Below are 57,671 nucleotides of genomic sequence, written 5' to 3' on the forward strand. Positions count from 1 at the left end.
GGGGGCGGCGGGTCAGCTCGACGCCGGTCGGGCTCCGGACGCCGGGCCGTCGGCACCCGCCCCGGCTGGGGCGTCGGCTGCGGGCGGGACGGACGGGCCGGCCGGGGCGGCTGCGGCGGGGATCGTCGTGGACGTCAGCGGGAAGGTGCGGAGTCCGGGGATCCATCGGCTGCCGGCCGGATCCAGGGTCGCCGACGCGTTGCGCGCCGCCGGAGGGATCCGTCCGGGGGTGGACCCCACGGGAATCAACCGGGCGCGACTGCTGGCGGACGGCGAGCAGGTGGTCGTGGGCGCACCGGCGGCACCCGGAGGGACCGGCTCGGGCGGTTCTGCGGGTTCGGCGAGTTCCGCCGGGACGGGTGCCGGAACCGGGGCTGCGGCGGGGCCGATCGGCCTCAACACCGCCACCGCAGAGCAGCTCGACACGTTGCCGGGCGTCGGACCCGTGCTGGCCCAACACATCATCGACTACCGCACCGAGCACGGGGGTTTCCGTTCCGTCGATGAACTGCGCGAGGTCAACGGCATCGGCGACCGTCGCTTCTCCGACCTCCAGAACCTCGTACGGCCATGAACGGCACGGGAGTTGCACCGCCCTCGGACCCCACTTCGGGTGACGCCGCCCCCCGGCGGGAGGGCCCGGCGGATCTCCGTCTCGTCCCTCCGGCGCTCGCGGCATGGGCCACGGCAGCGGTGACGCTGGACGCTCCGGCGGCGTGGGTGACGGCCCTGGCGCTGACCTGCGCGGCGGTGGCGGGAGTGTTGTTACTGGGAGGGGCGACACGGGGGCGGCAGGGGAGGACCGAGTCACCGTCCCAGCCGCGATCCCCAGCACCACTACCGCCCGCGCCCCCGTCCCCGGAGTTACGGTCCCCGCGACCCCGCCCTCCCCGCAGAGTGTTCTCGCTCCGGCCTCGTATGTCCGTGGCCGCCGTGCTGCTCTGCGTCGCCGCGTCCGGGGCCTCGGCCGCGCTGCACGGTGCGGATCTGACGCGCGGTCCCGTTCCCGGGCTTGCCCGGCAATTCGCTCGGGTGACGGTCGAGTTGGAAGTGACAGCCGATCCGCGGCTGTCGCGCCCCCGTGTGGAGGGGGACCACGCGGCTCCCTCGTCCGTCGTCATCGCCGCCGATGTGCTGAGAGTCGGCGACGCGGGGCGGGGCGGGCCCTCGGGCGTCGGGACGCGGGTGCGTACGCCGGTTCTGGTCCTCGTCGACGTGGACCGCGCCGCCCCGGGGAGGACGCCGTGGCTGTCGCTCCTGCCCAGCACGCGGCTGGTCGTGCACGGAGGGCTGGCGCCCGCGTCGGCCGGCGGCGGCCGGGTCGCGGCCCTGCTCCGCGTCGGACGCGACGAGAGCCCTCGGATCGTCGGCGCACCCTCCCTGGCTCAGCGGTTCGCGGGGAAGCTGAGGGGCGGGCTGCGGGAAGCGACCGAGGGGCTGCCGGCGGATGCCCGCGCGTTGCTTCCCGGGCTCGTGGTCGGGGACACGTCTCGTGTCCCGCCCGAACTGCACGAGGCGTTCGAGGCCACTGACCTCTTGCACCTGACGGCGGTCAGCGGGGCGAACTTCACGATCCTGCTCGCGCTGCTGATCGGTCCGCCCGGCACCGCGCACCGGGCGGAGCGCCGTGGCCTCGCCCCGAGGCTCGGGATCCCGTTGCGGGCGACCGCTCTGCTCGGCGGCGCGCTCACGCTCGGCTTCGTGATCGTGTGCAGGCCGGAGCCGAGCGTGCTCAGGGCGGCGGCCTGCGGGCTCGTCGCACTGCTCGCCATCGGCACCGGGCGACGCAGGTCCCTGATCCCGGCACTGGCCACGGTCGTACTGCTGCTGGTGCTGTACGACCCCTGGCTGGCCCGGAGTTACGGGTTCCTGCTGTCCGTCCTGGCCACCGGCGCGCTGCTGACCCTCGCCCCGCGCTGGAGTGCGGCACTGCGACGGCGGAGATGTCCGCCGCGCCTGGCGGAGGCGCTCGCGGCGGCCGGGGCGGCGCAGGCCGTGTGTGCGCCGGTGGTCGTGGTCATCGCGTCCCGGGTGAGCCTGGTGGCGGTGCCGTGCAATCTGCTCGCGGAGTTCGCGGTCGCGCCGGCGACGGTGCTGGGGTTCGCCGCCCTGGCCGCCGCGCCGCTGGCGATACCGGTCGCCAAAGTCTTCGCCTGGTGCGCGAGCTGGCCCGCCGGATGGATCGCGGACATCGCACGCGCGGGGGCCGCACTGCCCGGCGGAGGCGTGGACTGGCCCGGGGGCCCGAGCGGCGGGCTGCTGCTCGCCGTGGTCACCCTGGGCGTGGTCCTCGTGGGCCGCCGGGTGCTCAAGTCCCCGTGGGTCATGGGGATATGTGTGCTGCTCCTGATCCTCGTGGTCATGCAGCCGAGGCCCCTGACCCGGGTGATCACGGGGTGGCCCCCGCCGGGATGGCGGATGGTGATGTGCGATGTGGGGCAGGGGGACGCGCTGGTGCTCGCGGCGGGCGCGGGGGCCGGGGTGGTGGTCGACGCGGGGCCGGATCCGGTGCTGGTCGACCGTTGTCTGCGCTCGCTCGGGATCACCCGGGTCCCGCTCGTCCTGCTGACCCACTTTCACGCGGACCATGTCGCGGGTCTGCCCGGGGTGCTGCGGGGGCGCCAGGTGGGGGCGATCGAGACGACAGGGTTCGACGAGCCGCCGGAACAGGCGCGTTTCGTCCGGGGGTTGGCGGACGCTCGGCACATCACGATGACCCGGGCCGCCGCGGGGGAGCAGCGGCGGACGGGCCGGCTCGCATGGCAGGTGCTGTGGCCGCCGCCGCGACCCGCTCCCGACCCGGACGGCCCGAACGACGCGAGCGTCACCCTGCTGGTCCGCACTGTGGGCCTCACCCTGCTGCTCCTGGGTGACCTCGAACCACCGGCGCAGCGCGCCCTGTTGAGATCCCCCGCGGCGGCGGCCCTGCCACCCGTGGACGTTCTCAAGGTCGCCCACCACGGATCGGCCTACCAGGATCCGGTACTCCTGCGGCGGGTCGCGCCCCGTCTTGCCCTGATTTCGTGCGGCGAGGACAACCCGTACGGGCATCCGTCGGCGCACACGGTCGCGGAGTTGCGGGCCGGTGGAGCGGCGGTCCTCCGGACGGACCGGGACGGGGCGTTGGCGGTCACCGGATCGGGGCAGGACAGATCCGGTTCGGTCCGTTCCGGGGAGGCGTCGGGGGAGGGGGCGGGGCTCGGTGTGGTGACGGGTGGTTCGTGACAGGTGCCGCGCCCCTGCGGCTCCCGTAGCGTTACCGGCCGGTAGAAATGCCTCTGAGCTGGCGAAACGGTAAGCGGAATGACTAATTCAGGCATCTCTGTGCAGGCGGTGACAGGCAGTGACAGTCTCTGGCATTCCCGCGATGTGAGCCTGTGTTGCCCCGAATGCCGCAACGATGGTCGAATGCATCTTCGTTGATGATGGTGTCAAGCTGCACTGGGGTGTCTCGCACATGGTCGGCCGCTGGCTGGGAAACCGTACGAACCGGGCTCAACGAACAAGTCCCCTCGCGGGGGTGAGCGTGCCGCCCGGTGCGGGATTCGTCAGCTGCCGGGTGCTCGACCCCGTCAACGAGCCGGTGCGGGGCGCCGAGTTCGCGGTGAGCGACGCCATGGGGCGCACGGTCGTGCGTGGTGGGGCCGACCCGTTCGGCTCGTTCGTCGCGGCCGTGCCCGCCGGTGACTACCGGCTCGCGGTCACGGCGGAGGGCTACACGCCGTACCGGGGGAACGCTTCGGTCGGCGAGAGCGCGTACTCCTCACTCGGCGACGTCATGCTTCAGGTCGCCCAGCCGCCGGCCCTGCCCGACGCCGGGGACTGGGAGATCGAGGCGATGCACTCGTCGGTCGGGTTCACTGCGCGGCACATCGGACTGGCTCGGATCCACGGCCGGTTCAACACGTTCGCGGGCGCGCTGCGCATCGCCGAGCGGGTCGAGCGGTCCGCCATGCACGTGGTCATCGATGCGTCGTCCATCGACACGAACGTGAAGATGCGCGACGACCATCTCAGGTCGGCGGACTTTCTCGACGTGGACCAGTTCCCGACGCTCGAGTTCTACAGCGAACGGTTCCTGCACAAGGGCGGCAGCCGCTGGGCGATCACCGGCGCGCTCTCGCTGCACGGTGTGACCCGCACGGTCACGCTCGACGCGGAGTATCTGGGCCTGGGCAACGGCATGGAGGGGGAGACCCGCGCCGCCTGCCGCGCCACCACGGAGCTGCATCGCGACGACTTCACGGTCAACTGGCAGACGATGTTGGCCCGCGGGATCGCGGCGGTCGGTTCCAGCGTGAAGATCGAGCTCGACATCCAGATCGTCCCGAAGGGCTGACGCCCCGCAGCGTCCTCAACGGTCAGCCCTCGAAGGCCAGCCCTCAACTGCCGCCTCGATGCCGCCGACCCGATGCCGCTGCCCGGAGCCGCCGACCCGATGCCGCCGGGCTAAGGCGCCTCGAGCCAGCCCTCGTGCTCCGCGGCGAATTCGTCGAGTGAGGCGGGGTCGAGGCGGCCGGTGGGGTCCTCGATCACCACGAGCCACTGGGCGTCCTCGGCGTCGTCCTCACCGGCCAGTGCGTCGCGTACGAGCTGGGGCTCCTCGGTGACGCCGAACCGGTCGGGAAGCTCCTCGGCCACCTCCTGAGCGGCGTCGCGGTCGGGCAGCACCAGTACATGTCGAGCGTCGGTCACCCGGCCATTCTCCGGCACGGCGGGCGTTGTCAGTGCCGCGTGGGATGCTTGACCGCGATGGCCAGGAAGACTGCAACAGACGACGTGCTCGCCCCTGTCACCCTCGCCGTGGGGCAGGAGGACCTGCTGCTCGACCGCGCCGTGCAGCAGGTGGTGGCTGCCGCTCGCGCCGCCGACGCGGACACGGATGTGCGTGACCTCACGTCCGACCAGCTTCAGCCCGGCACGCTCGCCGAGCTGACCAGCCCGTCGCTCTTCGCCGAGCGCAAGGTCGTGGTCGTACGCAATGCGCAGGACCTCTCGGCCGACACGATCAAGGACGTGAAGGGCTACTTCGCGGCGCCCGCCGAGGAGATCACGCTGGTGCTGCTGCACGCCGGCGGCGCCAAGGGCAAGGGGCTGCTCGACGCGGCCCGCAAGGCGGGGGCCCGCGAGGTCGCCTGCCCCAAGATGACCAAGCCCGCGGACCGGCTGGCGTTCGTGCGCAGCGAGTTCCGGGCGACCGGCCGTTCCGCGACGCCGGAGGCGTGCCAGGCCCTGGTCGACTCGATCGGCAGTGACCTGCGGGAGCTGGCGTCCGCCGTCACGCAGCTCGGCGCGGACGTCGAGGGCACCATCGACGAGGCGGTCGTCGCCCGGTACTACACGGGCCGGGCGGAGGCCTCCAGCTTCACGGTCGCCGACCGGGCCGTCGAGGGCCGCGCCGCGGAGGCGCTGGAGGCGCTGCGGTGGTCGTTGTCGACCGGGGTGGCGCCCGTGCTGATCACCAGCGCGCTCGCCCAGGGGGTCCGCGCCATCGGCAAGCTCTCGTCGGCACGCGGCGGCCGGCCCGCTGATCTCGCCCGCGAGCTGGGGATGCCGCCGTGGAAGATCGACCGGGTGCGCCAGCAGATGCGCGGCTGGACGCCGGACGGCGTGGCCGTCGCGCTGCGGGCCGTCGCCGAGGCCGACGCGGGCGTCAAGGGCGGTGGGGACGATCCCGAGTACGCCCTCGAGAAGGCCGTGGTCACCATCGCAAGGGCCGCCCGCTCCCGCCGCGGCTGAGCCACACAGCCCCACCCCACACCCGCAAGCCCCCCACCCCACACCCGCAAGCCGTCCGGCCCACGCAAGCCGTCCGGCCCACGCAAGCCATCCGGCCCACGCAAGCCATCCGGCCCACGCAAGCCGTCCGGCCCACGCAAGCCGTCCGGCCCACGCAAGCCGTCCGGCCCACGCAAGCCATCCGGCCCACGCAAGCCATCCGGCGCACGCATGCCCCGGCCCACGCATGCCCCGGCCCACACGGGACCCCCGCCCACATACGCAGGCCCCCGCCCCTGCCACGCGCAGCCCCCACACACGCCAAAACCCCGCCCAGCCGTCCTGGGGAAGGACAGCCGTGCGGGGTCTCAGGTTCAAGCTCGATGGATCCGCACCCGCGTGGCGAACGCAGTCGCGTGCAGATCCGGGGTGCCGTCCGGGAGCGGAGAGAGAGGGCCCGCTCGGGTCCGTCCGGCGATCACATCAAAGGAGTGCCCGTCCCGTGAGGGAGTGGGTACTCAGCCCTTGAGGGAAGAAGCCTTGGAAGCAAGCGCCGACTTCTTGTTGGCGGCCTGGTTCTTGTGGATGACGCCCTTGGAGACGGCCTTGTCGAGCTTGCGCGAAGCCTCGCGCGTCAGCTCCTCGGCCTTCTGGGTGTCACCCGCGGCAACGGCCTCGCGGGCCTTGCGGATCGCGGTCTTGAGGGAGGACTTGACAGCCTTGTTGCGCTGACGAGCCTTCTCGTTGGTCTTGATCCGCTTGATCTGGGACTTGATGTTCGCCACGAAATGAGCCTTTTCAGGTTCAGGCACGCGAGCTCACGCCCACGTGCCGGTGATTTCTCTTGAGGTGCCTCGTGCTGAGAGGGCATGAGACACAGCTGTCAACGTTACCAGCCGTGCTCCGAGCGGCCCAAACCGGGCGCAGCCCCGCGTCCGTGGGACCATGGAACCTACGTATAGATCCGACCCGAGGCGACAGGCGCCTCAAGAGACAGGACCCTGCGTGCCCGCGACCCCTAACAATGTGCCCGCGCCGAGCCGTACCGCCCCGGCTCTGATCCGCAATTTCTGCATCATCGCGCACATCGACCACGGCAAGTCCACGCTCGCCGACCGGATGCTCCAGCTGACCGGTGTGGTCGAGCAGCGGCAGATGCGTGCTCAGTACCTCGACCGGATGGACATCGAGCGCGAGCGCGGCATCACGATCAAGTCCCAGGCGGTGCGCCTGCCCTGGGCCCCGAGCGAGGACCCGGGCAAAACCCACATCCTCAACATGATCGACACCCCGGGGCACGTGGACTTCACGTACGAGGTCTCGCGGTCCCTCGCGGCCTGTGAGGGCACGGTCCTGCTCGTCGACGCGGCCCAGGGCATCGAGGCGCAGACTCTCGCCAACCTCTATCTGGCGATGGAGAACGACCTCAAGATCATCCCGGTTCTCAACAAGATCGACCTGCCGGCCGCCCAGCCCGAGAAGTTCTCCGAGGAGCTCGCGAACCTCATCGGCTGCGAGCCGGAGGACGTGCTGAAGGTCTCCGCGAAGACCGGCATGGGCGTCGAGGCGCTGCTCGACAAGGTCGTCGCCGAGATCCCGGCCCCGGTCGGCGTCGCCGACGCGCCCGCCCGCGCGATGATCTTCGACTCCGTGTACGACTCCTACCGCGGCGTCGTGACGTATGTACGAGTCGTCGACGGCCAGCTCAACAAGCGTGAGCGGATCCGGATGATGTCCACCGGCGCCACCCACGAGCTCCTGGAGATCGGGGTCTCCTCGCCGGAGATGACCCCGGCCGACGGCATCGGCGTCGGTGAGGTGGGCTACATCATCACCGGCGTGAAGGACGTCCGTCAGTCCAAGGTCGGTGACACGATCACCTCCCTGCACAACGGCGCCACCGTGGCGCTCGGCGGCTACAAGGACCCGAAGCCGATGGTCTTCTCGGGCCTCTATCCGCTGGACGGCTCGGAGTACCCGGACCTGCGCGAGGCCCTCGACAAGCTGCAGCTCAACGACGCCGCGCTCGTCTACGAGCCGGAGACCTCGGCCGCCCTCGGCTTCGGCTTCCGCGTCGGCTTCCTCGGCCTGCTCCACCTCGACGTGATCCGTGAGCGCCTGGAGCGCGAGTTCGGGCTCGACCTCATCGCCACCGCGCCCAACGTGGTCTACCGCGTGGCCATGGAGGACGGCACCGAGCACACGGTCACCAACCCGAGCGAGTTCCCCGAAGGCAAGATCGACAAGGTCTACGAGCCCGTCGTACGGGCCACGATCCTCGCCCCCAGCGAGTTCATCGGCTCGATCATGGAGCTCTGCCAGACCCGCCGCGGCACGCTGCTCGGCATGGACTACCTCTCCGAGGACCGCGTCGAGATCCGCTACACGCTGCCGCTCGCGGAGATCGTCTTCGACTTCTTCGACCAGCTGAAGTCCAAGACGCGCGGCTACGCGTCCCTGGACTACGAGCCCACCGGCGAGCAGGACTCCAGCCTGGTCAAGGTCGACATCCTGCTGCACGGCGACAAGGTCGACGCGTTCTCCGCGGTCACGCACAAGGACGCGGCGTACGCGTACGGCGTGCGGCTGGTCGCCAAGCTGCGCGAGCTCATCCCGCGGCAGGCCTTCGAGGTGCCGATCCAGGCCGCCATCGGCTCCCGGGTCATCGCCCGAGAGACGATCCGCGCCATCCGCAAGGACGTCCTCGCCAAGTGCTACGGCGGTGACATCTCCCGTAAGCGCAAGCTGCTCGAGAAGCAGAAGGAGGGCAAGAAGCGCATGAAGATGGTCGGCTCCGTCGAGGTGCCGCAGGAAGCCTTCATCGCCGTGCTCTCCAGCGACGACAGCGGTACGAAGAAGAAGTAGGCCGGTCGTCACAGCAGTCCGGGGGCCCGTCGCGCGTCAGTGCGGCGGGCCTCTTGATTTCCCGGCATTGTTGTGCGGGCCTTTTGTGGGGGCCGTGTGTACAGCGGCTGTCGACAAGAAGTGACAGGCTGCGGCCCCTTACGCACCGGGCGACTGCGCTCTACTCTGATCACTGCTCGGTAGTTACTCGCCAGTTAAACAACAGCCGCCAACAGCCAGCCGCGCCCAGTCTCGCCGCGCTGCCGCGGGCCCCCGGAGGACGTCGTGAGCGACACACAGACCCTGATCGAGAACCGTCCGCCGTCCGTGGCGGCCCTCTTCCTGGAGCGCGTGGCGGCCACGCCGGATACCGAGGCCTACCGCTATCCGGTGCCATCGGCCTCCGGTGAGGGCCCCGAGGAGTGGAAGTCGCTGAGCTGGGCGCAGGCCGCGACGCGGGTCTACGCCATCGCGGCCGGCCTCATCGAGCTCGGCGTCCAGCCGGAGGAGCGGGTCGCGCTCGCCTCCTCCACGCGGGTCGAGTGGATCCTGGCCGACCTCGGCATCCTGTGCGCGGGCGCCGCCACGACCACCGTGTACCCGCAGACCAACGCCGAGGAGTCGGGGTTCATCCTCGCGGACTCGGACAGCAAGGTCCTGATCGCCGAGGACGCGGCGCAGCTGGCCAAGGCCCGCGAGCGCCGGGCCGACCTGCCCGACCTCGCCCATGTCGTCGTCATCGACGAGGCCGGGGTCGAGCCGGACGCCGCGGACCCCGAAGGCTGGGTGCTCACGCTCGCCGACCTGGAGAAGCGCGGCGCCGCCCACCTGGAGAAGAACCCGGACCTGATCAAGGAAAAGGTCGGCGCGATCACCGCGGACCAGCTCGCGACCCTGATCTACACCTCCGGTACCACCGGCCGGCCCAAGGGCGTGCGCCTCCCGCAGGACAACTGGTCGTACATGGCGAAGGCCATCGCCTCGACCGGCCTGGTCGGCCCGGACGACGTGCAGTACCTGTGGCTGCCCCTCGCGCACGTTTTCGGCAAGGTCCTCACCTCCGGGCAGATCGAGGTCGGGCACGTCACCGCCGTCGACGGCCGCGTGGACAAGATCATCGCGAACCTGCCCGTCGTGCAGCCGACGTACATGGCCGCGGTGCCGCGCATCTTCGAGAAGGTCTACAACGGGGTCGCGGCCAAGGCGCGGGCCGGCGGCGGCGCCAAGTACAAGATCTTCCAGTGGGCCGCCGAGGTCGCGCGCGAGTACGCGAAGGCCAGCCAGGACAACTTCCGCAGGACCGGTTCGGCCTCGGTGCCGTTCGCGCTCGGCGCCAAGCACAAGGTCGCCGACGCGCTCGTCTACTCGAAGCTGCGTGAGGCGTTCGGCGGCCGGCTGCGTGCCTGTGTCTCCGGCTCCGCCGCGCTCGCCCCCGAGATCGGCTACTTCTTCGCCGGCGCGGGCGTGCACATCCTGGAGGGCTACGGCCTCACGGAGACGTCCGCTGCGTCCTTCGTCAACCCCGGCGAGGCGTACCGCACCGGCACGGTCGGCAAGCCGCTGCCCGGCACGGAGGTGCGGATCGCGGACGACGGCGAGATCCTGCTGCGCGGCCCCGGCGTCATGCAGGGCTACCACGGGCTGCCCGAGAAGACGACCGAGGTGCTGGAGTCCGACGGCTGGTTCCACACCGGCGACATCGGTGAGCTGTCGCCCGACGGCTACCTCAAGATCACCGACCGCAAGAAGGACTTGATCAAGACGTCGGGCGGCAAGTACATCGCGCCCGCCGAGGTCGAGGGTCAGTTCAAGGCCGTCTGCCCGTACGTCTCGAACATCCTGGTGCACGGCGCCGACCGGAACTTCTGCACGGCGCTCATCGCTCTCGACGAGCCGTCCATCCTGGAGTGGGCCAAGGACAACGGCCTGGAGGGCAAGTCGTACGCCGATGTGGTCGCGGCCCCTGCCACGGTCGAACTGGTCGAGGGCTACGTCAAGGAGCTCAACCTGGGCCTCCAGAAGTGGCAGACCATCAAGAAGTTCAAGCTCCTGCCGCGCGACCTCGACATCGAGCACGGCGAGCTGACCCCGAGCCTGAAGCTGAAGCGGCCGGTCGTCGAGCGTGAGTACGGGCACCTGATCGACGAGATGTACGCGGGTTCACGCGAGAAGTGACGTCCCGCGTCGTCGCTTGAGGGATGCGTCGCGGCCTGCCCCTACGGTGTGCGGCCGCGGCGCATCTCCCGTAACAGCTACCCCATCCGTGTCACCTGGCGGCGCTGTTCGGCGGCGTCCGGCAGTGCGCCGGCGGTCAGTTCGCGTTAGACGGCGGACAGGCGGGCCGTCAACTCGGCGAACTGGAGCTGTTCGCGGGCGAGCATCCGCTCCAGCTGCTGATTCTCGCGGTGCAGGTCCACGAGGACGGTGACCTTCGCGCGGAGCACCCACGGGGCGAAGGGCTTGGTGAGGTAGTCCGTGGCCCCGTCGCGCAGCCGCGGAACGCGTAGCCCGCGTCCGTGTCCGTGCCCGTCAGGAAGATGATGGGCACGTCCTTCGTCTGGTCGAGCCGCTTGATGTTCGCCGCGGTCTCGAAGCCGTCCATGCCCGGCATCCGGATGTCGAGGAGGACGACGGCGAACCGCCTGCGCAGCGGCGCCTTCATTGCCTCCTCGCCCGAACGCGCCCGAACGCGCCCGAACGCGCCCGAACGCGCCCGAACGCGCCCGAACGCGCCCGAACGCGCCCGAACGCGCCCGCACGAGCGGCTCGTTGAGCGACGCCAGTACGGCCTCCAGCGCGACGAGGTTGTCCTCCATGACGTCGACCAGGAGGATGCTCGCGCGGTCGTCCGTACCGGCGTCGGTACCTATCGGGACAGTCATCGTGACAGTGCCTCATTCGATCGTCGGCGGGACCACCGGCTCTCCTTCCGCGTCCGGAAGTCCCAGGTCAGCGGCGTCGGCGGAGTCCCGGCCCCGTCGCTCCCACTGCCTTCGGGGTTCAGCAGGGCGAGTACGACCGAGAGCAGCTGATCCACGTCCACCGGCTATTGACCGCCTCGGTCACGTCTCGCCGGCTCCCGGACAGGCCCTGGGCCTTGGCGCGCCCGCCGAGCCGGCCCTCGGTGCCGACCTCGCGCGCCACCCGCGTCACCTCGCCCGTGAACAGGGAGAGTTGGTCGACCATTTTGTTCACGGCGCGGCCCAGGAGGCGTAAGTCCACCCGGAGCTGGAGGTTCCCGTCGTGCAGGTCGACCCGCTGCGTGAGGTCGCCGCCGGCCACCGCGTCACATCGCGCCGAGTTCGGCCGCCAGGCCCTCCCCGGTCTCCGGGGCCTTGGTGAAGTCGCCGTCCCGCGCCGACGTCATCGCGGCGGAAGCGCACGCAGTTCGGTGGCCTCGATCCGGCCCGGATCCTGAACACGTGTAGCACTGTTCTCACTCATGGTGGCCCACTTCGATAACTCGGTGCTTATGGGCGGGGCCGGTCTGTCACTCTGTCCGTGTCGCCTGAGGCGTCTTTGCCCGTACTGCTCAGGAGCCGCACCGTGGGGTCCATTCCGCTGCAACGGGAGACCACGTACGCCACCGACGAGCCCTCCCGTCCCCCGGGAGCACCGGCCGTCGTGCGGACCTCGCTGCCCGGAAACCCGCTGGCCCCGGCTGCCGCGCGCCGCTTCGTACGGGGTGCTCTCGCCGACTGGGCCGAGCTCGGCCTGACCGCCACGTCGGGCGGCGGCGACCGGCTCACCGACGACGCCGTGGTCGTACTCAGCGAACTCGTCACGAACGCCGTGGTCCACGCCGGCACCAATGTCGAGCTGCTGTGCCGCCTCGAAACCGGGCACCCCGACGACCCGGACGGCGCGTGCGCGCCCGCCGCCCTCGTCATCGAGGTCTCCGACCATCACCCCGCCCGCGCCGTCCGCAGCGACCGCATCGACATGGGCCCCGACACCCCCGAGTGCGGGCGCGGGCTGCGCCTCGTGGCCTCTCTCTCCGACGCCTGGGGCATCACGTACCAGTCCGGCACCAAGACCGTCTGGGCCCGTCTCCCCGTCGACGAAGCCGACCGGCGCGGCGACGACCCCGAGGCGTACCTCGGCGCAAGAACCTTTCAGCGCGGGCTGCGCGCCGCGGAAATACTGGCTCCCACGCCGCGCCGCTTCCCCCACGACCAGGACTGGGTCAACCGCGGCGCGCTCTCCTTCCTCGCCGAGGCCTCCGACCTGCTCGCCGGACAGCTCGACGAGGACCAGGTCGCCTCACTCGCCGGACAGATGCTGGTGCCGCGCATGGCCGACTGGTGCGCCGTCTGGCTCGACGACGAGGACGGCAGGCCCGACCGGGGCGCCGCCGACCGCGCGGGCCGCGGCACCGGCGCCCTCGCCACGCCCCGCCTCGCCCGCGTCTGGCACACCAGCGAGAACCGCATGGAGGAGCTCCGCAAGATCTTGGAGAAGGACCCGCCGCAGCCCACCGACGCGGCGCGCAGCGCGGCCGTCCCCGTGCCGTGGCCCTTCGAGAGCCTCGGCGGCGACCCGGCGGGCGCCGCGCTCGCCTACCGCCTCAGCGCGGGCGGTCGCGCGGTGGGCACCCTCCTCATCGGACGGGCCGGCCTGACGCGCTTCCCCGACGAGGTCACCGGCCTCGTCGAGGACTTCGCCCGCCGTGTCGCCCTCGCCGTCAGCGCGGCCCGCCGCTACACCCGGCAGGCCACCATCAGCCGCATCCTCCAGCGCGGACTGCTGCCCTCCGCCGTCGCGCAGATCCCCGGCATCGAGTCCGCGCTCGTGTACGAGCCGCGCGACGCGGGCGGCCCCGGCGGCGACTTCTACGACGTGTTCCCCGCCGGCGACGGCCGCTGGTGCTTCGCGCTCGGCGACGTCCAGGGAAAAGGCCCCGAGGCAGCCGTCGTCATCGGCCTCGCCCGGCCCTGGCTGCGGCTGCTCGCCCGCGAGGGGTACCAGGTCGCCGAGGTCCTCGACCGGCTCAACCGGCTCCTCCTCGACGACGCCACGGAGGCGGCCGACGCGGCGGCCCGCGCGCTCGCCGCCGCGGGCGGCCAGGGCCTCGCACCCGAGGGCGCGCCCCGCTTCCTCTCCCTGCTCTACGGGGAGCTGGTGCCCACCGAGGACGGGATGCGCTGCACCCTGGCCTCCGCCGGACACCCGCTGCCGCTCCTGCTGCGGCCCGACGGCCTGGTCGAGTGCGCCGCCGAGCCCCAGGTGCTCCTCGGCGTCGTCGACGATCCCGGCTATACCAGCGAGAGCCTCGTCCTCCACGACGGCGACACCCTCCTGTGCGTCACGGACGGGGTGACGGAGCGCCGGGACGGGCACCGCCAGTTCGACGACGGCGACGGCCTCTCCCACGCCCTCGCCGGCTGCACGGGCCTCACCGCACCTCTGCTCGCCGAACGGATCAGACGCCTGGTCCACGAATTCTCCGAAAGCCCACCGGACGACGACCTGGCACTGCTGGTACTGCAGGCCCGGTAGGTCCTCACGGCCGCGGCTGTGAGGACTACCTCGCGGCTGCGGGACAATAGGTCCATGCCTTCCGCACTTCCCGACGGTGAGCCCGTCCCCGATGACGGCGCGTTGCCCGCCTCCGCCCTGGCCGGGGCGGCGGAGCGGCCCCTCGGGTTCTATCTGCATGTCCCGTACTGCGCCACGCGCTGCGGCTACTGCGACTTCAACACGTACACCGCGACCGAGCTGCGCGGCTCCGGTGGTGTGCTCGCCTCGCGTGACAACTACGCGGACACCCTCGTCGACGAGGTCCGGCTCGCCCGCAAGGTTCTCGGCGACGACCCGCGCCAGGTGCGGACCGTGTTCGTCGGCGGCGGGACCCCGACGCTCCTCGCGGCCGACGACCTCGTGCGCATGCTCGGGGCGATCCGTGACGAGTTCGGGCTCGCGCCCGACGCCGAGGTGACGACGGAGGCCAATCCCGAGTCCGTCGGCCCCGCCTACCTGGAGACCCTCCGCGAGGGCGGCTTCAACCGGATCTCCTTCGGCATGCAGAGCGCCAAGCAGCACGTCCTGAAGATCCTCGACCGCACGCACACCCCCGGCCGCCCCGAGGCCTGCGTCGCCGAGGCGCGCGCCGCGGGCTTCGACCACGTCAACCTCGACCTGATCTACGGCACCCCCGGCGAGAGCGACGACGACTGGCGGGCCTCGCTGGAGGCGGCCATCGGCGCCGGGCCCGACCATGTGTCGGCGTACGCGCTGATCGTCGAGGAGGGCACCCAGCTCGCCCGGCGCATCCGTCGCGGTGAGGTCCCGATGACGGACGACGACGTCCACGCGGACCGCTACCTGATCGCGGACGAGGTCCTCGGCGGGGCGGGCTTCGACTGGTACGAGGTGTCGAACTGGGCCACCACCGACGCCGGGCGCTGCCTGCACAACGAGCTGTACTGGCGCGGCGCCGACTGGTGGGGCGCGGGCCCCGGCGCGCACAGCCACGTCGGCGGGGTGCGCTGGTGGAACGTGAAGCACCCGGGCGCCTACGCCGGACGCCTCGCCGAGGGACGTTCGCCCGGCGCCGGTCGCGAGCTCCTCTCGGACGAGGACCGGCGCGTCGAGCGCATTCTGCTGGAACTGCGCCTCCTGGAGGGCTGCCCGCTGTCGCTCCTGAAGCCCGCGGGCCGCGCCGCCGCCGGCCAGGCCCTGTCCGACGGCCTGCTCGAAGCGGCCCCGTACGAGTCCGGGCGCGCCGTCCTCACCCTGCGCGGCCGCCTCCTCGCCGACGCGGTCGTCCGCGACCTCGTCGACTGAGGCGGCTCGCGGGCGCTCCCTAGGCCAGGTCCGCGGGCAGCGTCACGAAGTCGATCAACTCCTCGACCCTGCCCAGGAGTTCGGGCTCCAGGTCGCGGTAGCTGTGCACCCGCGACAGGATGTGCTGCCAGGCCGCGCCGGTGTTCTCCGGCCAGCCGAGCGCCCGGCACACACCCGTCTTCCAGTCCTGGCCGCGCGGCACCCGGGGCCACGCCCGGATGCCCACGGCCGACGGCTTCACGGCCTCCCACACGTCGATGTAGGGGTGGCCAACGACCAGAGCGTGCTCGCCGGTGACCTGCGCCGCGATCCGTGACTCCTTCGAGCCGGGCACCAGATGGTCGACGAGGACGCCGAGCCGCGCGTCCGGCCCCGGAGCGAATTCGGCGACGATCGCGGGCAGGTCGTCGACGCCCTCCAGGTACTCCACGACCACGCCCTCGATGCGCAGGTCGTCGCCCCAGACCCGCTCCACCAGCTCCGCGTCGTGCCGGCCCTCCACATAGATGCGCCCGGCCCGCGCGACCCGCGCCCGCGCCCCGGGGACCGCGACCGACCCGGAGGCCGTGCGCGTGGGACGTACGGGCGCCGCGGCCACGGGACGTACGAGGGTGACGACCCGGCCTTCGAGCAGGAAGCCGCGCGGGTCCATGGGGAACACCCGATGCTTGCCGAAGCGGTCCTCCAGGGTCACCGTCGGGCCCTGGGCCGTCTTCTCGCAGCGGACGACCGCCCCGCAGAATCCGGTCGTGACCTCCTCGACCACGAGATCCACGTCCGCCGCCACCTCGGGCGCGGCCTGCTGCTTCTTCCAGGGCGGGGTGAAGTCGGGGGAGTACAGACGGCTCTGCGGGCCCGAAGGGCCCTCGTTGGAGGGGCGGTGGCGGGAGGCGGGTGGGAGCATTCTGCAGACGATAGGAGTACGAACTGCCGTGCGGTTACGACACGCCGAAACGCGCCGCCAGCGCGGCACGCTGCGCACGGACAAACGCCGCATTCACCGCGGCTCCATGCCCGGGGACGTACACGGCGTCTTCTCCGCCCAGTTCCAGCAGCCGGTCGAGAGCGGCCGGCCAACGGGACGGCACCGCGTCACGGCCCGCCTGCGGCTCGCCCGACTCCTCGACCAGGTCGCCGCAGAAGACGACCTCGGGCGTGCCCGGCACCAGGACCGCCAGGTCGTGCCCGCTGTGCGCCGGGCCCACGTTCGCGAGCAGCACCTGGAGCCCGCCGCCCAGATCGAGCGTCCACTCCCCGCACACCCGGTGCTGCGGCACGACGAGCACGTCCACCGCATCGGCCGCCTCGTCGTGCGGCACGCCGTGCGCGACCGCGGAGGCCCGCAGTTCGTCGCGGCCCCGCGTGAACACCGTGTCGATGCCCGCGGCGCCGTACACCTCGACGCCGGCGAACGCCGCCGTGCCCAGGACATGGTCGAAATGGGGGTGCGTCAGCGCGATATGCGTCACGCGCGCGTGCGGGCCGATGAGGCGCCGGGTGTCCGCCCGCAGCGCCGCACCCTCACGAAGTGATGAACCCGTGTCGATCAGCAACGCCGCCCCGTCGCCCACCACAAGGCCCGTCGTGCAGTCCCAGCCCGGCAGCCGGATCCGCCCCGCCCGAGCGGACAGCTCCTCCCAGCCCACCTCATTCCAGTCCAGGTCGTCCATGGGTCCGACGCTAGCGCCCTTGCCGGGCCCGTACCCACCGGCCGTACACTGACCCGGAGACCATTGGCACTCGGCCGCACCGAGTGCCAGCCGCGGACGACACAGCTGGAGGTGCGCGCGAATGCTCAGTGAACGCAGGCTCGAAGTGCTGCGCGCCATCGTCCAGGACTACGTGGGGACCGAGGAGCCGGTCGGCTCCAAGGCGCTCACCGAGCGGCACAGCCTCGGTGTCTCACCGGCGACGGTGCGCAACGACATGGCGGCGCTCGAGGAGGAGGGCTTCATCGCCCAGCCCCACACGAGCGCCGGGCGGATCCCCACCGACAAGGGGTACCGCCTGTTCGTGGACAAGCTGACGGCGGTCAAGCCGATGACGGGGCCCGAGCGCCGCGCCATCCAGAACTTCCTCGACGGCGCCGTCGACCTCGACGACGTCGTCGGCCGGACCGTGCGGCTGCTCGCGCAGCTGACGCGGCAGGTCGCCGTGGTGCAGTACCCGTCCCTGACGCGGTCCACCGTGCGCCATGTGGAGCTGCTCTCGCTCGCCGCCGCCCGTCTGATGCTCGTACTGATCACGGACACGGGCCGCGTCGAGCAGCGGATGATCGACTGCCCGGCGCCGTTCGGCGAGACCTCTCTCGCCGATCTGCGGGCCCGGCTCAACAGCCGGGTCGCGGGACGCCGCTTCGCGGACGTCCCGCAGCTGGTGCAGGACCTGCCGGAGTCCTTCGACGCGGAGGACCGCGGCACGGTCGCGACGGTGCTCTCCACTCTCCTGGAGACACTCGTCGAGGAGACCGAGGAGCGGCTGATGATCGGCGGCACCGCCAATCTCACCCGCTTCGGACATGACTTTCCCCTCACCATCCGGCCTGTCCTCGAGGCCCTCGAGGAGCAGGTCGTGCTCCTCAAGCTCCTTGGTGAGGTAAACGATTCGGGCATGGCTGTACGGATCGGTCACGAGAACGCCCATGAGGGACTCAGCTCCACCTCCGTGGTCTCGGTCGGCTACGGTTCGGGCAGCGAGGCAGTCGCCAAACTCGGCGTGGTCGGACCGACCCGCATGGATTACCCGGGAACGATGGGAGCAGTACGCGCAGTGGCACGTTACGTCGGACAGATCCTGGCGGAGTCGTAAGTGGCCACGGACTACTACGCCGTACTCGGCGTGCGCCGCGACGCCTCCCAGGACGAGATCAAGAAGGCCTTCCGCAGGCTGGCCCGTGAGCTTCACCCGGATGTGAATCCGGACCCGAAGACACAGGAGCGGTTCAAGGAGATCAACGCCGCCTACGAGGTGTTGTCGGACCCGCAGAAGAAGCAGGTCTACGACCTCGGCGGCGACCCCCTCTCGCAGGCGGGCGGAGGCGGGGCCGGTGGCTTCGGCGCCGGCGGCTTCGGGAACTTCTCCGACATCATGGACGCGTTCTTCGGAACGGCGTCCCAGCGTGGTCCCCGGTCGCGCACGCGCCGCGGCCAGGACGCCATGATCCGGCTCGAGATCGAGCTGGACGAGGCCGCCTTCGGGACCACCAAGGACATTCAGGTCGACACGGCCATCGTCTGTACGACCTGCAGCGGCGAGGGTGCCGCGCCGGGTACGTCCGCGCAGACCTGTGACATGTGCCGCGGTCGCGGCGAGGTGTCCCAGGTCACGCGGTCCTTCCTCGGTCAGGTCATGACGTCGCGGCCGTGCCCGCAGTGCCAGGGCTTCGGCACCGTCGTGCCGACGCCGTGCCCGGAGTGCGCCGGTGACGGCCGCATCCGCTCGCGGCGCACGCTCACGGTGAAGATCCCGGCCGGCGTCGACAACGGCACGCGGATCCAGCTCGCGGGCGAGGGCGAGGTCGGCCCCGGCGGTGGCCCCGCCGGTGACCTGTACGTCGAGATCCACGAGCTGCCGCACCCCGTCTTCCAGCGGCGCGGCGACGATCTGCACTGCACCGTCACCATCCCGATGACGGCCGCGGCGCTCGGCACCAAGGTGCCGCTGGAGACGCTCGACGGCCTGGAGGAGATCGACATCCGGCCGGGCACGCAGTCCGGCCAGTCGGTCCCGCTGCACGGGCGCGGCATCACGCACCTGCGCGGCGGCGGCCGCGGTGACCTCATCGTGCACGTCGAGGTCCTGACGCCGACCAAGCTGGATCCGGAGCAGGAGCGGGTACTGCGTGAGCTGTCGAAGCTGCGCGGCGAGGAGCGGCCCACGGGCCAGTTCCAGCCGGGGCAGCAGGGGCTGTTCTCGCGGCTGAAGGACGCGTTCAACGGGCGCTGATGGTGTGCGGCCGGGGGTCCGGGGGTTGCCCCCGGGCAGGCACAGTCAGCCGGGGCAGCAGGGGCTGTTCTCGTGGTTGAAGGACGCGTTCAACGGGCGCTGACCGAGCCCGGCGTACGCAAGAAGCAGGGACCACGTCCCCCGCATCACGCGTGGCACATGCCACGCGGAAGGGCCGATTCGGTCCGATGCGGGGGACGTGGCACGATGCGGTCATGTCCCCCACGCTGACCGATCTCTGTCACTATCCGATCGTGCAGGCACCCATGGCGGGCGGTGCGTCCTGTCCGCAGCTCGCCGCCGCCGTGTCGGAGGCCGGCGGGCTCGGATTCCTCGCCGCCGGGTACAAGACCGCCGACGGGATGTACCAGGAGATCAAGCAGGTACGGGGGCTGACCAACCAGCCGTTCGGCGTCAATCTCTTCATGCCGCAGTCCGAGTACGCGGACCCCGCGGCCGTCGCCGTCTACGCCAGCCAGCTCGCCGGTGAGGCCGCCTGGTACGACACGCAGCTCGGGGACCCGGACAGCGGCCTCGACGACGGCTTCGACGCGAAGCTCGCCATCCTCCTCGACGACCCGGTACCGGTCGTCACCTTCACCTTCGGCTGCCCGAGCCGCGACGTCCTCGACTCCCTCGCCCGCGTCGGCACCCTCACCGCCGTCACCGTGACCACCGCGGAGGAGGCGCAGGCCGCCCAGCGGGCCGGCGCCGACGCGGTGTGTGTCCAGGGCATCGAGGCGGGCGGCCACCAGGGCACCCACCGGGACAACCCGGAGGCCGACGGATCCGGCATCGGACTCATCGCGCTGATCGCCCAGGTCCGCGAGGCCGTACAGATCCCGATCATCGCCACCGGCGGACTCATGCGCGGCGGACAGCTCGCCGCGGTGCTCGCCGCGGGCGCCGACGCCGGACAGTTCGGCACGGCCTTCCTGGTCTGCCCCGAGTCCGGCGCCAACGTCCTGCACAAGCAGGCCATGACAAATCCGCTGTTCGTGCGGACCGAGCTGACCCGGGCCTTCTCGGGCCGCCCCGCGCGCGGCCTCGTGAACCGGTTCATGCGCGAGCACGGCCCGTACGCGCCCGCCGCCTACCCCCAGATCCACCACATGACGTCGACGCTGCGCAAGGCCGCCGCCAAGGCGGGGGACCCGCAGGGGATGGCGCTGTGGGCCGGGCAGGGCCACCGGCTCGCCCGTGAGCTGCCCGCCGGCCGGCTCGTCGAGGTGCTCGCGGCGGAACTGGCGGAGGCGAAGGGCGTGTTGGGCGCGCGGGGTGCCGCATGACGGCGCCGGTGTTCGTCGTCGACGAGGTGCCGTCCGCCGGAACGTTCGTGCTCGACGGGGCCGAGGGACGGCACGCGGTGTCCGTGAAGCGGCTGCGCGCCGGTGAGGACGTCGTCCTGACCGACGGTCGCGGGCGCTGGAGCGAGGCGGTCGTGGAGGCCGCCGAGGGCAAGGACCGGCTCGTCGTCACGGCGGGCCCCGCCCAGGAGGAGCCCGCGCAGGCACCCAGGATCACCGTCGTCCAGGCCCTGCCCAAGGGCGACCGGGGCGAGCTCGCCGTCGAGACCATGACGGAGACCGGCGTCGACGCGATCGTGCCGTGGCAGGCCGCCCGCTGCATCACGCAGTGGAAGGGCGACCGTGGCGCCAAGGCGCTCGGCAAGTGGCGGGCCACCGCGCGCGAGGCGGGCAAGCAGTCCCGCCGGGTGCGCTTCCCGGACGTCGCGGACGCCGCGTCGACCAAGCAGGTCGCGGCACTGCTCGCCGGGGCGGACTTCGCGGCCGTACTGCACGAGGACCGCGACTGCGACAGCGGCGCCCTCGCCACGGTGGAGCTGCCCACGGCCGGGGACATCGTCCTCGTGGTCGGCCCGGAGGGCGGCGTCTCGCCCGACGAGCTCGCCGCGTTCGCCGAGGCGGGCGCGCGCCCGTACCGGCTCGGGCGTAGCGTTTTGCGTACGTCGACCGCGGGGACCGCCGCGACGGCGCTGCTCCTCGGCCGCACCGGCCGCTGGTCCTGATCAACCCCCGAGGGGAACGCGTGGAACTCGCCCAGGTCAGACTCCTCGTCACCGACTTCCGTGCCTGTTACCACTTCTACGCGGACGTGCTCGGCCTCAAGCCGCAGTCGGGCGCGGAGGACGGCCCGTACGAGAAGTTCAGCCCCGCGACGGGTTCCGCCGGCATCGGGCTCGAGGACCGGGCGCTGATGGCGCAGGTCATCGGCGATCTGAGTGACGCCCCGGACGGGCACCGATCCCTCGTCGTGCTGCGGGTCGACGACCTGGACGAGTACTGCGAGCAGATCGTCGCGCGCGGCGCCGAGATCCTCCACGGGCCCGCGCCGATGACCGACCGGATGCGGGTCGCCCACCTCAAGGACCCCGAGGACAACATCGTGGAGCTCCAGGAGTGGCTGCTGATGCGCGGCTGACCCCCTCGCCGGCGGTGGCGTCGCGCAGCGGTCCGGGGCAAGTGACCAAACCTCCTGACCTGGCCGTGCGCGCGTGCCTAGGGTGATCGGGTGATACGGACAGCGCACTCTGGATATCTCCGGTTCCCGCATCTGCACGGCGAGTTGGCCGCCTTCACCGCCGAGGACGACGTCTGGGTCGCCCCTCTCGACGGCGGGCGCGCCTGGCGCGTCAGCGCTGACAATGTCCCCGTCAGCCATCCCCGGATCTCGCCCGACGGCACCACTGTCGCCTGGACGTCCACCCGCGACGGCGCCCCCGAGGTGCACATCGCCCCGGTCGACGGCGGACCCTCCAAACGCCTTACGTACTGGGGCAGTTCGAGGACGACGGTGCGCGGCTGGACCCCCGACGGTCAGGTCCTCGCGCTCAGCACCCAGGGCCAGGCGTCCCTGCGCCGCAGCTGGGCGAGGGCTGTCCCCCTCGACGGCGGACCCGCCACCACACTGCCGTACGGGCCCGTGGGCGACGTCGTGACCGGGCCGGGCGGGCAGGTCGTCCTGCTGTCCGCGCCGATGGGCCGCGAGGCCGCCTGGTGGAAGCGCTACCGGGGCGGCACCGCGGGGAAGTTGTGGATCGACCGGGCGGGCGACGGCGAGTTCGTCCGCCTCCACGAGGAGCTCGACGGGAACATCGAGTACCCGATGTGGGTCGGCGACCGAGTCGCCTTCCTGTCCGACCACGAAGGCGTCGGCGCCCTGTACTCGTCCCTCGCCGACGGCAGCTCACTGCGCCGGCACACGCCGCTCGACGGCTTCTACGCCCGGCACGCGTCGAGCGACGGCACCCGCGTCGTGTACGCGTCGGCCGGTGAACTGTGGATCGTGGATGCCCTCGACCGCGCGGAGGACGCCGCGCCGCGCCGCCTGGACGTCCGCCTCGGCGGGCAGCGCGTCGACCTCCAGCCCCACCCCGTCAGCGCCGCCCGCTGGTTCGGCGCGGCGGCACCCGACCACACCGCACGCGGCAGCGCCGTCTCGGTGCGCGGCGTGGTCCACTGGGTCACCCACCGCTCCGGGCCCGCCCGCGCGCTGGCCGCCCGACCCGGCGTACGGGCCCGCCTCCCGCGCACCTTCCGCGTGGAGGGCGAGGAACACGTGGTGTGGGTGACGGACGCGGAGGGCGACGACGCCCTGGAGTTCGCGCCCGCCACCGGCATCGCGCCCGGCGCCACCCCGCGCAGGCTCGCCGCCGGGCAGCTGGGCCGCGTGCTGAACCTCGCGATGGCGCCCGACGGCAGCCGGGCCGCCGTCGCCTCGCACGACGGGCGTGTGCTGCTCGTCGAGCGCGAGAGCGGTGAGGTCAGGGAGGTCGACCGCAGCGAGGACGGCGACGTGAGCGGCCTCGTCTTCTCGCCGGACTCGGCGTGGCTCGCCTGGTCGCACCCCGGCCCCTCGCCCCTGCGCCAGCTCAAGCTCGCCAACACCGCCGACCTGTCGGTGACGGAGGCGACGCCGCTGCGGTTCCGGGACTACGCGCCCGCGTTCACCCTCGACGGCAAACACCTCGCGTTCCTCTCCGCGCGCTCCTTCGACCCGGTCTACGACGAGCACGTCTTCGACCTCGCGTTCGTCGGGGGCTCTCGGCCGCACCTGATCACGCTCGCCGCGGCGACGCCGTCCCCGTTCGGCCCCCAGCGCCACGGCCGTCCCTTCGACACCCCGGACAGCCCCGCCGCCGAGACCCCCGACAGCGAAGGCACCCCCACCACCCGTATCGACCTCGAAGGGCTCGCCGACCGCATCGTCGCGTTCCCCGTGGAGGCGGCCCGCTACACGACCCTGCGGGCCGCCAAGGACGGCGTCCTGTGGCTGCGGCACCCGGTCCAGGGCGTGCTCGGCGCGTCCCGGGCCACCCCCGACGACCCCGACCCCAAGAGCGAGCTCGAACGCTACGACCTCGCCCAGCAGCGCATCGAGCACCTCGCCTCGGACGCCGACCACCTTGCCGTCAGCGGTGACGGCAAGCGCGTCCTGCTGTGGACCGACGGCAAGCTCAAGGTCGTACCGAGCGACCGGCGCGCCTCCTCCGACGACGACAGCGACACCAACATCACCGTCGACCTGAGCCGGGTCCGCCAGGACGTCGACCCCGTCGCCGAGTGGCGGCAGATGTACGACGAGGCGGGCCGCCTCATGCGGGACAACTTCTGGCGCGCGGACATGGACGGCGTCGACTGGGACGGCGTCCTGGAGCGCTACCGGCCCGTCCTCGACCGCGTCGCCACCCACGACGACCTCGTCGACCTCCTGTGGGAGGTCCAGGGCGAACTCGGCACCTCGCACGCCTACGTCACACCGAGCGGCGGCTGGAGCGGCGGCGACAGGCGACAGGGCCTCCTCGGGGCGGACATCTCCCGCCACGAGGACGGCAGTTGGCGCATCGACCGGGTCCTGCCCACCGAGACGTCCGACCCGCGTGCCCACGCGCCGCTCGCCGCGCCCGGGGTGGCCGTGCGCGCGGGTGACGCGATCATCGCGGTGGCCGGACGCCCCGTCGACCCCGTCACGGGTCCGGGACCGCTCCTCGTCGGGACGGCGGGCAAGCCCGTCGAGCTGACCGTCTCCCCGGCCGGCGGCGGCGACCCGCGCCACGCGGTCGTCGTCCCCGTCGCCGACGAGGAGCCGCTGCGCTACCACGCCTGGGTCGTCGATCGCCGCGCCCACGTCCACGAGCAGTCGGGCGGCCGCCTCGGCTATCTCCACGTGCCCGACATGCAGGCCCCCGGCTGGGCCCAGATCCACCGCGATCTGCGGGTCGAGGTGGCGCGCGACGGACTCATCGTCGACGTGCGCGAGAACCGCGGCGGACACACCTCGCAGCTTGTCGTCGAGAAGCTGGCCCGCCGGGTCGTCGGCTGGGACCTGCCGCGCGGCTCCCGCCCCTTCAGCTACCCGATGGACGCGCCCCGCGGCCCCGTGGTGGCCGTCGCCAACGAGTTCTCCGGCTCCGACGGCGACATCGTCAACGCGGCGATCAAGGCGCTCGGGATCGGCCCCGTGGTCGGTGTACGCACCTGGGGCGGCGTCATCGGCATCGACAGCCGCTACCGGCTCGTCGACGGGACGCTGGTGACCCAGCCGAAGTACGCGACCTGGCTGGACGGCTACGAGTGGGGTCTTGAGAACCACGGCGTCGACCCCGACGTCGAAGTGGTCGCCGCCCCGCAGGACCACGCGGCCGGGCGCGACCCGCAGCTCGACGAGGCCGTGCGCATCGCGCTGGCGGCGCTCGCCGAGAACCCGGCGCGCACGGCACCCGAACTCCCGCAACCGCGCGTACGGGAGTGAGGCCTGTCGCAGGAGGCAGGCGTCGCGGGTGGCCGCGGGCCGGATAGCATTCCCGGCGTAGTGACCGGACGGTGTGAGGAGACGTGATCGTGGCCGGAGAGCCGCAGGCCGACTGCCTGTTCTGCAAGATCGCCACGGGGGAGGTCCCGGCCACGCTGGTACGGGAGACCGAGACCACCGTCGCCTTCCGGGACATCAACCCGCAGGCGCCGACCCATGTCCTCGTCATCCCGCGCGTCCACTACCGCGACGCCGCGGCCCTCGCCGCCGCCGAGCCGCAGATCGCCGCCGACGTGCTGCGGGAGGCGGCCGAGGTCGCCGCCGAGGACAAGCTCGACAGCTACCGCGTCGTGTTCAACACCGGCAGCGGCGCGGGCCAGACCGTCTTCCACGCCCACGCCCATGTCCTCGGGGGCCGCGGCCTCCAGTGGCCCCCCGGCTAGCGGGCGCCGGGCAACGCGCCGTGTCCGTACGGGAATTGGTGGTGCTCGGCACCGCGAGCCAGGTGCCGACGAGGCACCGTAACCACAACGGCTACCTGCTGCGCTGGGACGGGGAGGGCATCCTCTTCGATCCCGGCGAGGGCACGCAGCGCCAGATGTTGCGGGCCGGCGTCGCCGCGCACGACCTCAACCGGCTGTGCGTCACCCACTTCCACGGCGACCACTCCCTCGGCCTCGCCGGGGTCATCCAGCGCATCAACCTGGACCGGGTGCCGCACCCCGTCACCGCGCACTACCCCCGCTCCGGTCAGCGGTTCTTCGACCGGCTGCGGTACGCCACCGCGTACCGCGAGAGCGTCGCGCTCGCCGAGGTGCCGGTGTCCGGCGAGGGCGGCGTGCTCGCCGAGACGTCGTCGTACACGCTGGACGCGCGCCGTCTCTCCCACCCCGTCGAGTCCTACGGCTACCGCCTCGTGGAGCCCGACGGGCGCCGCATGCTGCCCGACCTGCTCGCCGAGCGCGGCATCTCCGGGCCCGACGTGGGGCTCCTCCAGCGCGACGGGTCCCTGCGCGGCGTCACCCTCGACGACGTGAGCGAGGTGCGGCGCGGGCAGCGGTTCGCGTTCGTCATGGACACCCGGCTCTGCGACGGGGTGAACGAGCTCGCCGAGGGGTGCGACATGCTCGTCATCGAGTCGACGTTCCTCGACGGGGACCACCAACTGGCATCGGACCACGGCCACTTGACCGCCGGGCAGGCCGCGCGCGTCGCGGCCGAGGGCGGGGTGCGGCACCTCGTGCTCACCCACTTCAGCCAGCGCTACTCGGACCCCGAGGAGTTTGAGCGCCAGGCCCGCGCCGCCGGCTTCACCGGAGAGCTCACCGTGGCGCGGGACCTCGACCGCGTACAGGTGCCCAAACGTGTCTAATCCCGGGCGTACCATGCTCTGATGTCCCTCGCTTCGCTCCCCAAAGCCGAACTCCACCTGCACATCGAAGGCACCCTCGAACCCGAGCTCGCCTTCGAACTCGCGGCCCGCAACGGCGTCGACCTGCCGTTCGCCGACACCGAGGCCCTCCGCAAGGCCTATCTCTTCGAAGACCTGCAGTCCTTCCTCGACCTGTACTACGGCCTGATGGCCGTCCTGCGCACCGAGGAGGACTTCGAGCAGCTCGCCGACGCCTACCTCGCGCGCGCCGCCGCGCAGGGCGTGCGGCACGCCGAGATCTTCTTCGACCCGCAGGCCCACACCGCCCGCGGCGTGCCGATCGGGACCGTCGTCGAGGGCCTGAGCGCCGCCCTGTCGAAGAGCGTGGAGCGCCACGGCGTCTCCACCCGGCTCATCATGTGCTTCCTGCGCGACCAGTCCGCCGAGTCCGCGATGCAGACCCTGGAGTCCGCGAAGCCCTACCTCGACCGGATCGTCGGCGTCGGCCTCGACTCCGCCGAGGTCGGCAACCCCGCCTCCAAGTTCCGCGAGGTGTACGAGGCCGCGGGCGCGCTCGGGCTGCGCAAGGTCGCCCACGCCGGCGAGGAGGGCGACCCCTCGTACGTATGGGAGGCGCTCGACGTGCTCGGCGTCGAGCGCATCGACCACGGGCTCCGCTGCGTCGAGGACCCGGCGCTCGTCGAACGGCTCGTGCGGGACCGGGTGCCCCTGACGCTGTGCCCGCTGTCGAACGTGCGGCTGCGCGCCATCGAGGTACTCGAAGACCACCCGCTGCCGCGGATGATGGACGCCGGTCTGCTCTGCACGGTGAACTCCGACGACCCGTCCTACTTCGGCGGATACGTCGGAGACACCTTCCACGCCGTCCACGAGGCGCTCGCGCTCGACCACGAGCGGCTGCGCGAGCTCGCCCGCAACTCGTTCGTCGCGTCGTTCCTCGATGACGACGAGGAGCTGCGCTCGCGCTACCTCGCCGAGGTCGACGCGTTCGCGTTCGACGACTGACCGAGCGCCGCCGAGCCGCCCCGCGGTCCCGCCGTGGAGAACTCCTCCTGCGTCGGGGCCGGTTGGGGCGTGCTCACCGTGATCTCCACGACCGGCTGCTCGGCCGCGCCCATCTGCGGGACCGCGCCCGCCGGGGCGCCCGTCACGCCGGCCACCAGAGCGGCGGGGGCGCCGCCCCTCCTGCGGACCGTGCCGGGCCGCAGCAGCGGGCTGCCGCCCGTGTGCAGCGCCACCGCCGTGAGCGGCAGCGCCAGGACGAGCAGCGCCACGGCGAGCGTCGTGCCCATCGCCGGATAGCCCGCCGTCTGCGACAGGACGCTGCCGGTGAGCGGGCCGCAGGCCGTGCCGAGCGACGCCGCCGAGCCGACGAGGACCGCCCAGCGGCCGCGCGGGTCCAGGGACGCGGCCAGGCCGATCAGATACGACAGGACCACCGGGTACAGCGTGTTCCACGCGATCTCACCGGTCGCGAACGACGCGAGGTCGTCCGCGCGGGCGCTCACCACGATGCAGCACGCGATCAGCGCCGTGCCCGCGCCGATCGGGGCGGCGCGGCCGAGCCGGGACCCGAGCGCTCCCGCGCCGAGCACGCCCACGAGCGCCGTGCCGAGCGCCACCGCGAAGACCGCGCCGACGGTGATCTCCGTCAGGCCCGCCTGATCAGTGCCGATGCGGCTGCTGACGCCCCACAGGGAGTTCTGCGCCATCGACCAGCAGAGCATCGCGGCGGCCAGGACCAGGCCCGAGCGGCGGAAGGGGAGAGGGCTTGCGGGCCTGTGCTGCCCGGCGGAGGTGGGGAGCCCGGCGGTGCCGCTCTCCAGGCCGGAGGTCGCCGGCCACGTCGCCAGCGCCGTCAGTGCGATCGCCGCGAACGGGAGCGCATGACCCGTACCCAGATGCGGCATCGTCAGATACAGCGCACCCGCCAGCGCCGAGACGCTGAGCAGGCCCAGCGTCGACGCCCGGTGCGGGTCGCGCTGCCCGGCGATTCCCGTCGCGGCGACCGTCGTCGCCGTGCCCGAGCCGAAGCCGCCGGCCATCGCGCCGATGACCACCAGCGGTACGAAGGACGTCGCCGCGGCCGCGCCGTATCCGAGCGCCGCGAGCAGCAGGCCCGCTCTGGCGAGGGTGCGGGGGCCGGTGCGGTCCACACGGCCGGCGAAGGTGAAGCCCGCCGCGGCCGAACTCATCAGCAGCGCACTGCCGATGAGGCCCGCCTGCGCCGGGGGGAGATGGAGGCTGTCGCCCAGACGGCCCACGACGGTGGGCAGCAGATACGGGGCCAGATAACCGGCCGTGAAGAGGGTGACAAGGGGCCGGGGAGTGCGGCGGGACACGGGCGTTCCAAAGCGTGGCGGTGTACGGGGATCAGGGCATGCGGAACTACGGGGATGCCTGAACAGGCAAGGGGATTGGGGGGATGCGCCGGGGCTCGCGATACGAGGGGGCGCGGCCAATTTGTATCAAGCGCGGGGAGGGTGAAAACAGCTGGGCCGATGTGATCTGGGCCACGTTCTGTTTGGAGGGTAGGAGTGGGGGTAGGCGAGATCTTTTTTTCGAGGAAACAGGTGGCGACAGCGACCCCACTCCCGGGGCGCCGACTCCCGTTCCGTACGCCGTGCTACGCGCGTTGCCCATGGGGTATCAGGCACACTGTGCGGACCCTCACGACTCTGGGGAGCCCACCTTGAACTCCAACGATCCGGCGCATGTGGATCCGCTCGCCCGGCTGCGCACCCCCGACGATCCGCCCTGCGACGTCTATCTGACGGGGACCGTCTTCCTCGACATCATCTTCACGGGCCTGGACAGCGCCCCTGTGCGGGGGACCGAGTCCTGGGCGCGCGGCATGGGGTCCAGTCCCGGCGGAGTAGCCAACATGGCCACCGCCCTGGCGCGGCTCGGGCTGCGGACGTCACTGGCCGCCACCTTCGGGGACGACCACTACGGCGAGTACTGCTGGGACAGCCTGGAGCAGGGCGAGGGCATCGACCTGACGTCGTCGCGGACCGTCGCCGGCTGGCACTCGCCCGTCACCGTCTCCATGGCCTACGAGGGCGAGCGGACCATGGTCAGCCACGGTCACGAGCCGCCGCCCGAGGAACCCGCCCCCGACTGCCCCCCGCAGGCACGCGCCGCCGTCGCCTCGCTGGCCCCCGGGCTGAGCGAGCCCTGGATCGCCACGGCCGCGGGCCGCGGGACGCGGATCTTCGGTGACGTGGGCTGGGACGACACGGGCCGCTGGGACCTGGGCTCCCTCGACGACCTGTCACGCTGCGAGGCATTCCTGCCGAACGCCGAGGAGGCGATGCGCTACACCCGTACGTCCTGCCCCCGGGCCGCCGCGCACGCCCTGGCCGAATACGTGCCGCTCGCCGTGGTCACCCTGGGTGCCGAGGGCGCCTACGCCGTGGACGCCCGCAGCGGGGAGACCGCCTCCGTGCCCGCCATCGAAGTCGCCGCCCTCGACCCCACCGGCGCCGGGGACGTCTTCGTCGCCGGGTTCGTGACCGGGACGCTCGCGGGCTGGCCGCTGGCCGACCGGCTCGCCTTCGCCGGACTGACAGCCGCCCTGTCCGTGCAGGAGTTCGGCGGCTCGCTGTCCGCGCCCGGCTGGTCGGAAATAGCGGCCTGGTGGCGCCATGTGCAGGCCTACGACGACCAGGAGCCCGCGGCCCTGCGCCGGTACGCCTTCCTGGAGGCGCTGCTGCCCGAGGTGAGCCGGCCGTGGCCCTTGCGGCGGGCGGTACCGACGATCGGCTTCGGGCGGGGCGTCTAGCGAGAGGCCCCAGGCCCGGGGAAAAGTCCTACAGCGTTGTCGGTGCACCGTCGTACCCTGGGCAGTGCAAGGCTGTCGACGCGGGCGCGAGCCCCCGCACGAGGAGGATGAGCAGGCCTTCAGTGCCGGCCCATGACTCAGACACCCACCGCTCAGGCGCGAGCGCATTTCACGGTCCCGGCGAACCACCCCATGGTGACCGTCCTCGGATCGGGCGACGCGCTCCTTCGCGTGATCGAGAAGGCCTTCCCGGCGGCCGACATCCATGTCCGGGGCAATGAGATCAGCGCTGCGGGCGACGCGACGGAAGTCGCCCTCATCCAGCGCGTGTTCGACGAGATGATGCTGGTGCTCCGCACCGGACAGCCGATGACGGAGGACGCAGTGGAACGCTCGATCGCCATGCTCAAGGCGAGCGAGAACGGGGAGGGTGACGGCCAGGAGACCCCGGCCGAGGTTCTCACTCAGAACATTCTCTCGTCGCGGGGCCGGACCATCCGTCCGAAGACCCTCAACCAGAAGCGCTACGTCGACGCCATCGACAAGCACACCATCGTCTTCGGCATCGGTCCCGCCGGTACGGGCAAGACCTATCTCGCGATGGCCAAGGCCGTGCAGGCCCTGCAGTCCAAGCAGGTCAACCGCATCATCCTGACGCGGCCGGCCGTGGAGGCGGGCGAGCGGCTCGGATTCCTGCCGGGCACGCTCTACGAGAAGATCGACCCGTATCTGCGCCCCCTGTACGACGCGCTGCACGACATGCTCGACCCCGACTCCATCCCCCGCCTGATGGCCGCGGGCACGATCGAGGTGGCGCCGCTGGCGTACATGCGAGGCCGCACGCTGAACGACGCCTTCATCATCCTGGACGAGGCGCAGAACACGAGCGCCGAGCAGATGAAGATGTTCCTCACCCGGCTCGGCTTCGACTCGAAGATCGTCGTCACCGGTGACGTGACGCAGGTCGACCTGCCGAGCGGCACGAAGAGTGGTCTGCGGCAGGTCCAGGACATCCTGGAGGGCCTCGACGACGTCCACTTCTCGCGGCTCACCTCCCAGGATGTCGTCCGGCACAAGCTCGTCGGCCGTATCGTCGACGCGTACGAGAAGTACGACAGCCAGCACGGGACCGAGAACGGCTCGCACCAGGGCCGCGGCAGAGGGAAGTAGCAAGCACCGCATGTCGATCGACGTCAACAACGAGTCCGGAACCGAGGTCGACGAGCAGGCGATCCTCGACATCGCCCGCTACGCGCTCGCGCGGATGCGCATCCACCCGCTCTCCGAGCTCTCGGTGATCGTCGTGGACGCCGACGCCATGGAGCAGTTGCACGTGCAGTGGATGGACCTGCCGGGGCCCACGGATGTCATGTCGTTCCCGATGGACGAGCTGCGGCCGCCGTCGAAGGACGACGAGGAGCCCCCGCAGGGTCTGCTCGGCGACATCGTGCTGTGCCCGGAGGTGGCGAAGAAGCAGGGCGAGGACGCCGACACGCAGCACTCCATGGACGAGGAGCTCCAGCTGCTCACCGTGCACGGGGTGCTGCACCTGCTCGGTTACGACCACGAGGAGCCCGACGAGAAGGCCGAGATGTTCGGGCTTCAGGCGGCCATCGTGGACGGGTGGCGGGGTGACAAGGGCCTGACCGGTCCGTCCCCCGCGCCCACCGTGTCATGAGTCTTTCGCTCGTCGCGGGCGCCGTCGCCCTCGTCGTGGTCGCCTGGCTGGCGGCCTGCGCCGAGGCCGGCATCGCCCGCACCTCCAGCTTCCGCGCCGAGGAGGCCGTCCGGTCCGGGCGGCGCGGCAGCGGCCGGCTCGCCCAGGTGGCCGCCGACCCGACCCGCTATCTGAACGTGGCGCTGCTGGTCAGGGTCGCCTGCGAGATGGCCGCCGCGTCCCTGGTCACGTACGCCTGCCTCCAGGAGTTCGACGCGACCTGGCAGGCGCTGGCCGTCGCCATCGGCGTGATGGTCCTCGTCTCGTACGTGGCGGTGGGCGTCTCGCCCCGGACCATCGGACGGCAGCACCCGCTGAACACGGCCACGGCCGCCGCGTACGTGCTGCTGCCGCTGGCCCGGATCATGGGGCCCATTCCGCCGCTGCTCATCCTCATCGGCAACGCCCTGACCCCCGGCAAGGGGTTCCGGCGCGGGCCCTTCGCCTCCGAGGCCGAGCTGCGCGCCATGGTCGACCTCGCCGAGAAGGAGTCCCTCATCGAGGACGAGGAGCGCCGCATGGTGCACTCCGTCTTCGAGCTGGGCGACACCCTGGTCCGCGAAGTCATGGTCCCCCGCACCGACTTGGTCGCCATCGAGCGGTACAAGACGATCCGGCAGGCGCTCACGCTGGCCCTGCGGTCCGGGTTCTCCCGCATCCCGGTCACCGGCGAGAACGAGGACGACGTCGTCGGCATCGTGTATCTCAAGGACCTCGCCCGCAAGACGCACATCAGCCGGGACGCCGAGAGCGAGCTCGTCTCGACCGCGATGCGGCCCGCCACGTTCGTGCCCGACACGAAGAACGCGGGCGACCTGCTCCGCGAGATGCAGCAGCTGCGCAACCACGTGGCCGTCGTGATCGACGAGTACGGCGGCACCGCGGGCATCGTCACCATCGAGGACATCCTCGAGGAGATCGTCGGCGAGATCACCGACGAGTACGACCGTGAACTCCCGCCCGTGCAGGACCTCGGCGACGAACGCTTCCGGGTGACCGCCCGCCTCGACATCGGCGACCTCGGCGAGCTGTACGGCATCGAGGAGTACGACGACGAGGACGTGGAGACCGTCGGCGGGCTCCTCGCCAAGGCGCTCGGCCGGGTGCCGATCGCGGAGGCCTCGTCCGTCGTCGAACTGCCCGACGGGCGCGAGCTGCGGCTCACCGCGGAGTCCGCCGCGGGCCGGCGCAACAAGATCGTGACAGTGCTCGTGGAGCCGGTGGGCGAAGAGGGGAAGTGACGTCGTGACGCCGCAGGAGCTGCGCGACTTGTGTCTGTCGTTCAACGCGGCCGTCGAGGAGTTCCCGTTCAACCCCGACACGTCCGTCTTCAAGGTCCTGGGCAAGCTTTTCGCCCTGACGAACCTGGACGCGCGGCCCCTCGCCGTCAACCTCAAGTGCGACCCCGAGGACGCGGTGCGCCTGCGCGCCGACCACGAGGCGATCGTGCCCGGCTGGCACATGAACAAGCGGCACTGGAACACCGTGACCGTCGCCGAACTCCCGGACAGGATGGTCCGGGAGCTCGTGGAGGACTCGTACGACCTCGTGGTCGCCGGCCTGCCGAGGGCCGAGCGCCTCAAGCTCGACCGTGGCTGACGACGCCAACGCGTACCGCCGGCGGGAGTTGCGCGAGTTCCTGATGAACCGCCGCGCCCGGGTCACCCCCGCGCAGGCCGGCCTTCCCGACGGCGGGGCCCGGCGCCGCACACCGGGGCTGCGCCGCGAGGAGGTCGCCGTCCTCGCCGGGGTCGGCGCCTCCTGGTACCAGTGGCTGGAGCAGGGCCGCGACATCTCGGTGTCCCCGCAGGTCCTCGACGCGGTCGCCCGCGTCCTGCGCCTGTCCGGGGCCGAGCGGCGCCATCTGTACGTGCTCGCCGGCCTCAACCCGCCGCCCGCGTCCGCGGACCCGTCCGCCGTGGGCCGCGACGACGGCCTGCGCCGCATCATCGACACCTGGATGCCGTACCCGGCGCACATCGTCGACCCGTACTACAACTGCGTGATGTACAACGACGCGGCCGCGACGGTCCTCAACATGCGGCCCGACAACACGCAGAACTGCGTCCTGGACTTCTTCACCGACCCCGTCTACCGCTCCCGGAGCGTCAGTTGGGAGCGGAACGCGGCGACGGTCGTGGCCCAGTTCCGGGCGGCCTGCTCCGAGTACCCGGGCGACGAGGGCTTCCAGGAGGTCGTCGCCGCGACGAAGGCGGCGAGCGTCGAGTTCGCCGAGCTGTGGGAGCGGCGCGACATCGAGGCGGCCGGACAGATCCGCAAGGAGCTCACGCACCCCGTGGTGGGCGTCCTGCACGTCGAGTCGACGGCCCTGAAGGTGCCGGCCAGGCCCGACCTCACGATCATCCTGCACACGCCGCTGCCGGAGGCGGACACGGCCGCGAAGCTGGAGTGGCTGGCGACGCCCGAGGGGCGGCGTGGGGCCGTGTACCCCGTTGCCGGGTGAGCGTGACGGCGTTCCCTATGCTCACCCCATGACTGAGAGCAACGACCTCACCGCCGAGGACCGCAAGATCGTCACGCTGGCCCGCAGCGCCCGGGCCCGCAACGGCGTGCCCGAGGGGGCCGCCGTGCGGGACGAGACGGGGCGTACGTATGTGGCGGGGACCGTCTCGCTCGACTCCCTGAAGCTTTCCGCCCTGCGTACCGCTGTCGCGATGGCCGTGGCGTCGGGGGCGCAGTCGCTGGAGGCCGCCGCCGTCGTCTCCGGCGGTTCGGAGGTCGACGGGGAGGATCTGGCGGCGGTACGGGATCTGGGGGGCGCGGGTACGCCGGTGTTCCTCGCGGGGCCCGATGGAGTGGTGCACGGGGCCGTGGCCGCGGGCTGAGACAGCCTGGCCCCGGTCCGGAACGGCTACACCGCGTCCGGGCCCCGCTCGCCCGTCCGGACGCGGACGACGGTCTCCACCGGGACCGCCCACACCTTGCCGTCACCGATCTTCCCGGTCTGCGCCGCGCGCACGATCGCGTCGATGACCGGGTCGAGGTCCGCGTCCTCGACCACGACCTCGATCCGGACCTTGGGGACGAGGTCGATCCGGTACTCGGCCCCGCGGTAGACCTCGGTGTGGCCGCGCTGGCGCCCGTACCCGCTGGCCTCCGTGACGGTCAGGCCCAGCACGCCGAGCTCCTGGAGCGCGGTCTTCACCTCGTCCAGGCGGAACGGCTTGACGATCGCGGTCACGAGCTTCATGCGGAGGGCTCCTTCGGCGGGGCGGAGTGGGCGGTGTGCGGGACGGTGTGTCCGGCGTGGACGCCGTGATCGTAGGCGGTCTCCGCGTGCACCGTCTGGTCGAGGCCCGTCAGCTCCTCGTCGGCGGAGGCCCGGAAGCCCATCGCCCGGTCGATCGTCCTGCCGATCCCGTACGTCACCAGGAACGTGTACGCCGCGACGGTGAGCACGGCGACGGCCTGCCTGCCGAGCTGCCCGAACCCGCCCCCGTAGAACAGGCCCTCCTTGCCGCCGGTCATCGTGGCCGTCGCGAAAAGGCCGATCAGCAGGGTGCCGACGACACCGCCGACGAAGTGCACACCGACGACGTCCAGCGAGTCGTCGTAGTCGAAGCGGAACTTCCACGCGACGGCGTACGAGCAGACGACGCCCGCCACCAGACCCACCACGCAGGCCCCCAGCACGCCGACCACGCCGCACGCCGGGGTGATCGCGACCAGGCCGGCGACCGCGCCGGACGCCGCGCCGAACGTCGTGGGGTGACCGTCGCGCTTGTGCTCCACGAAGAGCCAGCCGAGCAGGCCGGTGCAGCCCGCGATCAGCGTGTTGAGGACGGACGCGGCCGCCAGGCCGTTCGCGCCGAGCGCCGAGCCGCCGTTGAAGCCGAGCCAGCCGAACCAGAGCAGACCCGCGCCCGTCATCACCATCGGCAGGTTGTGCGGGCGCATCGATTCCTTCTTGAAGCCGAGACGCGGGCCCAGGATCAGGCACAGGGCCAGACCGGACGCGCCCGAGGCGATCTCCACGACGAGGCCGCCCGCGAAGTCGAGCCCGCCGAGCGACTGCGAGATCCAGCCGCCGGGGCCCCACACCCAGTGCGCCACGGGAACGTATACGAGCAGCGTCCACACCGGTACGAACACCAGCCAGGCCGCGAACTTCGTGCGGTCCGCGACCGCGCCGCTGATCAGCGCGGCGGTCAGGAACGCGAAGGTGAGCTGGAAGGTGGAGAACAGGAACGTGGGGACCGTGCCGGTCAGGCTGCGCGGGCTGATGCCCGCCATGCCCGCGTGCTCCAGCCCGCCGATGAGGCCCGCGAACACGTCGTCGCCGAACGCGAGCGAGTAGCCGGCGACCAGCCAGACGACGGTGACCAGCGCGATCGACACGAACGACATCAGCAGCATGTTCAGGACGCTCTTCGTGCGGACCATGCCGCCGTAGAAGAGGGCCAGGCCCGGCGTCATCAGGAGGACGAGCGCGGTCGCGGCCAGCAGCCACGCGGTGTCGCCGGTGTCGAGGCCGGCGGCGGCGGCCAGCGGCGCGTTCTCGGTCTGCACGGGGGTCTCCTCGGGCGTGGGGGCGGACGACGAGCCTCACCGTCGCGCGTTTCCGTTCGCTGACCCGTGCGTTTCCGCGGTGTTTCGTGTTGCGCGGGGGTTTCCGGAGCCTCACGACGGACCGCCTTGCCCCGCAGGTGCGGCAGGGCGCGGTGGATCAGGGACAATGGGCGCCATGAGCGTTCGTACCCAGTCATCCGAGCCGTCCGGGGAAGCGTCCCACCGGGCCGGCTTCGCCTGCTTCGTCGGCCGCCCCAACGCGGGCAAGTCCACCCTCACGAATGCTCTGGTCGGCAAGAAGGTCGCGATCACCGCGGACCAGCCGCAGACCACGCGGCACACGGTGCGCGGCATCGTGCACCGGCCCGACGCCCAGCTGATCCTGGTCGACACCCCGGGCCTGCACAAGCCGCGCACGCTGCTGGGCCAGCGGCTCAACGACGTCGTGCGCACGACGTGGGCCGAGGTCGACGTCATCGGCTTCTGCCTGCCCGCGAACGAGAAGCTCGGCCCCGGCGACCGCTTCATCGCCAAGGAGCTCGCCTCCATCAAGAAGACGCCGAAGGTCGCGATCGTCACCAAGACCGACCTGGTCGACAGCAAGCAGCTCGCCGAGCAGCTCATCGCCATCGACCAGCTCGGCAAGGAGCTCGGCTTCGAATGGGCGGAGATCGTGCCCGTCTCGGCCGTCGGCGACAAGCAGGTCGGCCTGCTCGCCGACCTGCTCGTCCCGCTGCTGCCGGAGGGCCCCGCGCTCTACCCGGAGGGCGACCTCACGGACGAGCCCGAGCAGGTCATGGTGGCGGAGCTGATCCGCGAGGCCGCGCTCGAGGGCGTGCGCGACGAGCTGCCGCACTCCATCGCCGTCGTCGTCGAGGAGATGCTGCCGCGCGAGGACCGCCCGGCCGACCGGCCGCTGCTCGACATCCACGCCTTCGTCTACATCGAGCGCCCCAGCCAGAAGGGCATCATCATCGGCCCGAAGGGCAAGCGCCTCAAGGACGTCGGCATCAAGTCCCGCAAGCAGATCGAAGCGCTCCTCGGCACGCCCGTCTTTTTGGACCTGCACGTAAAGGTCGCGAAGGACTGGCAGCGCGACCCGCGCCAGCTGCGCAAGCTGGGGTTCTAGGCGGCGTATCGGGTGCGGGCCCGTGCGGCTCGTGCCTCGGGGCTCCGCCCCGGACCCCGCTCCTCAAACGCCGGAGGGGCTGAACGTGCGGGACCCGGGCAAGTTCCGTGCCCTTACGGCGTGCTCGGGGTCAGGTCCTGGAGGCCCACGACCCGCAGCAGTTCCAGGCGTTCGTACGTCTCCGTGCCCGGTTGGGCCGAGTGCACGACGAGTTGCTGGTCGTGGCCGTCGCTGAGCAGTACCTCGCAGTCGAGGTCGAGGACGCCGACCACGGGGTGGACGAAGCGCTTCGGTGACGGGCGGCGTACGACGACGTCGTGCGACTGCCACAGCTCCTCGAACTCCCGTGATCCGGCGCGCAGTTCGGCCACGAGCGCGGCCGGGCCCGGATCGTCGGGACGGGCCGCGGCGACCGCCCGCAGGCTCGCCACGTGGGCGCGGGCGTGTATCTCGTAGTCCTCGGGCGGGGACAGCGCCCGGCCCGCCGGGTCCGTGAACCAGGTGCGGATCAGGTTCTGCCCGGTGTGGTCGCCGGTCAGGGCCACCGACATCGTGTTCTGGGCGAGCATCTCGCCCCAGTCACTGATCACCGCCGCCGGCAGATCGTGCAGCCGGTCCAGGATCAGCAGCAGCCCCGGACGCACATGCCCGCAGGAGCGGCCGGGCCGGGGCGGCTCCTCGCCCGCCAGATGGAACAGATGGTCCCGCTCGGCGTCGTTGAGCCGCAGCGCGCGGGCCAGCGCGGTCAGCATCTGCCGCGACGGATGGGAGCCGCGGCGCTGCTCCAGGCGCGTGTAGTAGTCCGTGGACATCCCGGTGAGCTGCGCCACCTCCTCGCGGCGCAGCCCCGGCGTGCGGCGCCGCGGGCCCGCGGTCAGGCCCACGTCGGAGGGCGCCAGGCGGGCGCGGGAGCGGCGCAGGAAGTCGGCGAGTTCGGCTCGGTTCACCTCTTCAGGATCGCTCGGAACCATCTTCGTAACCAGGGAGCGCCAGTCCCTGGACAACCGCGTCTCTCCCACCGCGCCCGCCACTCGCGCAGGCTTCAGGCATGGCTACGGAACACGAGGAGGCGGCCATGCTGACACTGGTGACAGGTGCGACGGGCAAGGTCGGACAGCGGTTCGTGCCGCGACTGCTGCAGAGCACGGCGCCGGGCGACCAGGTGCGGGTGCTCGTACGGGACGCGGCACGCGGTGAGCGGTTCGCCGCGTTGGGCGCGGATGTCGTGGTCGGCGACCTGCGGGACGCGGACGTGCTGGGCAAGGCAACGGCCGGGGCGGACGCCGTGGTGAACGTCGCCGCTGCCTTCCGCGGAGTGCCCGACGAGGAGGCGCGGGCGGTCAACAGGGACGCCGCCATCGAGCTGGCCCGCGCCTCCGTGGCCTCGGGCGTGCGGCGGTTCGTGCAGGTCAGCACGGGTCTGGTGTACGGCTCCGGGCGCGGCAGGCCGCTGGTCGAGGACGACGAGACGGTGCCGGGCGGCCACCTGTGGGGCACCTACCCCGAGTCGAAGTGGGAGGCGGAGCGCGCGCTGCGGGCGATGGACGGCCTCGACGACCTGCGCATCGCCCGGCTGCCCTTCGTGTACGGCGACGGGGACTCGCACCTGGCCGACGTGACGCAGTACGCGCAGAACTGGCCGGCCATGCAGCGCCTGCACATGGGCCACCACGCGGATGTCGCCCAGGGTCTGCAACGCCTCCTGTACGCGCCGGGAGCGCAGGGCGTCTACAACATCGCCGACGACGCCCCGGTCACGATGGTCGACGTGTACCAGGTCAACGGCGTGCCGGTGCCGCCGGAGGCGTACGACAAGGTGGACCCGGACCCCTGGGCCGGCGTCATGTCGACGGCCCGCATCCGCCGCGAACTGGGCTTCCGCCCGTTCTTCCCATCCGTCTGGACGGCCCTGGACGCCGGCGCGCTGTAGAGCCCACCGGTCAGGCCACCGACCGGATCCGCCGCACCAGGAGCGCCCCCACGAGCCCGATCACCGCCGCCACCAGGTACAGGACGCGGTAGCCGCCGAGATACGTCACGATCGGCGCGGCGAGCGCGGGCGCGGCGACCTGGGGCAGCGAGTTGGCGACGTTGATGACGCCCAGGTCCTTGCCCCGGTCCATGGCCTTGGGCAGGACGTCCGTCATCAGCGCGAAGTCGACCGAGGTGAAGACGCCGAAGCCGATGCCGAGAACCGCCGCCGCGACGATCGCGCCCGGCCAGGTCTGCCAGCCGGCCAGTGCCGCCGTCGCCACTGCCATCAGGACGCCCGACCAGATCACGAAGGGCTTGCGGCGCCCCAGCCGGTCGGAGGCGACCCCGGCCACGACGACGGTGCACAGCAGGGTCACGCCGTTGACGGCGGTCAGGATCAGCACGCCCTGGTCGGGGTCGCCGTAGTGCAGGCGGTCGCGCAGGTAGTAGAGGAGGTAGAGGAGGACCAGCGCGTTGCTGAGGTTGATCAGGAAGCGGGTCAGCCAGGCCCAGCCGAGGTCGGGGTGGCGGCGGGGGCTCAGCCAGAACCCGGCCAGGAAGGTCCGCCAGGCCCACGGCGGCCGGTCCGCCGGGGCGAGCCGTAGGTCCGGATGGCGCAGCACGTACGGCAGGACGCCCACCAGGGCGAACACCGCGCACGCCGTGTACCCGGCGCCGACCCCGCCCACGACGGTCGCGAGCCCGGTGCCGACGACCACGCCCAGGATCTGCGCGGCCCCCAGCCAGCCGCCCACCGCGCCGCGCTGGAGCCGCGGCACCCGGTCGGGCACGGCCGCCGTCACCGCCGCGAACGCCGCGTTCAGCGTCAGCTGCACCAGGCACCAGCCGGCCGCCATCGTCCACACGGACCCGGCCCCCGCCAGCAGGAGCAGCGCGCACGCGCCGCCGCCCGCGCCCGCCACGATCCAGGGCGTACGCCGCCCGAACCGCGACACCGTACGGTCCGAGAGCGCGCCGAAGAAGGGGTTCGCGGCGAGCGACACCACGGCGCCCACCCCGGTCACCCACGCGAGCAGCGTCTCCTTGGACATGCCGGTGCCGGGCGCGAAGTCCTCGGCCTGGAGGGCGAGCAGGATCTGCAGGGGTCCGTACCAGCCGACCCAGATCGCCCCGTTGGCCAGCGACAGCGCGGCCGTCCAGCCGTGCCCGACCCGCTCGACGGGCTCGTCGAGCGCCGCGACGGCGGCCGTCATGCGCGCTGCGCCCGCAGCACGTCCCGCAGCCAGTGGTACGACGCCTTCGGCGTGCGCTCCAGGGTCGTGTAGTCGACGTGGACGAGACCGAAGCGGCGCGCGTAGCCCTCCGCCCACTCGAAGTTGTCCATCAGCGACCACACGAAATAGCCGCGCACGTCGACCCCCGCCTCAAGAGCGCGGTGCAGGGCCCGCAGATGGCCGTCCAGGTACGCGATCCGCTCCTGGTCGTCCACACCCTCGTAACTGCAGCCGTTCTCGGTGATGACGAGGGGCGGGAGCCGGTCGCCGTAGCGGTCGCGGAAGGCGAGGAGGAGCTCGGTGAGCGCTTCGGGGACCACCGGCCAGCCGAAGTCCGTGACGGGATACCCCTCGATCTCCCTCGGGGAGAAGGGGAGTTCGGGCGGCAGGGTGAGGCCGGAGAACTCCGTCGCCGCCCCCGCCGCGAGCGGCGCGCCCACCTTGGTCGGCTGGTAGAAGTTGATCCCGTACCAGTCGACGGGCTCCGCGATCACCTTCAGATCGGCGTCCACATCGCCCGGCATCAGGTCCCCGATGCCCTCCGGGTAGGCGCCGAGCAGCAGCGGATCGGCGAAGAGCCGGTTGAGGAGCACGTCGTAGAAGTCCGCGGCCTCGCGGTCGGCCGGGTCGTCGGAGGCGGGCCAGGTCGGGCCGTGCGAGTTCGCGATCCCGATGTCCGTGGCGCCGGCCGCGCGCAGCGCCCGTACGGCGAGGCCGTGGGCGAGGAGCTGATGGTGGGCCACGGGCAGCGCGTCGAACAGGAGCTGCCTGCCGGGCGCGTGCTGGCCGAGCGCGTGGCCGAGCAGGGTGTGCTCGGCGGGCTCGTTGAGGGTGATCCACTTCTGTACGCGGTCGCCGATCCGGTCCGCGACCTGGACCGCGTAGTCCGCGAAGAGCGACGCCGTGTCCCGCTTCAGCCAGCCGCCCGCCTCCTCCACGGACAGCGGGGTGTCCCAGTGGAAGAGCGTCGGCACGGGCTGTACGCCCGCCGCGCACAGCGCGTCGACGAGCCGGTCGTAGAAGTCGAGGCCGCCCGGCGACAGGACCCTCGGCCAGGAGACGGAGAAGCGGTACGCCCCCGCCCCGAGCCCCGCGATCAGCGCCACGTCCTCGCCGTAGCGGTGGTAGTGGTCGCAGGCGACGGCGGCCGTCGAGCCGTCCTTCACCCGCCCCGGCTCTGCCGTGAACGCGTCCCACACCGAGGGCAGGCGCGCGTCGACGGCGCCCTCGATCTGATGGGCCGAGGTGGACACGCCCCACAGGAAGTCGTGCGGGAACTGAGGTATCGGTTCGCTCGCTGCCATGCGCGCGATCATCCGTACCGGCGGTAACAGAAGTCAACGCCCGTGCGGCAAAAGGTCGTTGCGCACCCGAAGTGCCGCTACGCCCCTTCCTTCAGCACCCGCGAGATCAGCCCCCGCTGCTCGTCCGTGAGCCGCGGATCCGCGCAGTACACGGTCTTCCCGTCCACCGTGATCGTGTAGCTGAACCCGTCCGGCACCCCCACCGGCGGCGTGCCCCGGCCCCCGGCCAGCGCCTGCTCGGCCAGGGCATGCCACTCGTGGGCGTCGGCGCGGGCCGAGGTGTCGACCTCGGCCCGCCGCTCGATCCCGGCGAATCCTCCGGTACGGATGACCTGAATACGCATGGGACCTGTCTACTCCAGCGGCCGCCCGCTGCCCAGCCGGACGGCCGCCGAGCCCTGTGCCCGAGCCGGCCCTACTCCGTGGGTACGCCCACCTGCGACCAGGCCTTCTGGACGGACTCCAGCTCCTCGCCGTCCTTGTAGCGGGTGCGCGCCGCCTTCACCGTCAGCTTCGCGAAGTCCGCGAAGGACGCGTCCTGCGCCAGCTCCCCGCCGGTCAGGACGTCGTACCAGATCTGCCCGGCCCGCTCCCACGCGTTGCCGCCGAGCGCCACGGCCAGCAGATAGAAGGCGTGGTTCGGGATGCCGGAGTTGATGTGCACACCGCCGTTGTCGCTGCTCGTCCGCACGAAGTGGTCCATGTCGGCGGGCTGCGGGTCCTTGCCGAGGACGTCGTCGTCGTACGCCGTGCCGGGCGCCTTCATGGAGCGCAGCGCCTTGCCGGTGACGCGCGGCGCGAGCAGGCCCGCGCCGATCAGCCAGTCGGCGTCGGCGGCGCCCTGGCCGAGCGAGTACTGCTTGATCAGGGAGCCGAAGACGTCCGAGACCGACTCGTTCAGGGCGCCCGGCTGCCCGAAGTACGTGAGGTTCGCCGTGTACTGGGTGACACCGTGCGTCAGCTCGTGGCCGATCACGTCGACCGGGATGGTGAAGTCGAGGAAGATCTCCCCGTCCCCGTCGCCGAACACCATCTGCTCGCCGTTCCAGAACGCGTTGTTGTAGTCGTTGTCGAAGTGCACGGACGCCTTCAGCGGCAGACCGCTGCCGTCGATGGAGTCACGGGCGTATTTCTCCAGGTACAGCTCGAAGGTGGCGCCGAGGCCCGCGTACGCGCGGTTGACGGTCGCGTCCTTGCCGGGCTCGTCCCCCTCACCGCGGACCTTCGTGCCCGGCAGCTCGGTGCGGTGGCCCGCGTCGTAGAGCGTGCGGTGCGGCTTGTGCTCGACGGCGTCCGTGGGCGCGGCCACCGAGGGGGCGCCGATCACGGTGGTCAGGCGGCGGCGCGTGCGCTCGAGGGCGTCGCGTTCCAGGGTGCGGCGGGCCAGGGCGGAGAGGGCGGGGTCGCCGGAGCGGGCAGCCTTGTCGAGGATGTGGGGCGGCACGATGGTGCAGAAGACGGGCTCGAAGCCCGAGCGGTTCGCGGTCATTGCGGCAATGTGGCACTGCGTGACCTCACTGTCACTACCTGCAGCCAGGATTAATGAAATAGAGGTATTGATCACCTCTTGCCCGTTACCTGACGGCGATCCCGCATACTGATACAGACCCGCGTCCCTCGCACGGCTGGGCTAGGCTGCGACGCATCATGCGTTACGGGCTGCTTCTCCTTAGCTGCCGCGGCGAGGGCCTGTAGTCGAGGCCGACCCCCTCCCCGCGGAGTTCGGTGTTGCGCTCAGACCGTCGGCCGTCCTTCCGGACACACCCGAGGAGCCCCCGCACATGTCGAATTTCCAGCGCCCCACTTCCATGCCGGTCCACAAGTACGGACAGTACGAGCAGGTCGACATCCCCGACCGCACGTGGCCCGGCAAGCGCGTCACCGTCGCCCCCCGCTGGCTCTCCACCGACCTGCGCGACGGCAACCAGGCGCTGATCGACCCGATGTCCCCGGCTCGCAAGCGCGAGATGTTCGACCTCCTGGTCCGCATGGGCTACAAGGAGATCGAGGTCGGCTTCCCCGCCTCCGGCGAGACCGACTTCGCGTTCGTGCGGTCGATCATCGAAGAGGGCGCGATCCCGGACGACGTGACGATCTCCGTGCTGACGCAGGCGCGCGAGGAGCTCATCGAGCGCACGGTCGAGTCCCTGAAGGGCGCCAAGCGCGCCACGGTGCACCTGTACAACGCGACCGCGCCGACCTTCCGCGAGATCGTCTTCCGCGGCACCAAGGAACAGATCAAGCAGATCGCCATCGACGGCACGCAGCACGTCATGGACTACGCGGAGAAGATCCTCGGCCCGGAGACGACCTTCGGATACCAGTACAGCCCGGAGATCTTCACCGACACCGAGCTGGACTTCGCCCTGGAGGTCTGCGAGGCGGTCATGGAGGTCTACAAGCCGGGCCCCGGCCGCGAGATCATCCTCAACCTGCCTGCCACGGTGGAGCGTTCGACCCCGTCCACGCACGCGGACCGCTTCGAGTGGATGCACCGCAACCTGTCGAACCGCGAGTACGTCTGCCTGTCCGTGCACCCGCACAACGACCGCGGCACGGCCGTCGCCGCCGCCGAGCTGGCCCTGATGGCCGGCGCCGACCGCATCGAGGGCTGCCTGTTCGGCCAGGGCGAGCGCACCGGCAACGTCGACCTGGTCACGCTGGGCATGAACCTGTTCTCGCAGGGTGTCGACCCGCAGATCGACTTCTCCGACATCGACGAGATCCGCCGCACCGCCGAGTACTGCAACCAGATGGAGGTCCACCCGCGCCACCCCTACGCGGGCGACCTGGTCTACACGTCCTTCTCCGGCTCCCACCAGGACGCCATCAAGAAGGGCTTCGAGGCGATGGACGCGCGGGCCGCGGCCGCGGGCAAGTCCGTCGACGACATCGAGTGGGCGGTCCCGTACCTGCCCATCGACCCGAAGGACGTCGGCCGTTCCTACGAGGCCGTCATCCGCGTCAACTCGCAGTCCGGCAAGGGCGGTATCGCGTACGTCCTGAAGAACGACCACAAGCTGGACCTGCCGCGCCGCATGCAGATCGAGTTCTCGAAGATCATCCAGGCGAAGACGGACGCCGAGGGCGGCGAGGTCACGCCGAAGGAGATCTGGTCGGTCTTCCAGGACGAGTACCTGCCCAACTCCGAGAACCCCTGGGGCCGCATCCAGGTCAAGGCCGGGCAGAGCACGACCGACACGGACGGCGTCGACACGCTGACCGTCTCGGCCGACGTCGACGGTGAGGCCACCGTCCTGACCGGTACGGGCAACGGCCCGATCTCCGCGTTCTTCGACGCCCTGCAGGCCGTCGGCATCGACGCCCGCCTGCTGGACTACCAGGAGCACACGATGAGCGAGGGCGCCTCCGCGCAGGCCGCCTCGTACATCGAGTGCGCGATCGGCGACAAGGTCCTGTGGGGCATCGGCATCGACGCGAATACGACACGCGCGTCTCTGAAGGCCGTGGTCTCCGCGGTCAACCGCTCCGCACGCTGACCCAGGTCACCGGCATGTTCCCCGGCCCCGTCCGCCCTCGTGGCGGGCGGGGCCGCGTCGTATACCGGCCACGGTCCCGTGCAAGGTGATGACGCCGTATCAACAATGTGGCTAACATCACGCCCAACCAGGCGATGGGGCCTGGGGGTCGACGGAGGTGTGCGACGTGCTGCTGAATTGGGGACGAACCAGTCGTAACGGTCCCGGTGTTCCAGTGGCACGCGCCGGGGCCCGCCCCCTGTCGGGCCTCATCGGCGTCCGCACCGCGTGGACCACCGTCGGCGACGGCGAGTTCTTCTGTCCCGGCTGCGGCGGCGACCGCAACTACCGCCGCCGCACGGGCCGTCGCCGCTTCGTGCTCCTCGGCATCCCGCTCGTCCCGCGCGGCGCCACCGGCCCCGTCGTCGAATGCGCCGCCTGCGAGGACCGGTTCGCCGCCGACGTCCTCGACCACCCCACCACGCACCGCTTCTCCGCGATGCTCCGCGACGCCGTCCACACCGTCGTCCTCGCGGTCCTCTCCGCGGGTGGAGTCTCCTCCCGTACGGCCCTCGAGACCGCTGTCGCGACGCTGCGCGGCGCCGGGTTCGACGACTGCACGGACGTCCAGCTCGCCGCGCTCGTCGAGGCGTTGCTCACCGACGCGGGCCGCGTCCCCGAACACTGCGGGCCCGGCGCCGGACTCGCCATCGAACTCCACGAGGCCCTCGACCCGCTCGCCCCGCACCTCGCCCCCGCCGGACGCGAGTCGATCCTCCTCCAGGGCGCCAGAATCGCGCTCGCCGACGGGCCCTACACACCCGCCGAACGCGACGTACTCAGCACCGCGGGCGCCGCGCTCACGATGTGCACCGACGAGGTGTCGCAGCTCCTGGAAGCCGCCCGAACACCGTCGTGACGCCGTACGGCGCTCCCGTACTCCCCGGGGAGTAACGAGCCGCCGCACGCACCCCCGGCAGTACCCCGCACCTCGCCCTCACGCCCGACGAACCGAGGCCTCCCCGACGGGAGTCTGGAGACGTCCTGTCCGACCGGACGGCGACACCGGACACCGTGACATGAGGGAGGCCCGCCGATGGGGGGCGTACCGACAAAGAGGCGCCGGGCAGCCGTGCCCTGGACGCTGCTCGGCCTGTGGATCGTCGTGCTCGCGATCGCCGGGCCCTTCGCCGGCAAGCTGAGCGACGTCCAGCACGACCGGGCCGTCGACTATCTGCCGGCGAGCGCCGACTCCACGCAGGTGGCGAAGATCCAGGACGAACTGCCGGGCGGCGAGAGCACCGAACTCGTCCTCGTCTACCACCGCGACGGCGGGCTCACCGCGGCCGACCGCACCACGGCCGCCGCCCAAGTCGCCCGCATCGACCGGGGCTTCGACCTCACCGCCGTCCCGAAGGCCGTACCGTCCCGCGACGGCGCCACCCTCATGTACCCGGTAGCCAGCACCACACCGGGACACGACGAGAAGGCCCGTGACGCCTTCGTCAATGATGTGCGCGACATCGCCCACGACACCGGCGGCCTGAGCGTCGACACCGGCGGAGCAGGGGCGCTCGCCACCGACGCGAGCGAGGTCTACGGCTCGCTCGACGGCCCCCTGCTCTACACGACCGTCGCCGTCGTCGCGATCCTGCTCATCCTCATCTACCGCAGCCCCTTCCTGTGGCTCGTGCCGCTCGTCGTCGCGGGCATCGCCGACTTCCTGTCGATGGGCGTCGCCTACGGACTCCACCAGGCGTTCGGCACCACCGTCAGCGGCCAGAGCTCCGGCGTGATGACGATCCTCGTCTTCGGCGCGGGCACCGACTACGCGCTGCTCCTCGTCTCCCGCTACCGCGAGGAACTGCGCCGCATCGAGCGGCCCCACGACGCGATGCGCGCCGCCCTGCGCGGCTGCGGGCCCGCCGTCCTAGCCTCGTCGGGGACCGTCGCCGTCGGCCTGTTCTGCCTGCTCGCCGCCGACCTCAACAGCAGCCGCGGCATGGGACCGCTCGGCGCCGTGGGCGTCCTGTGCGCGCTCTTCGCCATGCTGACGCTGCTGCCCGCCGTCCTTGTCCTGCTCGGGCGGCGCGTGTTCTGGCCGCTCGTCCCTGCGTACGGCTCCACGCCCAAGGCCCGCAGGTCCCTGTTCGCGGCGATGGGCAGCTCGGCCGGGCGCAGGCCGCTGACCGTCCTCGCCTCCGGCGCCCTGCTCCTCGGGGCGCTCGCGCTCGGCGTGTTCAGCCTGCCCGGCAGCCTCAAACAGGAGGACACCTTCACCGACAAGCCGGACTCCGTCGTCGCGATGCAGACCCTCGCCGCCGCCTACCCCGAGCGCGGCACTCAGCCCATCAGCGTGATCACCCCGACGGGCCGCGCCGGCCGGACGCTCGCCACCGCGCGCGACGTGCCCGGGGTCGCCGCCGCCGAGCAGGTGCGCAGCGGACACGGCTGGACGGAGATCTCCGTCACCGCCTCCTCCCCGCCCCAGTCCACGGGCGAGACCACCACCATCGAGACCCTGCGCGACCGGCTCGACGGCAAGGGTTCGTACGTCGGCGGACCGAGCGCCCAGCAGCTCGACCTGAAGGACACCAACTCCCGTGACCGCAAGGTCGTCGTGCCGATCGTCCTGGCCGCCGTCCTGCTGATCCTCGTCGTGCTGCTGCGCAGCCTCGTCGCGCCGCTGATCCTGCTCGCCGCGGTCGTCGCCGTGTGGGGCGCCTCCCTCGGCATCGCCGGACTCGTCTTCGAGCCGCTGTTCGGCTTCCAGGGCACCGACCCCGGACTCGGCCTGCTGACCTTCGTGTTCCTCGTCGCCCTCGGCGTCGACTACGGCATCTTCCTGATGCACCGCATGCGCGAGGAGTCCCTCGCGGGCGCCGAACCGGGAGCCGCCGCGCTGACCGCGCTGCGCACCACGGGAGGGGTGATCGCGTCGGCCGGACTCGTCCTCGCCGCGACGTTCTCGGTCCTCACCAACATGCCGCTGGTGTCGCTCGTCGAGATGGGCTTCGTCATCGCGGTCGGCGTGCTCCTGGACACGTTCCTCGTCCGTACGTACCTGGTGACGTCGGCGAGCATGGCCCTCGGCCGTACGGTGTGGTGGCCCGGGCCGCTGTCCAGGAACCCGCAGCCCCTGCCACCGGCCCAGGAACCGGAACGCACCCTCGCGCCCGCACCCTGACCGCCCCGCGGACCCCACAGCGCCCCTCTCTTCCCGGAGGGGCGTCCTCCGCGCCCTCCTGACGGAAGATGAACCGGTGGACGTCAAACACATCCTGGTCCCGGGCCTCGGCCGGCGCGACGTCAGCGCCGCCCGGACCCTGCGCGAGGACGTTCTCCTGGCCGCCGCCGCGGCGGTCGCCGCCGTCGTGATCGCCCTGACGACGAGCGGCAACGGCCGTCACCCCGACGCGCTCGGCTGGGCCCTGCTCCTGGCCGCGCACGTCCCGTCGGCGTTCAGGCGGCGGGCGCCAGTGCGGGCGTTCCTCGGCCTCGTCGTCTGCGTCGCCCCGTACCACGCGCTCGACTACAACCACACCGCGCCGATGATCGTCTCCATGACCGCCCTCTACACGATCGCCGCGACAGGCCGCACCCTGCGCACCCTGTTCCTCGGCGCCGGCGTCCTCGGCATCATGCTCGGCGTCAAGTTCGCGGAGGGCATGACCGAGGGCAAGGAGGCGCTGCGGATCTCCGGCTGGATCGTCGCGTTCCTCCTGGTCGGCGTCATCGTCCGCGTCCACCGCCAGTACGTCGCCTCGGTCGTGGAGCGCGCCGAGCGGGCCGAACGGACCCGCGAGGAGGAGGCGCGGCGCCGGGTCGCGGAGGAGCGGCTGCGCGTCGCCCGCGACCTGCACGACCTGCTCGCCCACAGCATTACCCTCGTCGGAGTCCAGACGTCGGTGGCCGCCCACGTCCTGCAGGCCGACCCGGACCGCCTGGACCGCGCCGCCGTGGCCAAGGCGCTCGACGACATCGCCGAGACCTGCCGCACCGCACGCGGCGAACTGCGCGCCACCCTCGAAGTGCTGCGCGCCGGCCCCGACGACAGCCGCGGCCCGCTCCCCGGGCTCGACGGGCTGCCCGACCTCGCCGAGGCCGCCCGCACCGCCGGAGCCACCGTCGATCTGTCCGTCGAGAACATGGAGGCACCGCCCGCCGTGGGCGCCGCGGCCTACCGCATCGTCCAGGAGGCCCTCACGAACGCCGTCCGGCACGGCGGCCCCGGACTCACCGTCCGCGTCGGCATCCGCAGCCGGGGCGACGCCCTCCACCTGCGCATCGCGGACGACGGCGCACCCCCGCCCTCGCCCGACCCCGGCCCCGAACCCGACCGACCCCCGGGCTTCGGCCTGCTCGGCATGCGCGAGCGGGCCCGCAGCGTCGGCGGCACCCTCGACGCCGGGCCGCGCGCCCAGGGCGGATTCGAAGTCGCGGCGGTCCTGCCGACCGGGGGACACCCGTGACCGAGCCCCAGCCCGTGCGCGTACTCCTCGCCGATGACCAGACCCTCGTACGGGCCGCGTTCGCGATGCTCGTCGAGTCCGCGCCCGACATGGAGGTCGTCGGCCAGGCCGGCACCGGCCGCGAGGCCGTGGAACAGGCCCGCACACGCCGCGCCGACCTGATCGTCATGGACATCCGCATGCCCGACCTCGACGGCATCGAGGCGACCCGCCTGCTCGCCGCCGACGAGGACCTCGCGGGCGTCAAGGTCCTGATGCTGACGACGTACGACACCGACGAACACGTCGTCGAGGCGCTGCGGGCGGGCGCGTCCGGATTCCTCGTCAAGGACACCAAGCCCGCCGAACTCCTCGACGCCATCCGCACCGTCGCCGCCGGTGAGTCCCTGCTCTCGCCCGGTCCCACGGCCCGCCTGATCGCCCGCGTCCTGCGCGCCCCGGCCGAACCCGGTCCCGTCCCGCCCGGCCTCGCCGCACTCACCGGCCGCGAGCGCCAGGTCCTGACCCTCGTGGCGCGCGGCCTCACCAACACGGAGGCCGCCGACGTCCTCGGCCTCAGCCCTCTCACGGTGAAGACGCACGTGAGCCGCATCATGGGCAAGCTGGGTGCGCGCGACAGGGCCCAACTCGTCATCGTGGCCTACGAGTCGGGCCTCATCGAGCCGGGCGGCGCCTGAACGCGCGGCTACAGCGGCCCCGCCGCCCCGATCCAGCCCCTCCGGCGCTTGAGGAGCGGGGTCTGGGGCCACAGCCCCAGGCCACGCGGCGGAGCCGCACATCGATGCAGTCGGGAAGGGGCGGGCCGGGGGAGAGGGAACGCCCCTACAGCAACCCAGCCCCGGCCAGAAACTTCCCGACCCGCTCGACCTCGCCCGCGGACAACGGAATCTGCGGAGCAGCCGTCACCGGGCAGTCGATCACGCCCCGCAGATAAAGGGCCGCCTTGAACGCCCCGAGGGCGGACGAACTCCCGCCCATCCGCGCCGGATCCCCCACCCGCACCATCTGGAACAGCGCACACAGCCGCTCCTGCTCGATCCGCGCCCGCTCCCGGTCACCGTCCCGGCAGTACGCGTACAGCCGCGCGTACCCGGCCGGGTCGACGTTCCCGAGACCCGGCACCACCCCGTCCGCCCCCATCGCGAGCGCCGAGTCCACGGTCAGCTCCGACCCGGTCAGGACGCTGAACCCCGTGATGTCGGCGCGGGAGCGCGCCCCGATGAGGACCTCGCGGAACGCGCCCTCGTCACCGCTGGAGTCCTTCAGGCCGGCGAGCGTCCCGTCGGCGGCCAGGTCGAGCACGAGGTCCGCGCCCAGCTTGGAGTGCACCGACGCCGGGAGGTCGTAGGCGAAGACCGGCCGGCCGCAGCGCTGGGCCAGGAGCCGGAAGTGGCGGGCGATCTCTGCCGGGTGGGTGCGCGTGTAGAACGGCGCCGTCGCGACGATCCCGTCCGCGCCGGCCTCCGCCGCCGTACGGGCGTGGTCGAGGACGCGCAGCGTCGCCATGTCGATCGCCCCGGCCAGGACGGGCAGCTGGCCGGCGACATGACCGACGACGGTGTCGATGACCACTTTGCGGTGCCGGTCGGGCAGGAAGGCCGCCTCGCTCGTCGAGCCGAGCACGAAGAGCCCGTCGACACCACCCGCGACGAGGTGGTCGACAAGGCGTACGAGGGAAGCGACGTCCACCTCGTTGTCCGGGGTCAGGGGAGTGCAGACGGGCGGGACGACTCCGGCCAGCGGGGTGCGTGGTGTCATGAGACCTCCTGGACGAGTTCGTGCGTGGACTGGCCCTCGCGCACGGGATGGTGGCAGCGGAACCGGTGCCCGTCACCGCCCGCCTCGAACTCCGGCATCGCCTCCGCGCACACCGCGTCGGCCTTCCAGCACCGCGTACGGAACGGGCAGCCGCTCGGCGGATGCGTCGCCGACGGTACCGGGCCGACCAGCGGAATCGGGTCGATCGGGTCGAGCAGCCCGGGTGTCGCCGAGAACAGCGCGCGGGTGTACGGGTGCCTGGCCCGGTCGAGCACGTCCTCGGACGGCGACTCCTCCACGATCCGGCCCAGATACATCGTGATCACGCGGTCGCTCATGCGCCGCACGGTCTGGATGTCGTGCGAGACGAACACGAGGGCGAGACCGAGGCGTTCCTTCAGGTCGAGCAGCAGATTCAGGATCTGCGCCCGCACCGACACGTCGAGCGCGCTCGTCGGCTCGTCCGCCACGACCAGGGCTGGTTCGAGGGCGAGGGCACGGGCGATCGCCACGCGCTGGCGCTGCCCGCCCGACAACTGCCCGGGCAGCGCCCCGGCGAGCGCGCTCGGCAGTCCGACCAGGGACATCAGCTCCCGTACGCGCTCCTCGCGCGCGGCGGGCGTGCCACGGTGGTGGACGTCGAGGGGGTCGCGCAGGATCTGGCGGACGGTCAGGCGCCGGTTCAGGGCGGTCGACGGGTCCTGGAAGATCATGCCGACGCCTTCGCCGACGGTGGCGCGCCGCTCGCCCGGCTTCATGGTCCACAGGTCGCGGCCGTCCACGACGACTGTGCCGGACGTCGGGCGCTGCACCCCCACGAGGACCTTGGCGAGCGTCGACTTGCCGCAGCCGGACTCGCCGACCACACCGACCGTCTCGCCGGGCGCCACGGACAGGTCGGCGCCGGTGAGGGCGTACACCCGGTCGCGGGCGAACAGGCCGCCGGAGCGGGCCCGGTGCACCACGTGGGCATTCCTCAACTCGGCCACGGGATCCGTCACTTGACAACCTCGCTTCCCCGGGGAGCCGGAACCGTGGGCGGCGGGACCACCGCCGGATGGTGACAGGCCGACGCATGCCGCCGGCCGCCGAGCAGATCGGGCGCCGTCGTCCGGCACACCTCGCTCACCATCGGGCACCGGTCGGCGAACCGGCAGCCCGCCGGGAAGTCGGCCGGCGACGGCACGACGCCCCGGATCTGCGTCAGCCGGTCCGCCGCCGTCTCCAGCGAGAGGACCGAGCCGAGCAGGCCGCGCGTGTAGTGGTGGGTGGGCGCCTCGACGAGGTCCGCCGTCACGCCCGTCTCCACGATCTGCCCGCCGTACATCACGACCACCCGGTCCGTGACGTCGGCGACGAGCGCCAGGTCGTGCGAGACGAGGATCAGCGCGAAGCCCAGCTCCTCGCGCAGCCGCAGCAGCAGCTCGATGACCTGCGCCTGCACGGTCACGTCGAGCGCGGTCGTCGGCTCGTCGGCGACGATCAGCTTCGGGCTGCGGGACAGGGCCATCGCGATCAGGACGCGCTGGCGTTGGCCGCCCGACAGCTCGTGCGGGTAGCTGCGCAGGGTCCGCTCGGGGTCGAGGCCGACGAGGGAGAGCAGCTCGGCCGGGGTGCGCCGGCCGCCGCGGCGCACGACCTGCTTGAGCTGGGAGCGCACGGTCATCGCCGGGTTCAGCGAGGACAGGGCGTCCTGGTAGATCATCGCCATGTCGTGGCCGAGGAGGCGGCGCCTGGCCCCCATCGAGCGGCCGATCAGTTCCTGGCCGTCGAAGGTGACCCGGCCGCGGATCCGCGCGCCCTTGGGTTCGAGCCCCATCACGGTCAGCGCGGTCAGCGACTTGCCGCACCCCGACTCGCCGACCAGGCCGAGCACTTCACCGGGGCGTACGTCGAAGGTGATGCCGTCGACGATGTCCACGCCGCCGTGCCGCGCGTCGAAGCCGATGGCGAGATCGGTGACCTGGAGGACTGGGTCGCCCTCGGGCAGCGGCCGGGCGCGGGACCTCAGCCGGGCGGCGGCCTCGGTGAGTCCGGGCAGTTCGGGGACGGTGCCGCTGCCGGGCTTCGGCGCTTCGAGGCGGTCCGCCTCCGCGCCGGACACGTCCCGCGCGGCGGGCGCGGCCCACGCGTCGGACACGCCCTCGGACAGGATGTTGAGCGCCAGCACGGTGAGCAGCATCAGCAGGCCGGGGAAGACGGTCGCCCACCAGCCCCCGATCAGGACCATGTTCTTGCCGTCCGCGATGACACTGCCCCACGACGGGTCGGGCGGCCGGACCCCCGCCCCGATGAACGACAGCGACGCCTCGAAGACGATGGCCTCCGCGACCTGCACCGTGCAGAACACCAGCACAGGCGCAGCGCAGTTGACCGCGACGTGCCGCAGCACGATGTGCGGCGTCCGCGCCCCGATCACCCGCTCCGCCGTCACATAGTCCTCGCCGTACTGGTCGAGCACGTTGGCCCGTACGACCCGGGCGACCGGCGGAGTGAACAGGAACGCGATCGCGCAGATCAGTACGGGGATACCGCCGCCGAACACGGCGACGAGGACCGCCGCCAGAGCGATCCCGGGGAACGCCATCACGACATCGAGGCAGCGCATCAGCGTCTCGTCGACCGCCTTGCGCGACGTCGCCGCGATCGCGCCGAGCACCGCGCCCACCACGAGCGCGAGCAGCGTCGCGCCGAGCCCGATGGCGAGCGACCAGCGCGCCCCGTACATCAGCCGGCTGAGGATGTCGCGGCCCAGGCTGTCCTGGCCCATCCAGTGACCGCCCGACGGGTGCCCGGTGCCGTCGGTCTGCGACTGCTGGTCGAGCGGGTCATGGGGTGCGAGCAGCGGTGCGAACAGCGCCATGAGGACGACGACGGCGACGACGGCGACCGCGATCCGGGACAGGACGGGCAGCCGGCGCAGGGACCGCAGCCGGATGCCCGGCCGGGACAGCGCCTCGGCGAGCGCTTTACGGGAGGTGACCATCTAGCTCTGCGCCCCCCTGAGCCGCGGGTTGACCATCAGATACAGGATGTCGATGGCGAGGTTGACGACGACGAACCCGACGGCCGTCGTCAGGACGACGCCCTGGACGACCGCCGGGTCACCGTTCTTCACCGCGTCGATCATCAGCTTCCCCATCCCCGGCAGGGAGAAGATCGTCTCCGTGACGACCGCCCCGCCCAGCAGATACCCGACCCGCAGTCCGAGCACGGTCAGCGGATTGATCAGGGCGTTGCGCAGCACGTTGCGCCCCACCACGACGACCGGCGGAAGACCGCTGCCGATCGCCGTACGGACGTAGTCCTTGTCCAGCTCCTCGACCACCGCCGTACGCACGATGCGCGTCAGCTGCGCCGCGACCGGCAGGGACAGCGACAGCGCCGGGAGTGTCATGCACTTGAGCCAGCCGGTGAAGGAGTCCGCCGGGTTGATGTAGCCGCCGGTCGGGAACCAGCCCTGCCCGACCGCCAGATACTGGATCATCAGCAGCGCCAGCCAGAACCCGGGCGCCGCCACCCCCGTCAGCGACACGACACGGATGACCTGGTCGAGGAGCCGGTCGCGGTGGATGGCCGCCGTGACGCCGAGCACCAGGGACACGACGACCGCGACCGCGAGGCCGAGGAACGTCAGTTGGAGGGTCAGCGGCAGCGCGGTGGTCACCTGGTCGACCACCGGCTGCCGGGTCAGGGCGCTGACGCCCATGTCGCCCCGGACGAGATCGCCCACGAAGTGGAAGTAGCGCACGGGCAGCGGATCGAGCAGCCCGTTGCGCTCCCGGAAGTCGTGCAGCTGCTGAGGCGTCGGATTGGCGCCCTGGAAGAACGCCGACGCCGGATCGCTGTCCGAGAACCGCATCACGAGAAACACGAACAGGACGATGCCGAGCAGCAGCGGCACGAGCAGGACCAGGCGGCGGGCCAGAATTCTGGCGATCACGACCACGGGCACGAACTCCCTTGCGAGAAAGCCGCGTTACGCGGGCTTGGCCTTGAGCACGTTGATCCCGGGATAGGGCTGCGCCTGCACGCCGGTGATCTTCTTCGGGTCCCAGGCCGTCATCAGCTCGTTGTGCACGACCGGGTAGAGCACGGCCTGCTCGGCGACGATGTCGATGTACTCCTGGATCATCGTCTTCTTCTTCGCCGGGTTCGGCTCGCGCGTGGCCTGGTCCATCAGCTTGAAGAGGTTCTTGGCGTCGGAGCTGCCCGCCCAGCGCGCGTAGCCCATCCACAGGTTCGAGGGGCCGTAGTTGTAGTGCATGATCAGGTCCGCGTCGAGCCCGAACTGGTTGGGGTTCGAGGCGGCCGCCACGATCTGGTAGTCCTTCTTCTGGTCCATCTTCGTGAAGACGGCCGTGGTCTCCTGCGGGTCGAGCGTCGTCTTCACGCCGATCGCGTCCCACGACGCCTTGATCGTCGGCAGACAGTCCATGATCCACGACACGTTGACGGACATCAGGGAGATCGAGAGCCCGCTCACCCCGGCGTCCTTGAGGAGCTTCTTCGCCTTCTCGGGGTCGTAGTCGTACACCGTCTTCGCCGGCCGGTGGTCGGGGTTGCCCTCGTTCAGGAACGAACTCGCGCCCTTCCCGTGCCCCTTGAGCGCCACCTCGATCATCTTCTGCTTGTCGATGGCGTAGTGCAGCGCCTGACGCACCCGCACGTCGTCGAACGGCTTGTGCGCGGTGTTGAACATCAGGAAGAGGTTGTTCATCCCGGCCCCGCCCTCGACGGTGAGGCCGCCCTTCTTCAGCTGGGCGATGTTCGCGTACGGGATGTTGTCGGCTATCTGCGCGTCCGCGCTGGCGCCGGAGATCTTCGCGACGCGGGGTGCCGCGTCCACGATGGTCAGCCAGTTCATCTTCTTGAACGAAGCCTTGAGCGGCCCGTTGTAGTCCGGATACGCCTCGAAGGTGGTGTTCGTCTTCGGCTGGTGCGAGGTCTGCCGGTACGGGCCCGAGCCCACCGCCTTGCCCTTGGTCGCGTCGTCCCACGCGCCCGGCTTCGAGAACACGTGCTTCGGCATGATCTTTGCGAGGGTCAGCCGCGCGGCCCCGTCGGGGAACGGGAACTTGAGGACGAGCTCGACGGAGTCGTCGCCCGTCTTCCTGACCTCCTTGAGCCAGCTCTCGAAGAACCCCTTGGCCAGCGACTGCGTGCCCGGGTCGAGGATCCGGTCGAAGACGAACACGACGTCGTCCGCCGTGACGGGCTTGCCGTCGTGCCACTTGGCGCCCGCGCGCAGGGTGAACTTCCAGGATGTGGTGGCCAGTTCGGCGTCCGTCGGCACCTTCGTGGCGAGCGCCGCGTACGGCTCGCGCGTGATCGGGTCGGTGTCGAGGAGACCCTCGTAGATGTGCTGGTTGCCGGCCATGGCGAAGGCCGACGCGGTCTGCGTCGGGTCCCAGCTTCCGTCGTTGCCGTACCCGATGACCGCGGTCAGCGAGGATCCGCCGCCCTTGCCGCCGCCCGTGTCGTTGGTGGACTTCGGCCCGGACGAACAGGCCGACAGGGAGGTGGAGATGGCAGCGGCCGCGCCGAGGGCGCCGGTGTACTTGAGGAAAGATCGGCGGCCGGTCGGCTCGTGGTCGCTCATGGTGCCTCCAGAGAGGGAGATGCGCGGGAGATCCAACGTCCTACGTCTTGGTAGCGACGTGACCATAAGAGCGCCGGGAGGGCCGGTCAAGAGATCGCGCAGAGAAGCCCGGAGGGAAGCTTGGAGAGCCCCGGGCGGCGGGCGGGAAGAAGTTTGGTCCCGACATGGGACGTGGGACGTCTGCTGCGCCTACGATGCGGCGCATGTCTGAGGAGCCCAGGAATCCGGC

Annotated in this window: 49 protein-coding genes and 2 pseudogenes (2 of these 51 only partly in view); 32 read left to right on the plus strand and 19 right to left on the minus strand. The window is 71.7% G+C overall.

Going from position 1 to position 57,671, the window contains the following annotated elements:
- The 3 genes from OG698_RS30350 to OG698_RS30360 all read left to right on the plus strand — a co-directional run.
- A protein-coding gene (locus OG698_RS30350) for a helix-hairpin-helix domain-containing protein (RefSeq protein WP_406106787.1) crosses the window boundary here: on the plus strand, positions 1-574 show its 3' portion. It extends 272 nt beyond the left edge of the window; the window shows 574 of its 846 coding nt (coding positions 273-846); its start codon lies off the left edge, out of view; its stop codon occupies positions 572-574.
- Positions 571-3,225 carry a ComEC/Rec2 family competence protein gene (locus OG698_RS30355; protein ID WP_406106789.1) on the plus strand — a complete coding sequence of 885 codons (2,655 nt, stop codon included), beginning with the start codon at positions 571-573 and terminating at the stop codon, positions 3,223-3,225. The genes OG698_RS30350 and OG698_RS30355 overlap by 4 nt, the downstream gene beginning before the upstream one ends.
- 232 nt (positions 3,226-3,457) lie before the next feature.
- Positions 3,458-4,339: a YceI family protein gene (locus tag OG698_RS30360; RefSeq protein WP_406111371.1), complete on the plus strand. Its 882-nt coding sequence runs from the start codon at positions 3,458-3,460 to the stop codon at positions 4,337-4,339.
- Between the two features lie 110 nt (positions 4,340-4,449).
- Here the strand turns inward: OG698_RS30360 and OG698_RS30365 are convergent, their stop codons facing one another.
- A complete protein-coding gene (locus OG698_RS30365) occupies positions 4,450-4,695 on the minus strand; it encodes a hypothetical protein (protein ID WP_399978164.1) in 246 nt (81 codons plus the stop codon).
- 57 nt (positions 4,696-4,752) lie between these two features.
- Here OG698_RS30365 and holA point away from each other — a divergent pair, with 57 nt between their 5' ends.
- Positions 4,753-5,739: a DNA polymerase III subunit delta gene (gene holA, locus OG698_RS30370; RefSeq protein WP_406106791.1), complete on the plus strand. Its 987-nt coding sequence runs from the start codon at positions 4,753-4,755 to the stop codon at positions 5,737-5,739.
- 497 nt (positions 5,740-6,236) lie between these two features.
- Here holA and rpsT read toward each other — a convergent pair whose 3' ends face one another.
- Complete coding sequence (gene rpsT, locus OG698_RS30375) at positions 6,237-6,503, minus strand: 30S ribosomal protein S20 (protein WP_100594244.1); 267 nt, start codon at positions 6,501-6,503, stop codon at positions 6,237-6,239.
- A gap of 220 nt (positions 6,504-6,723) precedes the next feature.
- On the opposite strand from rpsT, the gene lepA reads away from it, so the two are divergent.
- Both lepA and OG698_RS30385 read left to right on the plus strand, forming a co-directional pair.
- Positions 6,724-8,583: a translation elongation factor 4 gene (lepA, locus tag OG698_RS30380; protein ID WP_399978168.1), complete on the plus strand. Its 1,860-nt coding sequence runs from the start codon at positions 6,724-6,726 to the stop codon at positions 8,581-8,583.
- A gap of 264 nt (positions 8,584-8,847) precedes the next feature.
- Positions 8,848-10,737, plus strand: a complete 1,890-nt coding sequence (locus OG698_RS30385) for an AMP-dependent synthetase/ligase (protein ID WP_399978171.1) — start codon at positions 8,848-8,850, stop codon at positions 10,735-10,737.
- Between the two features lie 149 nt (positions 10,738-10,886).
- Here OG698_RS30385 and OG698_RS30390 read toward each other — a convergent pair.
- Together OG698_RS30390 and OG698_RS30395 are read right to left on the minus strand one after the other, a co-directional pair.
- Positions 10,887-11,432: pseudogene (locus OG698_RS30390) on the minus strand (two-component system response regulator); the annotation flags it as partial.
- Positions 11,433-11,607: 175 nt separating this feature from the next.
- A pseudogene (locus OG698_RS30395) lies at positions 11,608-12,006 on the minus strand (HAMP domain-containing protein); the annotation flags it as partial.
- A gap of 102 nt (positions 12,007-12,108) precedes the next feature.
- On the opposite strand from OG698_RS30395, the gene OG698_RS30400 reads away from it, so the two are divergent.
- Positions 12,109-14,061, plus strand: a complete 1,953-nt coding sequence (locus OG698_RS30400; protein WP_406106794.1) for a SpoIIE family protein phosphatase — start codon at positions 12,109-12,111, stop codon at positions 14,059-14,061.
- Between the two features lie 54 nt (positions 14,062-14,115).
- Positions 14,116-15,348, plus strand: a complete 1,233-nt coding sequence (hemW, locus tag OG698_RS30405; RefSeq protein ID WP_406106796.1) for a radical SAM family heme chaperone HemW — start codon at positions 14,116-14,118, stop codon at positions 15,346-15,348.
- Between the two features lie 19 nt (positions 15,349-15,367).
- Here the strand turns inward: hemW and OG698_RS30410 are convergent, their stop codons facing one another.
- The gene (locus OG698_RS30410; protein WP_406106798.1) at positions 15,368-16,252 is read right to left on the minus strand and encodes a DUF3097 domain-containing protein; all 885 of its coding nucleotides are present in this window, start codon (positions 16,250-16,252) and stop codon (positions 15,368-15,370) included.
- A gap of 34 nt (positions 16,253-16,286) precedes the next feature.
- Entirely contained in the window at positions 16,287-17,018 is a 732-nt protein-coding gene (locus OG698_RS30415) for an MBL fold metallo-hydrolase (RefSeq protein WP_399978182.1), read from the minus strand.
- Positions 17,019-17,139: 121 nt separating this feature from the next.
- On the opposite strand from OG698_RS30415, the gene hrcA reads away from it, so the two are divergent.
- The 9 genes from hrcA to OG698_RS30460 all read left to right on the plus strand — a co-directional run bounded on the left by hrcA (position 17,140) and on the right by OG698_RS30460 (position 27,463).
- Complete coding sequence (gene hrcA, locus OG698_RS30420) at positions 17,140-18,156, plus strand: heat-inducible transcriptional repressor HrcA (RefSeq protein ID WP_266564353.1); 1,017 nt, start codon at positions 17,140-17,142, stop codon at positions 18,154-18,156.
- Positions 18,157-19,293, plus strand: coding sequence for a molecular chaperone DnaJ (dnaJ, locus tag OG698_RS30425; protein ID WP_266670426.1), 1,137 nt, complete (start codon positions 18,157-18,159; stop codon positions 19,291-19,293).
- 215 nt (positions 19,294-19,508) lie between these two features.
- Positions 19,509-20,582 carry a nitronate monooxygenase gene (locus OG698_RS30430; RefSeq protein ID WP_406106801.1) on the plus strand — a complete coding sequence of 358 codons (1,074 nt, stop codon included), beginning with the start codon at positions 19,509-19,511 and terminating at the stop codon, positions 20,580-20,582.
- Complete coding sequence (locus OG698_RS30435; RefSeq protein WP_406106803.1) at positions 20,579-21,322, plus strand: 16S rRNA (uracil(1498)-N(3))-methyltransferase; 744 nt, start codon at positions 20,579-20,581, stop codon at positions 21,320-21,322. Before OG698_RS30430 ends, OG698_RS30435 begins: the two co-directional genes overlap by 4 nt.
- 20 nt (positions 21,323-21,342) lie before the next feature.
- Entirely contained in the window at positions 21,343-21,735 is a 393-nt protein-coding gene (locus tag OG698_RS30440) for a VOC family protein (RefSeq protein WP_406106805.1), read from the plus strand.
- A 90-nt stretch (positions 21,736-21,825) separates the two neighbouring features.
- A complete protein-coding gene (locus tag OG698_RS30445) occupies positions 21,826-25,065 on the plus strand; it encodes a S41 family peptidase (RefSeq protein ID WP_406106807.1) in 3,240 nt (1,079 codons plus the stop codon).
- 89 nt (positions 25,066-25,154) lie between these two features.
- Positions 25,155-25,508, plus strand: coding sequence for a histidine triad nucleotide-binding protein (locus tag OG698_RS30450; protein ID WP_406106809.1), 354 nt, complete (start codon positions 25,155-25,157; stop codon positions 25,506-25,508).
- A 20-nt stretch (positions 25,509-25,528) separates the two neighbouring features.
- A complete protein-coding gene (locus tag OG698_RS30455; RefSeq protein ID WP_406106811.1) occupies positions 25,529-26,437 on the plus strand; it encodes a ribonuclease Z in 909 nt (302 codons plus the stop codon).
- 21 nt (positions 26,438-26,458) lie between these two features.
- Positions 26,459-27,463 (plus strand): adenosine deaminase, encoded by a 1,005-nt coding sequence (locus OG698_RS30460; protein ID WP_406106813.1) that lies wholly within the window; start codon positions 26,459-26,461, stop codon positions 27,461-27,463.
- On the opposite strand, the gene OG698_RS30465 is transcribed toward OG698_RS30460, so the two are convergent.
- The gene (locus tag OG698_RS30465; protein WP_406106814.1) at positions 27,424-28,800 is read right to left on the minus strand and encodes an MFS transporter; all 1,377 of its coding nucleotides are present in this window, start codon (positions 28,798-28,800) and stop codon (positions 27,424-27,426) included. The genes OG698_RS30460 and OG698_RS30465 overlap by 40 nt on opposite strands.
- A 350-nt stretch (positions 28,801-29,150) precedes the next feature.
- Here OG698_RS30465 and OG698_RS30470 point away from each other — a divergent pair, with 350 nt between their 5' ends.
- The 7 genes from OG698_RS30470 (at position 29,151) to OG698_RS30500 (ending at position 34,805) form a co-directional block, all read left to right on the plus strand.
- A complete protein-coding gene (locus OG698_RS30470; RefSeq protein ID WP_399978202.1) occupies positions 29,151-30,242 on the plus strand; it encodes a carbohydrate kinase family protein in 1,092 nt (363 codons plus the stop codon).
- Positions 30,243-30,374: 132 nt separating this feature from the next.
- Positions 30,375-31,412 carry a PhoH family protein gene (locus tag OG698_RS30475; protein WP_399978205.1) on the plus strand — a complete coding sequence of 346 codons (1,038 nt, stop codon included), beginning with the start codon at positions 30,375-30,377 and terminating at the stop codon, positions 31,410-31,412.
- A 10-nt stretch (positions 31,413-31,422) separates the two neighbouring features.
- Complete coding sequence (ybeY, locus tag OG698_RS30480) at positions 31,423-31,920, plus strand: rRNA maturation RNase YbeY (protein WP_100594262.1); 498 nt, start codon at positions 31,423-31,425, stop codon at positions 31,918-31,920.
- A complete protein-coding gene (locus OG698_RS30485) occupies positions 31,917-33,200 on the plus strand; it encodes a hemolysin family protein (protein WP_406106817.1) in 1,284 nt (427 codons plus the stop codon). Before ybeY ends, OG698_RS30485 begins: the two co-directional genes overlap by 4 nt.
- Before the next feature lie 4 nt (positions 33,201-33,204).
- Positions 33,205-33,558, plus strand: coding sequence for an MmcQ/YjbR family DNA-binding protein (locus tag OG698_RS30490; RefSeq protein ID WP_406106819.1), 354 nt, complete (start codon positions 33,205-33,207; stop codon positions 33,556-33,558).
- A 43-nt stretch (positions 33,559-33,601) separates the two neighbouring features.
- A complete protein-coding gene (locus OG698_RS30495) occupies positions 33,602-34,423 on the plus strand; it encodes a helix-turn-helix transcriptional regulator (protein WP_406111373.1) in 822 nt (273 codons plus the stop codon).
- A 28-nt stretch (positions 34,424-34,451) separates the two neighbouring features.
- Entirely contained in the window at positions 34,452-34,805 is a 354-nt protein-coding gene (locus tag OG698_RS30500) for a cytidine deaminase (protein ID WP_406106821.1), read from the plus strand.
- Positions 34,806-34,831: 26 nt separating this feature from the next.
- On the opposite strand, the gene OG698_RS30505 is transcribed toward OG698_RS30500, so the two are convergent.
- Both OG698_RS30505 and OG698_RS30510 read right to left on the minus strand, forming a co-directional pair.
- The gene (locus tag OG698_RS30505) at positions 34,832-35,170 is read right to left on the minus strand and encodes a P-II family nitrogen regulator (RefSeq protein ID WP_399978210.1); all 339 of its coding nucleotides are present in this window, start codon (positions 35,168-35,170) and stop codon (positions 34,832-34,834) included.
- On the minus strand, positions 35,167-36,489 hold the full coding sequence (locus OG698_RS30510; RefSeq protein WP_406106822.1) for an ammonium transporter: 1,323 nt from the start codon (positions 36,487-36,489) through the stop codon (positions 35,167-35,169). The genes OG698_RS30505 and OG698_RS30510 overlap by 4 nt, the downstream gene beginning before the upstream one ends.
- Before the next feature lie 166 nt (positions 36,490-36,655).
- Between OG698_RS30510 and era the strand changes: the two genes are divergently transcribed.
- A complete protein-coding gene (gene era, locus OG698_RS30515; RefSeq protein WP_199841793.1) occupies positions 36,656-37,618 on the plus strand; it encodes a GTPase Era in 963 nt (320 codons plus the stop codon).
- Between the two features lie 113 nt (positions 37,619-37,731).
- Here era and OG698_RS30520 read toward each other — a convergent pair whose 3' ends face one another.
- On the minus strand, positions 37,732-38,565 hold the full coding sequence (locus tag OG698_RS30520; protein ID WP_406106824.1) for a helix-turn-helix transcriptional regulator: 834 nt from the start codon (positions 38,563-38,565) through the stop codon (positions 37,732-37,734).
- A gap of 128 nt (positions 38,566-38,693) precedes the next feature.
- Here OG698_RS30520 and OG698_RS30525 point away from each other — a divergent pair, with 128 nt between their 5' ends.
- Positions 38,694-39,548: an NAD-dependent epimerase/dehydratase family protein gene (locus OG698_RS30525; RefSeq protein WP_406111375.1), complete on the plus strand. Its 855-nt coding sequence runs from the start codon at positions 38,694-38,696 to the stop codon at positions 39,546-39,548.
- 10 nt (positions 39,549-39,558) lie between these two features.
- On the opposite strand, the gene OG698_RS30530 is transcribed toward OG698_RS30525, so the two are convergent.
- From OG698_RS30530 to OG698_RS30545, 4 genes are all read right to left on the minus strand, one after another.
- A complete protein-coding gene (locus OG698_RS30530; protein WP_406106825.1) occupies positions 39,559-40,806 on the minus strand; it encodes an MFS transporter in 1,248 nt (415 codons plus the stop codon).
- Complete coding sequence (locus OG698_RS30535; RefSeq protein WP_406106826.1) at positions 40,803-42,143, minus strand: GH1 family beta-glucosidase; 1,341 nt, start codon at positions 42,141-42,143, stop codon at positions 40,803-40,805. Before OG698_RS30535 ends, OG698_RS30530 begins: the two co-directional genes overlap by 4 nt.
- 65 nt (positions 42,144-42,208) lie before the next feature.
- Positions 42,209-42,475, minus strand: a complete 267-nt coding sequence (locus tag OG698_RS30540; RefSeq protein WP_406106828.1) for a protealysin inhibitor emfourin — start codon at positions 42,473-42,475, stop codon at positions 42,209-42,211.
- Between the two features lie 71 nt (positions 42,476-42,546).
- Positions 42,547-43,620, minus strand: a complete 1,074-nt coding sequence (locus OG698_RS30545; RefSeq protein ID WP_406106830.1) for a M4 family metallopeptidase — start codon at positions 43,618-43,620, stop codon at positions 42,547-42,549.
- 292 nt (positions 43,621-43,912) lie between these two features.
- Here OG698_RS30545 and leuA point away from each other — a divergent pair, with 292 nt between their 5' ends.
- From leuA to OG698_RS30570, 5 genes are all read left to right on the plus strand, one after another.
- On the plus strand, positions 43,913-45,631 hold the full coding sequence (gene leuA, locus OG698_RS30550; protein ID WP_384243917.1) for a 2-isopropylmalate synthase: 1,719 nt from the start codon (positions 43,913-43,915) through the stop codon (positions 45,629-45,631).
- 214 nt (positions 45,632-45,845) lie between these two features.
- A complete protein-coding gene (locus OG698_RS30555; protein WP_100594275.1) occupies positions 45,846-46,529 on the plus strand; it encodes a TerB family tellurite resistance protein in 684 nt (227 codons plus the stop codon).
- Between the two features lie 177 nt (positions 46,530-46,706).
- Positions 46,707-48,797, plus strand: a complete 2,091-nt coding sequence (locus tag OG698_RS30560; RefSeq protein WP_406106832.1) for an MMPL family transporter — start codon at positions 46,707-46,709, stop codon at positions 48,795-48,797.
- Between the two features lie 76 nt (positions 48,798-48,873).
- Positions 48,874-50,082, plus strand: a complete 1,209-nt coding sequence (locus tag OG698_RS30565; protein WP_406106834.1) for a sensor histidine kinase — start codon at positions 48,874-48,876, stop codon at positions 50,080-50,082.
- A gap of 65 nt (positions 50,083-50,147) precedes the next feature.
- On the plus strand, positions 50,148-50,759 hold the full coding sequence (locus OG698_RS30570) for a response regulator (protein WP_406111377.1): 612 nt from the start codon (positions 50,148-50,150) through the stop codon (positions 50,757-50,759).
- A 145-nt stretch (positions 50,760-50,904) separates the two neighbouring features.
- Here OG698_RS30570 and OG698_RS30575 read toward each other — a convergent pair whose 3' ends face one another.
- Genes OG698_RS30575 through OG698_RS30595 form a run of 5 tightly spaced genes read right to left on the minus strand, consistent with a single transcriptional unit; the run spans position 50,905 to position 57,442 of the window.
- Entirely contained in the window at positions 50,905-51,840 is a 936-nt protein-coding gene (locus OG698_RS30575; RefSeq protein ID WP_406106836.1) for a dihydrodipicolinate synthase family protein, read from the minus strand.
- Positions 51,837-52,841, minus strand: coding sequence for an oligopeptide/dipeptide ABC transporter ATP-binding protein (locus OG698_RS30580; RefSeq protein WP_406106838.1), 1,005 nt, complete (start codon positions 52,839-52,841; stop codon positions 51,837-51,839). The genes OG698_RS30575 and OG698_RS30580 overlap by 4 nt, the downstream gene beginning before the upstream one ends.
- Positions 52,838-54,826, minus strand: a complete 1,989-nt coding sequence (locus OG698_RS30585) for a dipeptide/oligopeptide/nickel ABC transporter permease/ATP-binding protein (RefSeq protein WP_406106839.1) — start codon at positions 54,824-54,826, stop codon at positions 52,838-52,840. The genes OG698_RS30580 and OG698_RS30585 overlap by 4 nt, the downstream gene beginning before the upstream one ends.
- The gene (locus tag OG698_RS30590) at positions 54,827-55,789 is read right to left on the minus strand and encodes an ABC transporter permease (protein WP_326778679.1); all 963 of its coding nucleotides are present in this window, start codon (positions 55,787-55,789) and stop codon (positions 54,827-54,829) included.
- Between the two features lie 30 nt (positions 55,790-55,819).
- Entirely contained in the window at positions 55,820-57,442 is a 1,623-nt protein-coding gene (locus OG698_RS30595; protein WP_406106840.1) for an ABC transporter substrate-binding protein, read from the minus strand.
- A 194-nt stretch (positions 57,443-57,636) separates the two neighbouring features.
- On the opposite strand from OG698_RS30595, the gene OG698_RS30600 reads away from it, so the two are divergent.
- On the plus strand, positions 57,637-57,671 hold the 5' end (the start) of the coding sequence (locus OG698_RS30600; RefSeq protein WP_100594281.1) for a FadR/GntR family transcriptional regulator. It continues 709 nt past the right edge of the window; the window shows 35 of its 744 coding nt (coding positions 1-35); it begins with the start codon at positions 57,637-57,639; its stop codon lies off the right edge, out of view.

It is taken from the genome of Streptomyces sp. NBC_01003 (genome assembly GCF_045162695.1).
Classification (GTDB): Bacteria; Actinomycetota; Actinomycetes; order Streptomycetales; family Streptomycetaceae; genus Streptomyces.

Bases quoted from the DNA above. Each gene is read 5' to 3' on its own strand.
- OG698_RS30355 (WP_406106789.1), top strand. From the start codon at position 571: ATGAACGGCACGGGAGTTGCACCGCCCTCGGACCCCACTTCGGGTGAC.
- OG698_RS30360 (WP_406111371.1), top strand. From the start codon at position 3,458: ATGGTCGGCCGCTGGCTGGGAAACCGTACGAACCGGGCTCAACGAACA.
- holA (WP_406106791.1), top strand. From the start codon at position 4,753: ATGGCCAGGAAGACTGCAACAGACGACGTGCTCGCCCCTGTCACCCTC.
- hemW (WP_406106796.1), top strand. From the start codon at position 14,116: ATGCCTTCCGCACTTCCCGACGGTGAGCCCGTCCCCGATGACGGCGCG.
- OG698_RS30410 (WP_406106798.1), bottom strand. From the start codon at position 16,252: ATGCTCCCACCCGCCTCCCGCCACCGCCCCTCCAACGAGGGCCCTTCG.
- OG698_RS30415 (WP_399978182.1), bottom strand. From the start codon at position 17,018: ATGGACGACCTGGACTGGAATGAGGTGGGCTGGGAGGAGCTGTCCGCT.
- hrcA (WP_266564353.1), top strand. From the start codon at position 17,140: ATGCTCAGTGAACGCAGGCTCGAAGTGCTGCGCGCCATCGTCCAGGAC.
- OG698_RS30430 (WP_406106801.1), top strand. From the start codon at position 19,509: ATGTCCCCCACGCTGACCGATCTCTGTCACTATCCGATCGTGCAGGCA.
- OG698_RS30435 (WP_406106803.1), top strand. From the start codon at position 20,579: ATGACGGCGCCGGTGTTCGTCGTCGACGAGGTGCCGTCCGCCGGAACG.
- OG698_RS30460 (WP_406106813.1), top strand. From the start codon at position 26,459: ATGTCCCTCGCTTCGCTCCCCAAAGCCGAACTCCACCTGCACATCGAA.
- OG698_RS30475 (WP_399978205.1), top strand. From the start codon at position 30,375: ATGACTCAGACACCCACCGCTCAGGCGCGAGCGCATTTCACGGTCCCG.
- ybeY (WP_100594262.1), top strand. From the start codon at position 31,423: ATGTCGATCGACGTCAACAACGAGTCCGGAACCGAGGTCGACGAGCAG.
- OG698_RS30485 (WP_406106817.1), top strand. From the start codon at position 31,917: ATGAGTCTTTCGCTCGTCGCGGGCGCCGTCGCCCTCGTCGTGGTCGCC.
- OG698_RS30495 (WP_406111373.1), top strand. From the start codon at position 33,602: ATGAACCGCCGCGCCCGGGTCACCCCCGCGCAGGCCGGCCTTCCCGAC.
- OG698_RS30500 (WP_406106821.1), top strand. From the start codon at position 34,452: ATGACTGAGAGCAACGACCTCACCGCCGAGGACCGCAAGATCGTCACG.
- OG698_RS30505 (WP_399978210.1), bottom strand. From the start codon at position 35,170: ATGAAGCTCGTGACCGCGATCGTCAAGCCGTTCCGCCTGGACGAGGTG.
- era (WP_199841793.1), top strand. From the start codon at position 36,656: ATGGGCGCCATGAGCGTTCGTACCCAGTCATCCGAGCCGTCCGGGGAA.
- OG698_RS30525 (WP_406111375.1), top strand. From the start codon at position 38,694: ATGCTGACACTGGTGACAGGTGCGACGGGCAAGGTCGGACAGCGGTTC.
- OG698_RS30530 (WP_406106825.1), bottom strand. From the start codon at position 40,806: ATGACGGCCGCCGTCGCGGCGCTCGACGAGCCCGTCGAGCGGGTCGGG.
- OG698_RS30535 (WP_406106826.1), bottom strand. From the start codon at position 42,143: ATGATCGCGCGCATGGCAGCGAGCGAACCGATACCTCAGTTCCCGCAC.
- OG698_RS30540 (WP_406106828.1), bottom strand. From the start codon at position 42,475: ATGCGTATTCAGGTCATCCGTACCGGAGGATTCGCCGGGATCGAGCGG.
- OG698_RS30545 (WP_406106830.1), bottom strand. From the start codon at position 43,620: ATGACCGCGAACCGCTCGGGCTTCGAGCCCGTCTTCTGCACCATCGTG.
- leuA (WP_384243917.1), top strand. From the start codon at position 43,913: ATGTCGAATTTCCAGCGCCCCACTTCCATGCCGGTCCACAAGTACGGA.
- OG698_RS30560 (WP_406106832.1), top strand. From the start codon at position 46,707: ATGGGGGGCGTACCGACAAAGAGGCGCCGGGCAGCCGTGCCCTGGACG.
- OG698_RS30570 (WP_406111377.1), top strand. From the start codon at position 50,148: ATGCTCGTCGAGTCCGCGCCCGACATGGAGGTCGTCGGCCAGGCCGGC.
- OG698_RS30575 (WP_406106836.1), bottom strand. From the start codon at position 51,840: ATGACACCACGCACCCCGCTGGCCGGAGTCGTCCCGCCCGTCTGCACT.
- OG698_RS30585 (WP_406106839.1), bottom strand. From the start codon at position 54,826: ATGGTCACCTCCCGTAAAGCGCTCGCCGAGGCGCTGTCCCGGCCGGGC.
- OG698_RS30595 (WP_406106840.1), bottom strand. From the start codon at position 57,442: ATGAGCGACCACGAGCCGACCGGCCGCCGATCTTTCCTCAAGTACACC.